52 protein-coding genes, 2 tRNA genes and 1 other RNA gene (1 of these 55 running past the window's edge) are annotated in these 57671 nt (G+C 71.0%); 24 read left to right on the plus strand and 31 right to left on the minus strand.

What is annotated here, in order from left to right:
- Positions 1-219 precede the first annotated feature (219 nt).
- The gene (locus KBX34_RS22220) at positions 220-1947 is read right to left on the minus strand and encodes a bifunctional UDP-sugar hydrolase/5'-nucleotidase (protein ID WP_210926718.1); all 1728 of its coding nucleotides are present in this window, start codon (positions 1945-1947) and stop codon (positions 220-222) included.
- Between the two features lie 278 nt (positions 1948-2225).
- Here KBX34_RS22220 and KBX34_RS22225 point away from each other — a divergent pair, with 278 nt between their 5' ends.
- The gene (locus KBX34_RS22225) at positions 2226-3023 is read left to right on the plus strand and encodes an alpha/beta fold hydrolase (protein ID WP_210926720.1); all 798 of its coding nucleotides are present in this window, start codon (positions 2226-2228) and stop codon (positions 3021-3023) included.
- Positions 3024-3224: 201 nt separating this feature from the next.
- On the opposite strand, the gene KBX34_RS22230 is transcribed toward KBX34_RS22225, so the two are convergent.
- Both KBX34_RS22230 and KBX34_RS22235 read right to left on the minus strand, forming a co-directional pair.
- Entirely contained in the window at positions 3225-3920 is a 696-nt protein-coding gene (locus KBX34_RS22230) for a histone deacetylase (RefSeq protein WP_210926721.1), read from the minus strand.
- Positions 3921-3931: 11 nt separating this feature from the next.
- Entirely contained in the window at positions 3932-4711 is a 780-nt protein-coding gene (locus KBX34_RS22235; protein WP_210926723.1) for a phosphodiesterase, read from the minus strand.
- 228 nt (positions 4712-4939) lie between these two features.
- Between KBX34_RS22235 and KBX34_RS22240 the strand changes: the two genes are divergently transcribed.
- Positions 4940-6349 (plus strand): diguanylate cyclase, encoded by a 1410-nt coding sequence (locus tag KBX34_RS22240; protein WP_210791384.1) that lies wholly within the window; start codon positions 4940-4942, stop codon positions 6347-6349.
- Positions 6350-6472: 123 nt separating this feature from the next.
- Here KBX34_RS22240 and KBX34_RS22245 read toward each other — a convergent pair whose 3' ends face one another.
- Positions 6473-7534 (minus strand): aspartate-semialdehyde dehydrogenase, encoded by a 1062-nt coding sequence (locus KBX34_RS22245; RefSeq protein WP_088950591.1) that lies wholly within the window; start codon positions 7532-7534, stop codon positions 6473-6475.
- Positions 7535-7539: 5 nt separating this feature from the next.
- A complete protein-coding gene (locus tag KBX34_RS22250; protein WP_088950592.1) occupies positions 7540-8805 on the minus strand; it encodes an aspartate kinase in 1266 nt (421 codons plus the stop codon).
- A gap of 259 nt (positions 8806-9064) precedes the next feature.
- On the opposite strand from KBX34_RS22250, the gene KBX34_RS22255 reads away from it, so the two are divergent.
- On the plus strand, positions 9065-9853 hold the full coding sequence (locus KBX34_RS22255; RefSeq protein WP_307871469.1) for a hypothetical protein: 789 nt from the start codon (positions 9065-9067) through the stop codon (positions 9851-9853).
- Between the two features lie 84 nt (positions 9854-9937).
- The gene (locus KBX34_RS22260; protein ID WP_088950593.1) at positions 9938-10468 is read left to right on the plus strand and encodes a nitroreductase family protein; all 531 of its coding nucleotides are present in this window, start codon (positions 9938-9940) and stop codon (positions 10466-10468) included.
- Positions 10469-10481: 13 nt separating this feature from the next.
- Here the strand turns inward: KBX34_RS22260 and KBX34_RS22265 are convergent, their stop codons facing one another.
- Complete coding sequence (locus KBX34_RS22265) at positions 10482-11468, minus strand: ArsR family transcriptional regulator (RefSeq protein WP_210926724.1); 987 nt, start codon at positions 11466-11468, stop codon at positions 10482-10484.
- A 75-nt stretch (positions 11469-11543) separates the two neighbouring features.
- Between KBX34_RS22265 and KBX34_RS22270 the strand changes: the two genes are divergently transcribed.
- Together KBX34_RS22270 and leuA are read left to right on the plus strand one after the other, a co-directional pair.
- A complete protein-coding gene (locus tag KBX34_RS22270; protein WP_210926726.1) occupies positions 11544-12815 on the plus strand; it encodes an MFS transporter in 1272 nt (423 codons plus the stop codon).
- Between the two features lie 237 nt (positions 12816-13052).
- Complete coding sequence (gene leuA / locus KBX34_RS22275; protein ID WP_088950596.1) at positions 13053-14804, plus strand: 2-isopropylmalate synthase; 1752 nt, start codon at positions 13053-13055, stop codon at positions 14802-14804.
- Positions 14805-14829: 25 nt separating this feature from the next.
- On the opposite strand, the gene KBX34_RS22280 is transcribed toward leuA, so the two are convergent.
- Entirely contained in the window at positions 14830-16323 is a 1494-nt protein-coding gene (locus tag KBX34_RS22280; RefSeq protein WP_141911680.1) for an MFS transporter, read from the minus strand.
- 107 nt (positions 16324-16430) lie between these two features.
- On the opposite strand from KBX34_RS22280, the gene KBX34_RS22285 reads away from it, so the two are divergent.
- Together KBX34_RS22285 and KBX34_RS22290 are read left to right on the plus strand one after the other, a co-directional pair.
- The gene (locus KBX34_RS22285; RefSeq protein WP_088950598.1) at positions 16431-17087 is read left to right on the plus strand and encodes an HNH endonuclease family protein; all 657 of its coding nucleotides are present in this window, start codon (positions 16431-16433) and stop codon (positions 17085-17087) included.
- On the plus strand, positions 17084-17461 hold the full coding sequence (locus KBX34_RS22290; protein ID WP_328369236.1) for a hypothetical protein: 378 nt from the start codon (positions 17084-17086) through the stop codon (positions 17459-17461). The genes KBX34_RS22285 and KBX34_RS22290 overlap by 4 nt, the downstream gene beginning before the upstream one ends.
- Positions 17462-17494: 33 nt before the next feature.
- Here KBX34_RS22290 and KBX34_RS22295 read toward each other — a convergent pair whose 3' ends face one another.
- The 7 genes from KBX34_RS22295 to KBX34_RS22325 form a co-directional block, all read right to left on the minus strand.
- Positions 17495-18598, minus strand: coding sequence for an ABC transporter ATP-binding protein (locus KBX34_RS22295; RefSeq protein ID WP_088950600.1), 1104 nt, complete (start codon positions 18596-18598; stop codon positions 17495-17497).
- Complete coding sequence (locus tag KBX34_RS22300; protein WP_210926728.1) at positions 18595-19608, minus strand: ABC transporter ATP-binding protein; 1014 nt, start codon at positions 19606-19608, stop codon at positions 18595-18597. The genes KBX34_RS22295 and KBX34_RS22300 overlap by 4 nt, the downstream gene beginning before the upstream one ends.
- A gap of 8 nt (positions 19609-19616) precedes the next feature.
- Entirely contained in the window at positions 19617-20579 is a 963-nt protein-coding gene (locus KBX34_RS22305; protein ID WP_088950602.1) for an ABC transporter permease, read from the minus strand.
- Positions 20576-21580, minus strand: a complete 1005-nt coding sequence (locus tag KBX34_RS22310; RefSeq protein ID WP_088950603.1) for an ABC transporter permease — start codon at positions 21578-21580, stop codon at positions 20576-20578. The genes KBX34_RS22305 and KBX34_RS22310 overlap by 4 nt, the downstream gene beginning before the upstream one ends.
- Before the next feature lie 82 nt (positions 21581-21662).
- Positions 21663-23327 (minus strand): ABC transporter substrate-binding protein, encoded by a 1665-nt coding sequence (locus KBX34_RS22315; protein ID WP_210791396.1) that lies wholly within the window; start codon positions 23325-23327, stop codon positions 21663-21665.
- Positions 23328-23649: 322 nt separating this feature from the next.
- Positions 23650-24243: a recombination mediator RecR gene (gene recR / locus KBX34_RS22320; RefSeq protein ID WP_088950605.1), complete on the minus strand. Its 594-nt coding sequence runs from the start codon at positions 24241-24243 to the stop codon at positions 23650-23652.
- 8 nt (positions 24244-24251) lie between these two features.
- Positions 24252-24560 carry a YbaB/EbfC family nucleoid-associated protein gene (locus tag KBX34_RS22325; RefSeq protein ID WP_007466279.1) on the minus strand — a complete coding sequence of 103 codons (309 nt, stop codon included), beginning with the start codon at positions 24558-24560 and terminating at the stop codon, positions 24252-24254.
- A 201-nt stretch (positions 24561-24761) separates the two neighbouring features.
- Here KBX34_RS22325 and KBX34_RS22330 point away from each other — a divergent pair, with 201 nt between their 5' ends.
- Entirely contained in the window at positions 24762-25436 is a 675-nt protein-coding gene (locus KBX34_RS22330) for a DUF998 domain-containing protein (RefSeq protein ID WP_210926729.1), read from the plus strand.
- Positions 25437-25519: 83 nt separating this feature from the next.
- Here the strand turns inward: KBX34_RS22330 and KBX34_RS22335 are convergent, their stop codons facing one another.
- A complete protein-coding gene (locus tag KBX34_RS22335; RefSeq protein ID WP_210926731.1) occupies positions 25520-28603 on the minus strand; it encodes a DNA polymerase III subunit gamma and tau in 3084 nt (1027 codons plus the stop codon).
- Positions 28604-28847: 244 nt separating this feature from the next.
- Positions 28848-28937, minus strand: an RNA gene (gene ffs, locus KBX34_RS22340) — signal recognition particle sRNA small type.
- An 82-nt stretch (positions 28938-29019) separates the two neighbouring features.
- Between ffs and KBX34_RS22345 the strand changes: the two genes are divergently transcribed.
- Positions 29020-29104: transfer RNA gene (locus KBX34_RS22345), tRNA-Ser, on the plus strand.
- A gap of 95 nt (positions 29105-29199) precedes the next feature.
- Here the strand turns inward: KBX34_RS22345 and KBX34_RS22350 are convergent.
- Complete coding sequence (locus KBX34_RS22350) at positions 29200-29442, minus strand: flavin reductase (protein WP_210926733.1); 243 nt, start codon at positions 29440-29442, stop codon at positions 29200-29202.
- 190 nt (positions 29443-29632) lie between these two features.
- Between KBX34_RS22350 and KBX34_RS22355 the strand changes: the two genes are divergently transcribed.
- Both KBX34_RS22355 and KBX34_RS22360 read left to right on the plus strand, forming a co-directional pair.
- Complete coding sequence (locus tag KBX34_RS22355; RefSeq protein ID WP_210926735.1) at positions 29633-30400, plus strand: helix-turn-helix transcriptional regulator; 768 nt, start codon at positions 29633-29635, stop codon at positions 30398-30400.
- Positions 30391-30582, plus strand: a complete 192-nt coding sequence (locus KBX34_RS22360) for a DUF397 domain-containing protein (protein ID WP_088950610.1) — start codon at positions 30391-30393, stop codon at positions 30580-30582. Before KBX34_RS22355 ends, KBX34_RS22360 begins: the two co-directional genes overlap by 10 nt.
- A gap of 58 nt (positions 30583-30640) precedes the next feature.
- On the opposite strand, the gene KBX34_RS22365 is transcribed toward KBX34_RS22360, so the two are convergent.
- Positions 30641-31291 carry a DUF1349 domain-containing protein gene (locus tag KBX34_RS22365; protein ID WP_210926737.1) on the minus strand — a complete coding sequence of 217 codons (651 nt, stop codon included), beginning with the start codon at positions 31289-31291 and terminating at the stop codon, positions 30641-30643.
- 134 nt (positions 31292-31425) lie between these two features.
- Between KBX34_RS22365 and KBX34_RS22370 the strand changes: the two genes are divergently transcribed.
- Both KBX34_RS22370 and KBX34_RS22375 read left to right on the plus strand, forming a co-directional pair.
- Positions 31426-31980, plus strand: a complete 555-nt coding sequence (locus KBX34_RS22370) for a hypothetical protein (protein WP_210926738.1) — start codon at positions 31426-31428, stop codon at positions 31978-31980.
- 92 nt (positions 31981-32072) lie between these two features.
- On the plus strand, positions 32073-32567 hold the full coding sequence (locus KBX34_RS22375; RefSeq protein ID WP_172862127.1) for a hypothetical protein: 495 nt from the start codon (positions 32073-32075) through the stop codon (positions 32565-32567).
- Positions 32568-32693: 126 nt separating this feature from the next.
- Here the strand turns inward: KBX34_RS22375 and KBX34_RS22380 are convergent, their stop codons facing one another.
- Positions 32694-33326, minus strand: a complete 633-nt coding sequence (locus KBX34_RS22380) for a TetR/AcrR family transcriptional regulator (protein WP_210791408.1) — start codon at positions 33324-33326, stop codon at positions 32694-32696.
- Positions 33327-33452: 126 nt separating this feature from the next.
- Here KBX34_RS22380 and KBX34_RS22385 point away from each other — a divergent pair, with 126 nt between their 5' ends.
- Entirely contained in the window at positions 33453-34370 is a 918-nt protein-coding gene (locus KBX34_RS22385) for a TIGR03620 family F420-dependent LLM class oxidoreductase (protein ID WP_307871470.1), read from the plus strand.
- Positions 34371-34426: 56 nt separating this feature from the next.
- Positions 34427-35176, plus strand: a complete 750-nt coding sequence (locus KBX34_RS22390) for an SDR family oxidoreductase (protein ID WP_210926740.1) — start codon at positions 34427-34429, stop codon at positions 35174-35176.
- A 62-nt stretch (positions 35177-35238) separates the two neighbouring features.
- Here KBX34_RS22390 and KBX34_RS22395 read toward each other — a convergent pair.
- A tRNA-Ser gene (locus KBX34_RS22395) sits at positions 35239-35325 on the minus strand.
- A gap of 75 nt (positions 35326-35400) precedes the next feature.
- On the opposite strand from KBX34_RS22395, the gene deoD reads away from it, so the two are divergent.
- Positions 35401-36108: a purine-nucleoside phosphorylase gene (gene deoD / locus KBX34_RS22400; RefSeq protein ID WP_074315244.1), complete on the plus strand. Its 708-nt coding sequence runs from the start codon at positions 35401-35403 to the stop codon at positions 36106-36108.
- 211 nt (positions 36109-36319) lie between these two features.
- Here the strand turns inward: deoD and KBX34_RS22405 are convergent, their stop codons facing one another.
- The 4 genes from KBX34_RS22405 to KBX34_RS22420 all read right to left on the minus strand — a co-directional run bounded on the left by KBX34_RS22405 (position 36320) and on the right by KBX34_RS22420 (position 38260).
- Complete coding sequence (locus tag KBX34_RS22405; protein WP_172862243.1) at positions 36320-36766, minus strand: nucleoside deaminase; 447 nt, start codon at positions 36764-36766, stop codon at positions 36320-36322.
- A 145-nt stretch (positions 36767-36911) separates the two neighbouring features.
- Entirely contained in the window at positions 36912-37439 is a 528-nt protein-coding gene (locus tag KBX34_RS22410) for a tRNA adenosine deaminase-associated protein (protein ID WP_088950620.1), read from the minus strand.
- A 118-nt stretch (positions 37440-37557) separates the two neighbouring features.
- Complete coding sequence (locus KBX34_RS22415) at positions 37558-37725, minus strand: hypothetical protein (RefSeq protein WP_172862128.1); 168 nt, start codon at positions 37723-37725, stop codon at positions 37558-37560.
- A gap of 142 nt (positions 37726-37867) precedes the next feature.
- On the minus strand, positions 37868-38260 hold the full coding sequence (locus KBX34_RS22420; RefSeq protein ID WP_370453060.1) for a hypothetical protein: 393 nt from the start codon (positions 38258-38260) through the stop codon (positions 37868-37870).
- A 64-nt stretch (positions 38261-38324) separates the two neighbouring features.
- Here KBX34_RS22420 and KBX34_RS22425 point away from each other — a divergent pair, with 64 nt between their 5' ends.
- Together KBX34_RS22425 and KBX34_RS22430 are read left to right on the plus strand one after the other, a co-directional pair.
- A complete protein-coding gene (locus tag KBX34_RS22425) occupies positions 38325-39086 on the plus strand; it encodes a M23 family metallopeptidase (RefSeq protein ID WP_210926742.1) in 762 nt (253 codons plus the stop codon).
- Between the two features lie 29 nt (positions 39087-39115).
- Entirely contained in the window at positions 39116-40186 is a 1071-nt protein-coding gene (locus KBX34_RS22430) for a PHP domain-containing protein (RefSeq protein ID WP_210791412.1), read from the plus strand.
- Positions 40187-40286: 100 nt separating this feature from the next.
- Here the strand turns inward: KBX34_RS22430 and KBX34_RS22435 are convergent, their stop codons facing one another.
- Positions 40287-41267 carry a DMT family transporter gene (locus KBX34_RS22435; RefSeq protein WP_210791414.1) on the minus strand — a complete coding sequence of 327 codons (981 nt, stop codon included), beginning with the start codon at positions 41265-41267 and terminating at the stop codon, positions 40287-40289.
- 130 nt (positions 41268-41397) lie between these two features.
- On the opposite strand from KBX34_RS22435, the gene KBX34_RS22440 reads away from it, so the two are divergent.
- On the plus strand, positions 41398-43068 hold the full coding sequence (locus KBX34_RS22440; protein ID WP_210791416.1) for a DUF885 domain-containing protein: 1671 nt from the start codon (positions 41398-41400) through the stop codon (positions 43066-43068).
- 74 nt (positions 43069-43142) lie between these two features.
- Here the strand turns inward: KBX34_RS22440 and KBX34_RS22445 are convergent, their stop codons facing one another.
- Together KBX34_RS22445 and KBX34_RS22450 are read right to left on the minus strand one after the other, a co-directional pair.
- On the minus strand, positions 43143-44714 hold the full coding sequence (locus tag KBX34_RS22445; RefSeq protein ID WP_210791419.1) for a DUF6114 domain-containing protein: 1572 nt from the start codon (positions 44712-44714) through the stop codon (positions 43143-43145).
- Positions 44715-44791: 77 nt separating this feature from the next.
- Positions 44792-45406, minus strand: coding sequence for a DUF6230 family protein (locus tag KBX34_RS22450; RefSeq protein ID WP_210791421.1), 615 nt, complete (start codon positions 45404-45406; stop codon positions 44792-44794).
- A gap of 398 nt (positions 45407-45804) precedes the next feature.
- On the opposite strand from KBX34_RS22450, the gene KBX34_RS22455 reads away from it, so the two are divergent.
- Positions 45805-46569 (plus strand): class I SAM-dependent methyltransferase, encoded by a 765-nt coding sequence (locus KBX34_RS22455; protein WP_099849252.1) that lies wholly within the window; start codon positions 45805-45807, stop codon positions 46567-46569.
- A gap of 52 nt (positions 46570-46621) precedes the next feature.
- Here KBX34_RS22455 and KBX34_RS22460 read toward each other — a convergent pair whose 3' ends face one another.
- Complete coding sequence (locus KBX34_RS22460) at positions 46622-47827, minus strand: DUF3068 domain-containing protein (RefSeq protein WP_210926744.1); 1206 nt, start codon at positions 47825-47827, stop codon at positions 46622-46624.
- A gap of 112 nt (positions 47828-47939) precedes the next feature.
- Here KBX34_RS22460 and KBX34_RS22465 point away from each other — a divergent pair, with 112 nt between their 5' ends.
- Positions 47940-49205, plus strand: coding sequence for an acyltransferase (locus KBX34_RS22465; protein WP_210926745.1), 1266 nt, complete (start codon positions 47940-47942; stop codon positions 49203-49205).
- A 116-nt stretch (positions 49206-49321) separates the two neighbouring features.
- Entirely contained in the window at positions 49322-50500 is a 1179-nt protein-coding gene (locus KBX34_RS22470) for a glycosyltransferase family 4 protein (protein WP_210926756.1), read from the plus strand.
- Here KBX34_RS22470 and KBX34_RS22475 read toward each other — a convergent pair.
- Genes KBX34_RS22475 through KBX34_RS22485 form a run of 3 tightly spaced genes read right to left on the minus strand, consistent with a single transcriptional unit; the run spans position 50485 to position 54302 of the window.
- Positions 50485-50679, minus strand: a complete 195-nt coding sequence (locus tag KBX34_RS22475) for a hypothetical protein (RefSeq protein WP_030328187.1) — start codon at positions 50677-50679, stop codon at positions 50485-50487. The genes KBX34_RS22470 and KBX34_RS22475 overlap by 16 nt on opposite strands.
- 35 nt (positions 50680-50714) lie before the next feature.
- A complete protein-coding gene (locus tag KBX34_RS22480; RefSeq protein ID WP_210926747.1) occupies positions 50715-52424 on the minus strand; it encodes a hypothetical protein in 1710 nt (569 codons plus the stop codon).
- The gene (locus KBX34_RS22485; RefSeq protein WP_374223714.1) at positions 52425-54302 is read right to left on the minus strand and encodes a hypothetical protein; all 1878 of its coding nucleotides are present in this window, start codon (positions 54300-54302) and stop codon (positions 52425-52427) included. It abuts the gene before it with no gap.
- A 167-nt stretch (positions 54303-54469) separates the two neighbouring features.
- On the opposite strand from KBX34_RS22485, the gene KBX34_RS22490 reads away from it, so the two are divergent.
- Positions 54470-57671: the 5' portion of an alpha-(1->3)-arabinofuranosyltransferase gene (locus KBX34_RS22490; RefSeq protein ID WP_210926748.1), read on the plus strand. The gene runs 1124 nt beyond the window's last position; the window shows 3202 of its 4326 coding nt (coding positions 1-3202); its start codon is at positions 54470-54472; its stop codon lies off the right edge, out of view.

Here is a 57671-nt window from a genome sequence, read left to right on the forward strand (position 1 = left end):
CGCGGGCAGGCGCGGGCAGGCGCGGGCAGGCGCGGGCAGGCGCGGGCAGGCGCGGGCAGGCGCGGGCAGGCGCGGGCAGGCGCGGGCAGGCGCGGGCAGGCGCGGGCAGGCGCGGGCAGGCGCGGGCAGGCGCGGGCGGGCGCGGCAGACGGGGGGGGACGGAACGGGCCGGGCCCCGGAGCGGATGCTCCGGGGCCCGACGTGGCGCGGGGTCGGCCGTCAGGCGGCGGGGACCCCGGCGGTGGTGCGGATCCGGTCCAGCGTCGGCGCGGAGACCGGCGACTGGGCGGTCAGGTACGCCACGAAGGCGTCCAGGTCGATCTGGCCGGTGACCAGGTTCGTCCCGCCGGTGAGGACGCTGAACCCGTCACCACCGCCGGCCAGGAAGTTGTTCACCGTCACCCGGTAGGTGGCGGCGGTGTCGACGGCGGTGCCGCCGATGGTCAGGCTGCCCCGGACCACGCGGGTGCCGGCGCACGGGTCGGCGGCGGTGGCGCTGGTTCCGTTCAGGTCGACCACGTAGCGCAGGGTGGAGGAGGGGTACAACGTCCGCCCGGTGACGAACTGCTGCTCCAGGACGCAGTAGAGCTGCGCTCCGGTCAGGTCCAGCGTCACCAGGTTGTTGGCGAACGGCTGCACCGTGAAGGCCTCCCCGTAGGTGACCGGTCCGGCGTCCAGGGGCGCCCGTACACCACCCGGGTTCATGAGTGCGGCAACCGCGCCCTGCTCGTCGTCGGTGGCGGCGAGTTGCGCGTCGGCGATCACGTTGCCGATCGGCGACTCCCCGCACGAGTTGGGCACCTGCGCTGAGCAGGTGCCCAGCAGGTTCTCCTGCGTCGTGGGGAGTGCGGTGGCGGTCACGCCAACCTGGCGGTCGGCGACCGGGCCGAGCACCGTCTTGTACCGGTCGATCAGCGCGGTCTGCTTCGGGTCCTTGGCGACGTCGCGGGTGACCACAACGTTGTTCGCGGCGGCGGAGATGACATCGCCCGACCGGCGGTCGATCTTGAGGTCGATGTCGGTGACCAGGCGGCCGAACGAGCTGGCGCTGGTCACCAGCTTGCCGTTGATGTCGCAGTTGTACGCCTGGTGGGTGTGCCCACTGACCACCACGTCGATGGACGGGTCCATCCGGTTGGTGATGTCCACGATGGGGCCGGTCATGCCGACGCAGTCGTTGATGCCACCGGTCGCCGCCTGGGCACCGCCCTCATGCAGCAGCACGACGATCGTCTCCACGCCCTTGCGGCGCAGCTCGCGGGCGTACCGGTTGGCGGTGTCCGCCTCGTCAGCGAAGCTGAGGCCGGCGACGCCCTGCTGGCTGACGATCTGCGGGGTGCCCTCCAGGGTCATCCCGATGAAGCCGACCTTGACGCCCTGCACCTTGTGAATGGCGTACGGCGCCATCAGCGGCTTGCCGGTCGCGGTCTTGAAGGCGTTCGCGGAGAGGTACTTGAAGCCGGCGCCCCGGTACGGGGTGCCGTCGGCGCAGCCGTCGACCGGGTGGCAGCCGCCGTTCTGGATCCGCAGCAGCTCGGCGGCACCCTCGTCGAACTCGTGGTTGCCGACGCTGGCGTAGTCCAGGCCTGCCATGCTCAGCGCTTCGATGGTCGGCTCGTCGTGGAACGCGGCGGAGAGCAGCGGGGACGCACCGATCAGGTCACCGGCGGCAACGGTGATGGTGTTCTTCTTCTTGGCGGCGGCGCGCAGCTCGGCCAGGTGCGTCGCCAGGTATTCGACACCACCCGCGGTCTGTCCGGCGATGGTGCCGCTGGACGAGGTCGGCGGTTCGAGGTTGCCGTGGAAGTCGTTGAGGGCCAGCAGGGTGACGTCGACCGGCTTCGGCCGTGCGTCGGCTTGCTCAGGGCTGGTGGCGACCGCGCCGAACGCGGCCACCGCAAGCACGGTCAGGCCGACAGCGGCCCGACGCATCCTGGTTATGGACATGGATCTCCTTGTGAGAATCGGCGCGTGCGGTGCCCGGCCTCTGGGTCGACCGGGCCGCCGGCCAGCGCCGTCGAAAGGGTCGCGATTGGCGGCGGTTGGGGTTGGCCGCCCGCCCCGACAGCCTCTCATCCGGACGCCGCCCGGTCGACCCAGGCAGCACATCAGAGCTGCGGGTACGCCCCGACCTCGGATCGACGGGCGTTTGGTGGGTCTGCCAGACAGTGTCGGACCCAGGGTCTAGAAAGGACGGGACGGTCAGCGCGGACGGAGGCGGCATCGTGAGCGGAACGACACCGGTGGTCGAGCAGGTGAGATCGGCGGATGGCACGCCCATCGCGTTCGAACGGGCAGGGACCGGGCCTGCGATGGTCCTGGTGGGCGGCGCGTTCAACGACCGCAACACGACCCGCGCACTAGGCGCGGCGTTGGCACCGGATTTCACCGTTTTCGGCTACGACCGCCGGGGTCGGGGCCAGAGCGGCGACACCCTGCCCTACGAGATCGGCCGCGAGATCGATGATCTGTCTGCCGTGATCGCGGCGGCAGGTGGTTCCGCCGCTGTCTACGGGGTCTCTTCGGGGGCGATCCTGGCCGCCCTGGCCGCCGCGCAGGGTCTGCCGGTGACCGGGTTGGTCCTGTTCGAGCCGCCGTTCCAGGTGGGCTCGCACGTGGGCGTCCGGAAGGACATCACCGCGCAGCTCATCGAGCTGATCGCCGCCGACGACCGGGATGGCGCGGTGGAGACCTTCCTCAGCGTCTCGATCGGGCTGCCCGCCGAGGCGATCACCGGGATGCGGGCGCAACCGGTGTGGGGCGCACTGACCGCCATCGCGCACACGTTGCCGTACGACGCCATCGTGAGCGCGGGAGGGCGACTGCCGGCTGACCGGCTGGCCGCGATCACCGCTCCGACCCTCGCGGTGGACAGCACCGGCAGTCCACAGTGGTTGCGGGATGGGAGTCGGGCCGCAGCCGAGGCAGTCCCTGGCGGTCGGTCCATCAGCCTCGACGGTGGTTACCACGAGGTGCCGCCTGCGACGCTCGCTCCCGCGCTGCGCCAGTTCCTGCTTGGCTGACGACCACACCGGCGCACGGCCCGCCAGCCGGGCGCCCGCGACGCAGGGCCAACGGCCGCGCCGGCACGAGACGCAGGCGTCAGCCGCCGGGCCGGCGCGCGACGCCGGGTCAGTCGGCCGGGCCGGTGGGCGAGGCAGGGCCAACCGCCGGACCGGCACGAGACGCAGGCGCCAACCGCCGGACCGGCGCGCGACCAGGCGTCAACCGCAGGGCCGGCCTGACGTCGACGGTGAGCCGCCGACCAGCGCCTCGTCGACCAGGGCTTCGTCGACCAGCGCCACGACGGCGTCCGGCGACCAGGCGTCCGCCACGCCGGGCCGGCCTGCCAGATAGCTCGCGATCCGCTCGGCTGGCCAGCCGTGCGACTCGCGCAGGCCTCGGGCGATCATGCCGAGGTAGGTCGGCGCGGGTGGCCGACACCGAACGCCGGACGCGCCCTCGGGCGCGGTGAAGGTGAGCATCGGGACGCCGCTGCGGCTGCCGGGGCAGACCAGCGTCTCGTACCGTCCGGGGCCGAGCGTCGCCCGCCCGTTGGCGACGGCGGCGTCGATGGCCGCGCCGGTCGCCGGGATGAGGTCGGTGGAGTCATCCACTGGGCGGTACATCTCCTGTGCCGCGATGTCGGTGAACTGCTCCAGGGTGACCAGGTAGGCCCGTGCGGCGGCCTCGCCCGGCAGGTGCGGGTCGTAGAAGGCCATCCCGCCGGTCCAGGCGCCGGACTCGCCGGCGAAGTAGATGCCGCCGGGCAGCGACACCGGCACCGACCGGCTCGGTGGGCGTCGGTCCCGGCAGCCCGGGTACGTCCGCTTTCCGCCGGGCGGGCAGCCTCCCCCGATGTACCACGCCAGCCGGGCGGCGTGCATGTTCGAGCCGTACGCGACGTACCAGACCTTCATGAGGGGTGCCGTCAGAAGCCGCCGGTCTGGCCGGCAGCGTGGCTCACCTGCACGGTGTGTGTCACGCAGCCGCCCGCCTCGACCAGGTGCAGCAGGAAGGCGGTCGGCTCGTCGACCCAACCGAACTGCTCGTCGGCGCTCATGGTGAGCGCGCTCTGCCTCCAGGTGCTGGGCGCCACGGTGAGCACCGTGCCCGCGTACGCCGTGGTGACCGCGCGGTGCAGGTGGCCGGCGGCCACCCGGACGACGTGCGGGTGCCGGCCGATCACCTCGGCGAGCGCGTCACCGTCGGCGAGCCGGATGGAGTCGGCCGCGGGGAAACCGACAGCGACCGGAGGATGGTGCAGGCAGACCACGGCGGGCACCTCGGGTCGCCCGGCCAGCACCCCGTCGAGCCAACCGAGCTGCTCTTCGCCGAGTTGGCCGCCGTCGCTGCCGGCGACGAGCGAGTCGAGCACCACGACCGTCGCCGCCTCGTGGTCGACGTGGTAGTAGGCGGAGAAGCCGCCGCCGAGCCACGGCGTACCCCCGAAGGTGTCGAGCAGCGACTCCCGGTCGTCATGGTTGCCGGGAACGAGGTGCACCGGCAGCGGGAACCGGCCGATCAGCTCGCGCAGTGCCGCGTACTCGTCGGGTCGTCCGTGGTCGACCAGGTCACCGGTGATCACCACGCAGTCCGGTCGGGGCCGCAACGCGAGCACCCGGCCGAGCGCACGGTGCAGCCCCGCGGCCGGTGCGGCGGCGAGCAGGCCGGTGGTCAGGTGCGGGTCACTAAGCTGGGCGATGATCATGGGTCGCTCCTCCGCGCCGGGATCTCCACGCTATCGCCGGTCACCGTTCCGCGTTGCCCGCGACCGGGACCCACAGCGCGAAGCCGCAAGCCCGAAGCCCACAGGCTGCGTCCACAGCCTGTGGATAGAACATGTGTACGACGTCAGTCGACTCTCAGCAGCCGGAAGTACGCTTGATCGCGCGGCTCGGCGACGCCGGGCTCCTCCCCTACCTGGAACGACGTGCGAGTGGATCATCAGCGAGTCATCCGTGACGTCACCGTCCGCCTGCCGATGGCGTCGAGCACGCCGGAGGCCTGTCGGTGGACGGTCAGCGCGCTGTCCCGCCACACCCCGGCGACCATCTCCGTACTGCTCGCGGTCCACGACCGCCTGCGCTGCGTCGCGGCGACCGGCGCCTGGCAGGTCTTCGCGACCGTGCCGGCGCGGACCGGCATCGTCGGCCGGGTGTACGACAGCGGCGCCCCGGCTGTCGTCCCGGACGTCACCGTCGACCCGGACTACCTACCGGTACGCCCGGACGTGACCGCCGAGCTGTGCGTACCGGTGCTGGATCCGACGGGCCGGGCGATCGGTGTCCTCGACCTGCAGTGGAGTGAGCCGATCGACCTGGAGCCGTGGCGGGAGACCACGCAACAGCTTGCCGACCAGCTCGGCGCGCGGATCGCCGCCCTCGGTGGCCCACCGGCGGAGAGCCGCAGCGAGAAGCTGCTCCGGCACGCTGCCGCCCTCTCCACCGCACCGACCGAGGCGGACGTACTGGGCGTGGCGGCCTGCGCCGCGCGCGAGGTCTCCGGCCTCTCCACAGCGGTGCTGCTGATCGCGGGGCAGCTCGGCGCACCTCCGGCGGCCCCGAGCGACCTGGAGACCCGGATCCGCGCCGAGCTGACCGAGTCGGGTCCGGCCGCACTGGTCCGGATGGTCGACCGGGCACACCGGTACGGCGCGGGGTACACGCTGGGCGAGGCCGGGCACCCTCCGACCGAGGACTATCGACCGCTGACCGGGGCGGGGGTGCGCACGCTGGTCGCCGTTCCGGTCGGGCCGCCGGACGCCGGCGGGGTGCTCCTGGTCGCCGACGAACGGGCCCTGCGCCCGGACCCGACCACGGTCAGCCTGATGGAACTGCTCGCCGGGCAGGCCTGGACGAGCCTGGACCGGCTGCGCACCCTGGCCCGGCTGCGCGAGCAGGCCAGCTCCGACCCGCTGACCGGGTTGCGGCACACCGGCCCGTTCGGGCAGCGGATCGCGGCGGCCACCCCGGGGCGTACGGCCCTGCTGGCGATCGACGTGGACGGCTTCAAGACCGTCAACGACACGTACGGCCACCAGGCCGGCGACCGGGTGCTGGTCGGGTTGGCCCGGGCGCTGGAGGGGGCGCTGCGCCACGGTGACGAGCTGTACCGGATCGGCGGCGACGAGTTCGTCGCGGTGATCGAGGTGAGCCGCCCCGAGGAGGCGGTCCGGATCGCCGAGCGGCTGACCGAGGCGGCCCGGCGAGTCGGCCGCACGATCAGCGTGGGCGTCGCGCTACCCCGCCCCGGCGAAACCCCCGACCGCACCCTGAGAAGAGCCGACCAGGCCCTGTACGCGGTGAAACGCCAAGGCCGAGACGGAGTCCACCTGTCCGCCGCGTAACCCCAACCCCCACCCCGTCGATCATGCAGTTGTGGTGGGGGATATTTGCCGCTGCCGGTGTTGAAGCGCCCACCACAACTCCATGATCGACCCCGCAGGGGGCGGGGCCGAGGGAGTCGCTGGCTAGGGGGTGCGGAGTTCCTTGGCTAGGAGCTCAGCGATCTGGGCCGTGTTGAGGGCAGCGCCCTTGCGGAGGTTGTCGCCGGTCACGAAGAAGTCGAGGGCGCGGGGGTCGTCCAGGGCACGGCGGATCCGGCCGACCCAGGACGGGTCGGTGCCGACGGCGTCGATCGGCATCGGGAACTCCCCGGCGGCGGGGTCGTCGACAAGGATCACCCCGGGTGCGTTGCGCAGTGCCTCGCGTGCGCCCTCGGCGTCCACCTCGGTGGCGAAGACCGCGTGCACGGCCACCGAGTGGGCGGTGACGACCGGCACCCGGACGCAGGTGGCGGACACCTTGAGGTCGGGCAGGCCGAGGATCTTCCGCGACTCGTTGCGGATCTTCATTTCCTCCGACGACCAGCCACCGTCTGCGGGCGAGCCGGCCCACGGCACCACGTTGAGCGCCATGGGGGCCGGGAACGGGCCCAGGTCGTCGCCGACCGCCTGCCGCACGTCGCCGGTGCGCGAGCCCAGCGCCCGATCGCCGGCGACCTTGGCGAGCTGGTCGTGCAGGATGTCGACGCCGGACTTGCCCGCGCCGGAAACCGCCTGGTACGAGGCGAGCACGAGCTCCCGTAGGCCGTACTCGCGGTGCAGCGGCGCGACCGCGACGATCATCGCGAGGGTGGTGCAGTTGGCGTTGGCGATGATGCCCCGGGGCCGGTTGCGGACCTGCTCGGGGTTGATCTCGGGCACGACCAGCGGGACGTCCCGGTCCATCCGGAACGCGCCGGAGTTGTCGACCGCGATCGCGCCTCGGGAGACGGCGATCGGTGCCCACTCGGCGGAGACCTCGTCGGGCACGTCGAACATCGCCACGTCGACCCCGTCGAACGCCTCGGGGGTCAGCGCCTGGACGACCATCTCCTCGCCCCGGCAGCGCACCCGGCGCCCGACCGAGCGTTCGGAGGCGAGCAGCCGGATCTCACCCCAGACGTTGCGACGCCCGGTGAGCAGCTCACACATCACGGTGCCGACGGCACCGGTCGCTCCGACCACTGCGAGGGTGGGCAGCGCCGTCATCGGCGCTACCTACCCGTCCCCGCGTAGACCACGGCTTCGGTGTCGCCGCCCAGCTCGAACGCGTCGTGGATGGCGCGGACGGCGGCGTCGAGGTCGGTGTCCCGGCAGACCACGGAGACCCGGATCTCGGACGTGGAGATCATCTCGATGTTGACCCCGGCCGCGCCGAGCGCGGCGAAGAACCCAGCGGCCACACCGGGGTGCGAGCGCATGCCGGCACCGATCAGCGAGACCTTGCCGACGTGGTCGTCGTAGAGCAGGCCCTTGAACTTGACCGGCTCCTGGATCTTGCTGAGCGCGGCCATCGCGGTCGGGCCGTCGGTCTTGGGCAGGGTGAACGAGATGTCCGTCCGGCCGGTGCCCTCGGTGGAGACGTTCTGCACGATCATGTCGATGTTGATCTCGGCGCCGGCGACCGTGTCGAAGATCCGCGCGGCGGCACCCGGCTCGTCGGGCACCCCGACGATCGTGATCTTGGCTTCGCTGCGGTCGTGCGCGACTCCGGTGATCAGTGCCTGCTCCACGGAAAGGTCCTCCATCGATCCGGTGACCATCGTGCCGGTGTTGGTCGAGTATGACGAACGGACGTGGATCGGCAACCCCGCCCGCCGGGCGTATTCCACGCTACGCAGGTGCAGAACCTTCGCGCCGCACGCGGCCAGCTCCAGCGTCTCCTCGTAGGTGATGTGCTTGATGTGCCGGGCGTTGGGCACGATCCGAGGGTCGGCGGTGAAGATGCCGTCGACGTCGGTGTAGATCTCGCAGACGTCGGCGTGCAGGGCTGCGGCGAGCGCCACTGCGGTGGTGTCCGAGCCGCCCCGGCCCAGGGTGGTGACGTCCTTGGTGTCCTGGGAGACGCCCTGGAAGCCGGCCACGATGACCACCGAGCCCTCGTCGAGCGCGCCCTTGAGGCGCCCGGGGGTGACGTCGATGATGCGCGCGCGGCCGTGCACCGAGGTGGTGATCACACCGGCCTGCGAGCCGGTGAACGAGCGGGCTTCGTACCCCAGGTTGTGGATGGCCATGGCGAGCAGCGCCATGGAGATCCGCTCCCCGGCGGTGAGCAGCATGTCCAGCTCGCGGCCCGGCGGCAGCGGGCTGACCTGGTTGGCCAGGTCGAGCAGCTCGTCGGTGGTGTCCCCCATCGCGGAGACCACCACCACCACGTCGTCGCCGGCCTTGCGGGCGGCGACGATGCGCTCGGCCACCCGCTTGATCCGCTCGGCGTTGGCGACGGAGGACCCGCCGTATTTCTGCACCACGAGTGCCACGACGGTGCACTCCCTCCCAGTAACCCTGAGCGTGCCGACGCCGCCGGAACCGGGGCCGGCGGCGCGTGTCAGACCCCTTGAGGGTATCCGGCGGGCAACGACGGCGGGTCAGGTGATCCCACCATCCGGCCCGCGCGGGCCAGCGAGGGTCGGTCCCACCAGGTCGGGCGGTACGCGGGGAAGACCCCGTCCGACACGCCGGAACAAGCCCGGTACGCGTCGGCACCCACCAACGGCCCGCACCCACCAGAATGGGCCGGTGCCCGCCCTCATCCGCCCGACCGGCCGTGTGCTCGGGCCGCTCGTGATCGCCCTGCCAGCACTCCTGACTGCCTGCACCAGTGCGCAGCCCCCGAGCCCGATGCCCACGGAAACCGGGGTGGTCGAGGTGGAGGCGGCCCGGGACGAGCTGGCCGCGCTGGCCGCGGCCGCCCAGGACCGCCACCTGGTGGCGCAGTACGTGTACAGCCGGGCGGGTCAACCGGACCGCACCATCGTCTTCACCAGCGCGAACGATGGCAGCTGGCGGGTCGACGTGCCGGGGGGTGCCCTGGGTGGCGCCGCCGACGTCTCGATGGCCGCCACGGCCGACGGGCTGTTCCAGTGCGCCCTGCCGTCGGTCGGCCGACCGGAGTCGGCGAGCTGCGTACGCCTCGGTGACCGCGACGACGCGATCCCGCGCCGGTCGGACCCCCGGATCCAGCATCCGCTCACCGACTGGCTGGACGTGCTCACCGACCGGCGCGCGCCGTTGGCGGTGGCCCCGGCCAGCGCGCCGGAGGGCGTCACCGGCACCTGTTACTCGGTGGAGTCCACCTCGGCGTCGCTCAACGCCCCGCTGGACGTGGGCATCTACTGCTACGACCGGGACGGCACGACGACCGGCGTGCGGACCGGAGCGGGGACGTTGCGGCTGGCCGCACCACCCGGCCCGGCACCGGCCACCGTGCAACTCGCCGGGCCGGTGGTGGTCGACCGGGACCCGCTCGACACCGCAGCGCCGCCGACGCCTGACCCGTCGGACAGCCCGAGCGCGGGAACGTCCTGATCTTCGTCCCGTTACGGGTGCGTTTGACCACATTTTGCAGGTCCGCCCTGAGCCGCGAATCACCCATACAGGACGATTCACGCCATGGCTGACCTGACCCCGCTGCTCGCCTACCGCTGGAGCCCCTGGGCCTTCGACCCCAGCGCCGAGCTGACCCCGGACGAGGCGGCCTCGCTGCTGGAGGCGGCGCGCTGGGCGCCCTCGGCGGAGAACCGGCAGCCCTGGCGGTTCGCCGTGGGCCACCGGGAAGACGAGACCTGGAAGCGCATCCTGATCAGCCTCCCGGGCAGCGACCAGGGATGGGCTCGACACGCGGCCACCCTGGTGGTCGGCGCACACACCGGCGGCGACGCCGAGCGGGCCGCGTACGACCTCGGTCAGGCGATCGCCCACCTGACGTTGCAGGCCACCGCGCTCGGCCTGCACGTGCGCCAGCTCACCCGCTTCGACCAGGCCGGCCTCGCGACCGAGCTCGACCTGCCCGGCGCCGTCCGTCCACTGGTGGTCGCCGCCGTGGGCCGGCTCGGGGACCCGTTCGCCCTCCCGCCCGACCTGCGCGCCCGGGAGATCGGCCTGCGCCGCCGTCGCCCGGTCGCCGATCTGCTGCTCGCCTGATCACCCCGGCGGGTCACCCTCCCCGGCTGGCCCGGAGCAGGACGCTCGCGGCGTCGCTGTTGCGGTAGAGGACGTGCCGACCCTGTCGAGACCGGTGGACCAGCCCGGCTGCGCGCAGCGCGGCCAGGTGCTGGGAGACGTTTCCGGCGGACATGCCGGTGAGTCGGGCCAGGTCGGTGGTGGTGGTCGCCGTGTCGAGCAGGTGCAGCAGTGCGGCGCGGCCGGGGCCGATCACCCGTGCCAGCGGGTCGCCGGGCGGTGAGGGCGTCGCCTCCCAGAGCGTCCCGACCGCCCGGACCGGGTACGCGCCGGCCGGCAGTGAATCCTCCAGCAGGTTCCACAGCACATTCCGCCCGCTGAACACCGTCGGGTTCAGCGCCAACCCGCGACCGCGCAGGTCGAAGTCCCGCTCGAACGTGTCGTCGCTGATCACCCGGTCGCCGTGCCAGCGCAGGCTCGGGTGGAGCTGCTCGAAGAATCGACCGGCGCCGCTCTCGGCGAGCTGCGCGGCGCGGTACGCCACGTCGGCGTCGAGCAGCGCCCGCATCCGCGGCCAGTCCGGGGCGATCGCCTCGTCGTGCCAGACACGCACCGCGTCGACGACCTGCGGCAGCAGCCCGCCGGGGTCGGCGAGCAGCGCCTGCCCGAACGGATTGAGCGGCCGGCGCGGGGTGGTCGCCAGCAGGTCCTGGACCACCACGGCCGGCGGGGTCGCCGCAATCTGGTCGAGCTGCTCGGCCATCTCCACGTTCGGCCGGGCCGCCGGGGTGAGGAAGTCGGGCAACCAGCGCCCCCGCCCGACCAGGTGCGTCAGCGGTCCGACCCGGTCGGCCACCTCGGGACGACGCAGAGTCACCCGGGCCCGGTCGATCCAGGGCAGGTGCACCGCGTAACGGACCGGGCTGGCCAGCGCCCACATGCTCATGACCGTCTCGTTGACCGGCGACACGGCGAGGCGCACTCCCGCCACGTCGGCCAGACTGAACCGCAATTCGGACATGCCACCCCCGGCGCAGGATTTGACTCAGCCTAAAAGGCTCGACCGAGGCCGTGGGGGCACGGTTCACTGCCGGCCATGGGGGCCAGAGAAACCATCCGTACCGCTGTCCGAAACGTCGTACCGCCGGCCGGGCTGACCCGCGCCCTGGCCGTGCAGGCGATGGTCTACGCCGTCGGCAGCGGCCTGTTCCACGCCGGCAGCGCCGTCTTCTTCACCCGGGCGCTGGGGCTCAGCGCCGCCCAGGTCGGGCTGGGGCTGTCCATCGCGGCGGGGGTGTCGCTGCTGGGCACGGTGCCGCTGGGCGGGCTCACCGACCGGTACGGGCCGCAGCGGATCTGGATCGTCGGGCTGGTGCTGGACGCGGCGCTCTTCGCGACCTACCCGTTCGTCGGCGGCTTCGCCGGGTTCCTCGCCGTGGTGGTGGCGCTGGCCGCCGTTGACGCCGCGACCGGCGTGGCTCGGCAGGTCTACTCCATCAACGCGCTGCCCCCGGCCGAACGGGTCACGGCGATGGCGTACCAGCGCTCGTCGCTGAACGTCGGCTTCGGGCTGGGAGCGGTGATCAGCGGCCTGGTGCTGGCGGTGGACACCATCGAGGCGTACCGGGGAATGGTGTGGTTCATCTCGATGGTCTTCCTGGTCACGGCTCTCTTCGTGCGGCGACTGCCCCGGCTGCCGCAGGTGGCCCGACCGACGGAGCCGATGAGTCGGCTCGCCGTGCTGCGGGACCGCCCGTTCATGGTGGTGTCCCTGCTCTCCGGGCTGCTCACCGCGCACCAGACGCTCTACCTGACGGTGATGCCGCTCTGGATCCTCACCCACACCGACGCCCCGAAGACGATCATCGCCGGGCTGGTGCTGCTCAACACGGTCCTGATCGTGCTGCTCCAGGTACGCGTCAGCCGGGGCGCCGACACCGCGTCGGGCGCGGCTCGGGCCTCTCGTCGGGGCGCCCTGCTGATCGCCCTGTTCTGTCTGGTCCTGCCGATCTCCGGGCTGACCCGGGGCGCGCTCACCGTGGTGGTGCTGGTGGCCGCCGCGACGGTGCTGATCCTGGCCGAGCTGATCGAGTCGGCGGGCGCCTGGGGCCTCACCGCCACCCTGCCGCCGGCCGACCAGCGCGGCGCGTACGTGGGGGCGTTCCGGCTCGGCTCCCAGGTGCAGTATCTGATCGCCCCGGTCGGTCTGACCGCGCTCGGGGTGACCACCGGCGGGTGGGGATGGATACCGGCCGCAGCGATCTTCGTGCTGGTCGGGCTGGCGATCGTACCCGTAGTGGGTTGGGCCGGGCGGACACCGCGGCTGGGTGCTGCGGCGCCGGAGCGGACCATGACGCCGGTCCCATAGTCCGGACCTACCTTCCCACCCCCCTTTTCATCACGTAGGGTGACCTGGTCATGTGGCAGGCGCTCGTTCTCCTTAGCCGCCGCGACGAGGCCTGACCGGCCGGCACCTCGTCGCGGAGTTGCATCGCGCCGTCCAGCACATCCGATTTTCTTCTCGGCACCGCCGCGCACCGTTGCCCGGCATCTCGCCGACACCTTCCGATCTGCTGACGCCACATGTTCCAGGGAGCACTCTGAGATGGCTCAACCTGTCACCGATGCCGAGACCGATCCGTTCGCTCGGCAACGCCCGAGCCGGATGCCGTACCACCGCTACCAGCCCTACCGGGAGCAGTTCCGGGTCGAGCTGCCGGACCGCAGCTGGCCCACCCGCACCGTCGAGGCGGCCCCACGGTGGTGCGCGGTGGATCTCCGCGACGGCAACCAGGCACTGATCGACCCGATGTCGCCCGAGCGCAAGCGGCGGATGTTCCAGCTGCTGGTCCAGATGGGCTACAAGGAGATCGAGGTCGGCTTCCCGTCGGCCAGCCAGACCGACTTCGACTTCGTCCGGCAGCTCATCGAACAGGACATGATCCCGGACGACGTGACCATCCAGGTGCTCACGCAGTGCCGGGAGCACCTCATCGAGCGGACCTTCGAGTCGCTGCGGGGCGCGAAGCGGGCCATCGTGCACTTCTACAACTCGACCTCCACCCTCCAGCGTCGAGTGGTCTTCGGCCTGGATCGGGACGGCATCTCCGACATCGCCACGACCGGCGCTCGGCTCTGCCAGAAGTACGCGGAGATCCACACTCCGGACACCGACATCTTCTACGAGTACTCGCCGGAGTCGTACACGGGCACCGAGCTGGAGTACGCGCTGGAGGTCTGCTCCCGGGTGATCGACGTGATCGACCCGACGCCGGACCGGCCGCTGATCATCAACCTGCCGGCCACCGTCGAGATGGCCACCCCCAACGTGTACGCCGACTCGATCGAGTGGATGCACCGGCACCTGCCGCGCCGCGACAGCGTGATCCTGAGCCTGCACCCGCACAACGACCGGGGCACCGGGGTGGCCGCCGCCGAGCTGGGCCTGCTGGCGGGCGCGGACCGGATCGAGGGCTGCCTGTTCGGCAACGGCGAGCGCACCGGCAACGTGGACCTGGTGACGCTGGGGCTCAACCTCTTCTCCCAGGGCATCGACCCGATGATCGACTTCTCGAACATCGACGAGATCCGGCGCGCCGTTGAATATTGCAACCAACTGCCGGTGCACGAGCGCCACCCGTACGCGGGCGACCTGGTCTACACCGCCTTCTCCGGCTCCCACCAGGACGCCATCAAGAAGGGCTTCGACGCCCTGGCGGCCGACGCGAAGGCTGCCGGCGTACCGGTGGACGAGCAGACCTGGGCAGTGCCGTACCTGCCGATCGACCCGAAGGACCTGGGCCGCACCTACGAGGCGGTCATCCGGGTCAACTCGCAGTCCGGCAAGGGCGGCGTCGCGTACATCATGAAGAGCGAGCACCAACTGGACCTGCCGCGGCGGCTCCAGATCGAGTTCTCCGGTGTGGTGCAGCAGGTCACCGACCACGATGGTGGCGAGGTCGACCCGGGCGCCATGTGGGAGATCTTCGCGACGCACTACCTGCTCGACCACCAGCCCGACCCGGCCGTCCGGTTGTCCAGCTACACGATCGGCACGATCGACGGCAAGGTCGAGATCGAGGCCCAGGTCGGCGTGGGCGACGAGCAACGCTCGCTCACCGCGGTCGGCAACGGCCCGATCGACGCGTACGTGAACGCGCTGCACTCGATCGGCGTGGGCGTGCGGGTGCTCGACTACCACGAGCACGCGCTCTCCTCCGGTGGGGACGCGCAGGCCGCCGCGTACGTGGAGTGCGAGGTGGACGGTCGCACGGTCTGGGGTGTCGGCACCGACGCCAACATCGTCACCGCCTCGATCAAGGCGGTCACCAGCGCCGTCAACCGCGCCCGCCGCTGACCTACGCGCGACACCCCCGGAGCAGCTACTTCGGGGGTGTCGCGGCGGGCATCGAGTGGCAGGGCTGCGACGGCGGGGCTGCCCGGGGCGGTCGGTGGACCAGCACGAGGGCCAGCACCGCCCCGGCCACGAGCAGGCCGGCGCACCACTCCATCGCGCCCCGGAACGCGTCGGTCAGCTCGGCCTTCTGCTCGTACCCGCCGCCGGACAGGCCGACCAGCAGCGGCAGCGCCGCCACCGCGAGCAGACCGCCGGCCCGGGACGCCGCGTTGTTGAAGCCGCTGGCGACCCCGGAGAACCGGTCCTGCACGGCGGCCAGCACCGACGCGGTCAGTGGTGCCACGACCAGGGTCAGCCCGATGCCGAAGAGCAGCACCCCGGGCAGCACGTCGGTCCAGTACGACGCGCCCGGTCCCACGCCGCGCAGCAGCAACAGACCGATCGCGGCCACCACCGGTCCGATGGCCAACGGCAGCCGGGGGCCGATCCGGGCCGACAACGCTCCGGCTCGGGCCGACCCGACCAACAGCAGCAGGGTCATCGGCAGCAGCGCGATGCCGGTGCGGAAGGCCGACCACTCGACCACGTTCTGCAGGTAGACGGCGAAGAAGAAGGTGAAGCCGCCGAGCGCCGCGTAGACGACCACAGTGAAGATGTTCAGCACCGAGAAGAGCCGACTGCTGAACAGCCCGGTGGGCAACATCGCAGCGTCGCCGCGCCGCCGTTCCAACAGGACGAAGGACACCGCCGACAGCACTCCGACCACTGCCGCGATCAGCACCGGCGCGGAGTCGAAGCCGCGCGCCGGCGCGTCGATCAGGGCGTACGTGACACCGGCGAGCGCGAGTGCTCCGAGCAGCGCTCCCGCGACGTCGAACCGCCGTCGGGTCCGCCCCGGGTCTTCGGTCCGGGAGGCGCTCTCGTCCCGGCTCTCCGGCACCCAGTGCATCGCGGCCAGCACCACCAGCACGGCGATCGGCAGGTTGAGGAAGAAGATCCAACGCCAGGAGAGCGCGTCGATCAGCCAGCCACCGATGAAAGGGCCGAGCGCTGTGGACACCCCGGACAGCCCGGCCCAGGCGCCGATCGCCCGGCCCCGGTCGTCCGGGTGGAAGCTGGCCTGGAGCACCGACAGCGACCCGGGTGTGAGCAACGCCCCGCCGGCTCCCTGGAGGAAACGGGCCGCGATCAGCCAACCGGTGCCCTGGGCCAGCCCGCACAGCACGGACGCGGCGGTGAACCAGACCACGCCGATGAGGAAGATGCGTCGCCGACCGAAGCGGTCCCCGAGTGCGCCGCCGAGCAGCACGAAAGCCGCCAGCATCAGCAGGTAGCCGTTGATGGTCCACTGGAGATCGGCCACGTTCGCGCCGAGATCCTGCCCGAGTTTCGGCAGCGCCACGTTGACGACAGTGCTGTCGAGGAAGACCATGCCTGAGGCGAGTACGGCGGCGAGCAGCGTCCCACGGCCGGCGGCGGTGCCCATTCGGAGGGCAGGCGCCGGTACGGGTGCGGTCATCCCACCAATCTGCCCTGCCTGATGTGGGAGACGCCACGAAATGCCAAAACCATCCCCGGGTACTGTGCGCAATCGCCGGGAGACCGCAAGCTGGAGAGGTGTCGTCTGTGCGTACCACATCAGGACCGCGAGCGGCGGTGATCGCGCTCGCCGCGACGCTGACGCTCGGCGTGGCCGGTTGCGTCCCGCAGGACGAGCCGGACACTCCGCCGTCGAGCGGCGGCGGCAATGCCGTGCAGCAGCTCGGCCAGCTCACCGTCGCCACCGCAGGCTCGATGAAGGGCTACAGCCGGGACCACTTCCCGCACTGGCGGGACACCGGCAAGAACTGCGACGTGCGGGACAGCATCCTCCAGCGCGACGGCAAGGACGTGAAACTCTCCGGCTGCAACGTGGTCGGTGGTCGCTGGGAGAGCGTGTACGACGGCCGCAGCGCCGCCGATCCCGCCGATGTGGACATCGACCACATGGTGCCGTTGGCCAACGCGTGGCGCTCGGGTGCCGACGAGTGGGACGACCGCAAGCGCGGCGACTTCGCCAACGACACGACACGTCCGCAGCTCATTGCGGTTTCGGCGTCCTCGAACCGGTCAAAGGGTGACCAGGACCCGTCGCAGTGGAAGCCGGCGAACCGTGAGTACTGGTGCAAGTACGCTGAGAGCTGGGTGACGGTCAAGCACTACTGGCGGCTGACGGTGACCACCGCCGAGAAGGCTGCCCTGACCGACATGTTGGAGGGCTGCACAGTGGGGAGTGAATCGTGACCGCCGCCGAGGAGAGCGCTGGCACCGGCCCGGCCGCCGCCGGCATGACCGCGGACGGCACCGCCGAGGCGCCCGCCGCCGTGCCGGGTGCCGGCATGGTCGCGGATGCGGGCGGGGCCGCTGGCCCGCAGAGCCGCACCACCGACATCGTGCCCGGCCCAGGCGGGGTGATGACCGACGAGGTCGGCGTCGTCACCGGCGACCTGACCCTGCGCACCGAGTACGCGGACGGCAAGGTCACCCTGCGGGTCCAGTACAAGGACGCCGACGAGTGGTATGTGGTCACCGGCGCGTCGGTGGCGTTGGCCGACCCGGCGGGTCTGGACGCGGTGCACGGCGTCGCGGTGGGCCTGCTCAACCGCCCGGAGGGCTGAGCAGCTCCGACGTCGCCGGCACCGCGTCCAGTCTCAGACGTACGAGCCGGGCTCGGTGGGCGCGGAGACCACGGCCGGCGCGTCCCCCTCGCCCTCGGGGCGGACGATCTGCGCGCTGACCCCGTGCGGGCGCAGCTCGCCGCTGGCGATCTGCTCGGCCCAGTGGCAGGCCACCCGGCTGACACCGATGTCCCGCAGCACGGGCCGCTCGTCCGCGCAGCGGGTGGGCTGCGCCCACGGGCAGCGCGTGTGGAAACGGCAGCCGGACGGCGGGTTGGCCGGCGACGGCAGGTCACCGGCAAGCAGGATCCGCTCCCGACGGTCCTCCACGTCCGGGTCCGGCACCGGCACCGCGGACATCAACGCCCGGGTGTACGGGTGCAGCGGCTCGTTGTAGAGACGGTCGCTCGGCGCCTCCTCGACCAGCGCGCCCAGGTACATGACGCCGACGGTGTCGGAGATGTGCCGGACCACCGCGAGGTCGTGCGCGATCACCAGGTAGGTCAGCCCCAGGCTGTCCTGAAGTTCGTCGAGCAGGTTGACGACCTGGGCCTGGATCGACACGTCGAGTGCCGAGACCGGCTCGTCGGCCACGATCAGCTCCGGCCCGAGCACCAGCGCCCGGGCGATGCCGATGCGCTGCCGCTGCCCGCCGGAGAACTCGTGCGGATAGCGGGACAACGCCCAGCGGGGCAGCCCCACCGCGTCCAGGGTCTCCCCGATGATCCGCCTGCGGTCGGTGCGGTCGGCGCCGATCCCGTGGGTCTGGAGGCCCTCGGTCAGGATCGACTCGACGTTCTGCCGCGGGTCGAGGCTGGACATCGGGTCCTGGAAGATCATCTGCATCCGGCGACGCATGCTGCGCAGCTTGCCGGGCGCCAGCGTGGTCAGCTCGACGCCGTCGAAGCTCACCTCGCCCGCGGTCGGCGGGGTCAGCTGGAGCAGCGCCCGACCGAGCGTGGACTTACCGCAGCCGGACTCGCCGACCAGGCCGTACGTCTTTCCACGCGCGATGCTCAGGTCGACCCCGTCGACGGCCTTCACGTGGCCGACCACCCGGTCGAAGAGCACACCCCGCTTGATCGGGAAGTGCACCTTCAGGTCACGTACCTCGACGAGGATGTCGTTCTCGCTCACGCTGATTCCTCCTCGCGCGGGGCGGGCACCGTGCCGGGCACCGGCTCCGGGTTCACGCACCGGTAGCTACGTCCGTCGTACGCCTGCACCAGCTCCGGCGGCTCGCCCACGCACTCGTCGATCCGTCGGGAGCAGCGCGGGGCGAAGGCACAGCCGTCCGGCCAGGGCAGCAGGTCGCGGACCGAACCGGGGATCGGGTTGAGCTTCTCGCCCCGCCCGGCGTCCAGGCGCGGCACCGAGCCGAGCAGACCCACTGTGTACGGGTGCCGCGGCTGGCGGAACAGTGGACGACGGCGGGCCGTCTCCACCACCCGACCGCCGTAGAGCACGTTGACGGTGTCGACCATGCCGGCCACCACACCGAGATCGTGCGTGATCATCAGCAGCGCGGTGCCGGAGTCCCGGACCAGATCCTTGAGCAGCTCCAGGATCTGGGCCTGGATGGTGACGTCCAGCGCGGTGGTCGGCTCGTCGGCGATGAGCAACCGAGGCTGGCAGGCCACCGCCATCGCGATGAGCGCACGCTGGCGCATGCCACCGGAGAGCTGGTGCGGGTATTCCTTCAGCCGCCGCTCCGGGTCCGGGATACCGACCCGGTCCAGCAGCTCCGCCGCCTCCTTGGCGGCGGCCGCACCCTTCATCCCCCGGTGCCGGGTCAGCACCTCGGTCACCTGCAACCCGATCGGGATCACCGGGTTCAGCGAGGAGAGCGGGTCCTGGAAGATCATCGCGATGTCCCGGCCACGGATGTCCCGCCGTGACCGGTCGTCGAGCTGGAGCAGGTCCGTGCCGTCGAAGACGGCCTTGCCGCCGACCCGGAGGCCGGGTTGCTTCGGCAGCAGACCCATGATCGCGAGCGAGGTGACGCTCTTGCCGCAGCCGGACTCGCCGACCAGGCCGACCACCTCACCGGCGTCGACCGAGAAGGACACCCCGTCGACCGCGTGCACGGCCCGCTGGCCGCGCCGGGCGAACGTGACGGACAGATCGTCAACTTCGAGCAGTGCCATTATCGGGCCTACTTCCGCAGCTTCGGGTCGAGGGCCTCACGCATCGCCTCACCGAGCAGGGTGAAGCCGAGCGCGGTGATGATGATCGCGACGGCCGGGTAGATCGCCAGCGACGGCCGGATACCGAGGTACTGCTGCGCGTCGGCGAGCATGACACCCCACTCCGGTACGGCCGTGTCCGGGTTGCCGAGGCCGAGGAACGAGAGCGCCGCAGCCTCGATGATCGCGGTGGCCAGGGTCAGCGTGGCCTGCACGATCACCGGGGCGAGCGAGTTCGGCACCACGTGGGTCAGCGCGATCTTCGACTTCTTGACACCGAGCGAGGTGGCCGCCAGCACGTAGTCGCTGTTGGCCTGGGAGATCATCGAGCCGCGCAGCAGCCGGGCGAACACCGGCACCGAGACCACGCCGACCGCGATCATCACAGTGGTCAGGCTGGCCCCGAGCAGGGCGGCGATGCTCACCGCGAGCAGCAGGCTCGGCATCGCCAGCAGCATGTCGATGAACCGCATCAGGGTCGTGTCGATCCAGCGCCCCCACCGGCCACCGAGACCGGCCGCAGCACCGGAGACGCCACCGATGACCGCGCCGATCGCCAGACCGATCAGGGTGGAGACCACACCGACGAGCAGGGTCTGGCGGGCACCCACGATCATCCGGCTGAACTCGTCACGGCCCTGGTGGTCGTAGCCGAACCAGTGGTCGCCGTTCGGGCCGGGAATGACACCGGGCTTGATCAGCCCTTCCCGGATGCCGATCGTGTCCGTCGCCGCGTACGGCACGAGGAACGGTCCGATGACCGCGACCAGCACGAACAGCGCCAGGATGACGGCGCCGACGATCGCGGCCGGGTTGCCGCGCAGCCGGCGGAACGCCTCCTGCCAGAGGCTGACGCCACGCTCGTCGTCACGGGCGGCCAGTTCGGAGAGCCGGTCGATCTTCTCGCGCTTCTTGCCCGGGCTGAGTGTCATCGCACCCTCACCCTCGGGTCGATGAAGCTGTAGGAGAGGTCCACCAGGAGGTTCACCAGCACGTACACCACCGCGATGATCAGAATGAAGCCCATCAGCACCGGATAGTCGCGCTGGCCGATGGCCTCGGCGACGAATGCTCCGATGCCACTGAAGGCGAAGACGGTCTCGGTCAGCACGGCGCCGGAGAGCAGGCCGCCCGCGAGCAGACCGATCGAGGTGGCCACCGGCAGCATCGCGTTGCGCAGCACGTGCCGGCGACGGACCGTCTGCTCGGTCAGGCCCTTCGCCTCGGCGGTGCGCACGAAGTCCTCGTTGAGCACCTCCAGCACGCTCGCCCGGGTGATCCGGACGATGATCGCCAGCGGGATGCTGGCCAGCGCGATGGCGGGCAGCACCAGGTGCCAGAGCGCGTCGGCGGCGGCGTCCCACTCGCGGGTCATCAGGCCATCGAGGACGAAGAAGTTGGTGACCCGGGTCGCCTCCAGCGTCGGGTCCTGCCGGCCACTGGACGGGAACCAGTGCAGGTTCTCCGAGAAGATCGCCTTGAGCACGTAGCCCAGGAAGAACACCGGGATGCAGATGCCGATCAGCGAACCGCCCACGGACGCGTGGTCCAGGAAACGGCCGCGACGGCGGGCGGCCAGGTAGCCCAGCGGGATGCCGATGCCGATCGCGATGATCATCGCGGTGATGGTCAGCTCGACGGTGCCGGGGAAGCGCTCGATGAACTCCGTGGTGACCGCCCGCTTGGTGGAGGTCGAGGTGCCCAGGTCGAGCTTGATCATCCGCCGGACGAACCGGCCGTACTGCACCAGGATGGGCTCGTCGAGCCCCATGTTGCGGCGGATGGCGGCACGCATCTCGGGCGTGCCGCGCTCGCCGAGGATGGCGGTCTCGGGGCCGCCGGGGAGCCGGCGGAGCCAGATGAAGAGCAGAAGGGAGAGCCCGAACAGCGTGGGTATCAGCTGAAGCAGGCGCCTGACGATGAACCGGAACACGGCGGCCTCGAAGGGGTGCGGAGGGTTGCGGGCGGGCGCTGTGCGACAGCGCCCGCCCGCGTTCCTTGCGTCAGATCAGGACTTACTTGAACTCGGCGGTTGCGAAGCGCTCGTCGGTGAGCGGGCTCGCCTTGACGCCGGTCACGTCCTTGCCGAACACGATCGCCGGCGGCGAGTGCGAGATCGGCACACCGGGCAGGAACTCCATCACGGACTTGTTCAGGGCCTTGTACTTCTCGGTCCGGGCCGCGATGTCCGCGGTGGTGTCCGCGTCCTTGAACTGGTCGAACAGGGCCTTGTTGTTGAAGCCCCACTCGTCCTTCGGCCGGTCGAAGAAGGTGCCGATGAAGTTGTAGGCGTCGCCGTAGTCACCGGTCCAGCCCAGGAAGTGGATGTCGTGCTTGCTGCCCGAGGTGGTGGCGTTGAGGTAGTCCGGGCTCCACTTGAGCGGGATCGCCTCGACGGTGATGCCAACCGCCTTCAGGTCCGCCGACAGCAACTCGAAGATGTCCTTCGGGTTCGGCATGTACGGCCGGGTGACCTCGGTCGGGTAGTGGAACTTCAGCGTCAGGTTCGACGCGCCCGCCTCGGCCAGCAGCGCCTTCGCCTTGGCCGGGTCGTAGTTGTACTTCGGAACGTCGCCGCTCCAGCCCTCGACGGTGTCGGGCATGAAGTTCTCGGCGACCTTGGCGCCCGGGGGCAGCTTCGAGTCGACCAGCTGCTGACGGTTCAGCGCGTACGCGATGGCCTGCCGGACCTTCGGGTCGGCGAGCTTCGGGTTGCCCTTCTGGTTGATCGCCAGGTAGAGCACGTTGAACGCCGGGCGGGTGAGCATGTTGAAGCCCTCGCCCTTCAGCGGCTCGACGTCGGCCGGGCCAACCAGGTCGTAGCCCTGGATGTCGCCGGAGCGCAGCGCCTGCTTGCGGGCGTTCTCGTCCGAGATCGTCTTGAAGATCAGGGTCTTCAGCTTGGCCTTGGCGCCCGAGTAGTCGTCGTTGCGCTCCAGGGTCAGCGTCTTGTTGGCGACGTCCCAGGCCTTGAACTTGAACGGGCCGGTGCCGGTCGGGTGCGCCGTCGCGTACGCCGGGTACTTGATGTCCTCGGCGGTGCCCGCGACGTTGCTCGCGTCGAACTCCTGCAGCGCCTTCGGGCTGTGGATGGAGAACGAGGGGAGCATCAGCGCGGCCGGGATCTTGCTGGAGACCCGGGTGAACGCGAGGTCCACAGTGGTCGCGTCCTTGGCGGCGCACGACTTGAAGAGGCTCGCCGGCAGGTCTTCGCTCTCGTTCTTCGCGAAGCCACCCATGACGTCCTGCCAGTACGCGGTCACGTCCGGGCTCTGCATGAGGCCCTTGGCGTTGTACCAGCGGTTGAAGTTGACGCAGACGGCCTCGGCGTTGAAGTCGGTGCCGTCGTGGAACTTCACGCCCGAACGGAGCTTGAAGGTCCAGGTGGTGCCCGCGGCGTCCGGGGTCCAGGACTCGGCCAGGCCGGGGGTGACCTTCGTGCCACCCTCCTCCGGTCGGACCAGGGTCTCGAAGACCTGACGCGCCACACGCAGCGACTCACCGTCGCTGGCGAAGCTCGGGTCGAGCACCTTCGGGTCTCCGGCGACGCCGAAGACGAGGGTGTCCTTCTTGCTACCACCGGATTTGTCGTCGTCGCGGTTGCTCTCGGCGCAGCCTGCTACCGCGAGGGCCGCGACCGCGATGGCCGCGATCGCGACCTTCGGCCTGGGTGCACGCATGTGTGCTTCACCTCGTCCTTGGGGGTACGGACAACGTGGTGACAGGGGTCACCGATGGCGGTGACCATAGCTCCCGTTGCGTCCACCCGGAAACCGCCAGGTGGACGGTTGGTATCGGATCGTGCCTCAACCGCCGCTTGACATTCGATTCGAAGGTAAACGGCCCCAAAAACCGATCAATCTGCATCCGCGATGCCAAACTGTTACGTCGAACAGCCCCGATGAGGGATCAAGTGTCAGATCAATTCCGGGCAGTGACGCCCACCGACACGACGATGGCCGGCACCCGATTCGGGCGCCGGCCATCGGCCGTGGATAGATGTCAGACCGCCCGGCGACCCTCGAAGGCCCGACCCAGGGTGATCTCGTCGGCGTACTCCAGGTCGCCGCCGACCGGCAGCCCACTGGCCAGTCGGCTCACCGCGATGCCCATCGGCTTCACCATCAGCGCCAGGTAGGTGGCGGTCGCCTCGCCCTCGGTGTTCGGGTCCGTGGCCAGGATCAACTCCCGCACCCCGCCACCACCGAGCCGAATCAGCAGCTCCCGGATGCGCAGATTGTCCGGGCCGATCCCCTCCAGCGGATTGATCGCGCCGCCCAGCACGTGATAGCGACCGCGGAACTCACCCGTCCGCTCGACGGCCACCACGTCCTTGGGCTCCTCCACCACACACAGCACCTCGTCGGTGCGGCGCGGGTCGCGGCAGATCCGGCACTGTTCGGACTCGGCCACGTTGTAGCAGGTCGTGCAGAACCGCACCAGCTCCTTGACCTTGCGCAGCGCGCCGGCCAGCCGGTTGACGTCGGCAGGGTCCGCCGACAGGACGTGGAACGCGATCCGCTGAGCGCTCTTCGGGCCCACGCCCGGCAGCCGACCCAGCTCGTCGATCAGGTCCTGGATGGCACCTTCGTACATCTGCCGCCTCAGAAACCGGGCAGGCCGAGGCCGCCCATGCCACCGGCGACCGGGCCCATCTTGCGCTCGGTCAGCTCCCGGGCCGCCTCGGCGGCGTTGTGCACGGCCGCGACGACCAGGTCCTCCAGCGTCTCCACGTCATCCGGGTCGACGGCCTTCGGGTCGATCTTGATGGCCTTGAGCTCACCGGAGCCGGAGACGGTCGCGGTGACCAGCCCACCGCCGGCGGTGCCGGTCAGCTCGGCCTCGGCCAGCTCAGCCTGGGCGGCGGCGATCTGCTGCTGCATCTTCTGCGCCTGCTTCAGCATCTGCTGCATGTTCGGCTGTCCACCTGGGCGCACGGATGGCTCCTTCTCGCACTCGTCTGCTCGGCCGCCGCCCAGCCTATCCGCTGGGACCGACCCCGCCCCGCCCGGAGGCGTCCGCCCACGCCGAGCCTTCGGGTACGGCTACCACTACCCCGAACCGGGCATCTGCCGGTAGTGCGCCCAGAGCCGTCGCACTGGTGTGCTCGTGGCATGAATCTCAACCCCACCGGCCGGGTCGGCGCGCTGTGCTGGGCTGCGGCAGCACCGATCTTCCTCGTCGCCAGCCTGGTCACCGGCCTGCGGTGGCGCGAACCGACCTACAGCTGGGCCCTGCACAACATCAGCGACCTCGGCAACGCCCACTGCGGCGTCTGGGACACCACCAGGCCCCGCTACGTCTGCTCGCCCTGGCACCCGCTGATGAACGCCGCGATGCTGACCACCGGAGTGCTGCTCGCCGCCGGGATCCTGCTGACCTGGCGACTGCTCGGTCGCGGCGGCGTGGTGCGCTCGGCCCAGATGCTCCTGCTGGTGGCCACCGGCGGGTACGCCCTGGCGGCCCTCTACCCGGCCGACGTCGACGAGAACCTGCACGTCCTCGGAGCATTCCTGATCATGGGCCTGGGCAACGTCGGCCTGCTCCTCGCCGGCTTCGCGCCGGGCACCACGACGCTCGGCCGGTGGCGACCGCTCACCCTCACCGCAGGGCTCATCGCCCTGGTAGGAACCGTGTTGTTCTTCGCCCAACAGGGCGTCGGGATCGGGGTGGGCGGCATGGAACGAGTCGCCGTACTGCCCTTCCCCCTCTGGGCCTGCTGCCTCGGCGTCCTGCTAGCCGAAAGACCTGCCAGCCTGCCTCGCTCAAACCCAAGCAAGGTCCACTAGTTCCTTGATCGTTGGCAGCTGAGCAACTCGACACGCCGCACACGGCACTGCTGAGCTGCCACCGATCGCCGCGACGCAGTCCCCTACCGGGCGTCGACCTCGTCGATCTTTTCCGCTCCGAAGGTCTCCCGGAGCAGCCGTACCGCCTGCTCCTCACTGGACTCCCGGGCGGTCTTCTCGTCGATGACCTCGTCCAACGGCTCGTCGCCCGGGTCGAACCCCTCGTAGACCGGGGTCGCCGGCGCCGCGCCGCCCGGCCGACCACCGCGCGTCGGGCCGTCGAAGTCCGGGTCGTAGGGAGGCTCGCCCGCCCATTCGGCGTCCGCGACGGGCCGGGCTGCCGCTGGGGTACGCGCACCGCGCCCCGCCGCCGCAGCGCGAGCCGCGGCGATGGCGCTGCTCACCGGTGCGTTACCGGCTGTCGCCGGCTGCCGGGCCGCCGGCGTCGGGTTGTCCCGTCCGCCCGGCTTACCGCCACCGGCCGATGCGCCGGTGGCACCCGCAACACCTGGTCCACCGCCGTTCGCGGTGCGGCCGTTGGCGGTACCGCCGTTCGCGCTGCCCCCGGTCGTGCTGGCCGATGCGGGGGCCGAGCCAGAGCCGCCCGACGCGGCGTCGGCACCTGATCCGTCGCCCGACGCGCCGCCGGGGCGGGCGGCCTCCGGCCAGTCCTCGTCATCGGTCGCCGCTGCCGCGGAGGCACCGCCGCCTGGGCGCGCCGCCTCCGGCCAGTCGTCCTCGTCATCGGCCGCGCCGGCCTGTGCTGCGCCCGGCCCACCCGCACCGTCTGCGGCAGCGGGTTGGGCTCCGCCCTGCCGACGTGCACCGTGATCATCCGCAGCGGTGCGCGGTGCTGCGCCCTGGTGACCCGCACCGGAGCCGCTTCCGTTCACGCCGACAGCGCCGCGCGCACCCGGACCGGTGGTGCCGGTCGCATTCGCTGCGCTGGACGGCGCATGAGTCGGCCCAGCGGCACCGGTCGAGGTCGGTGCGACGGGCGGCGCGCTCGTCGGGCTGGTAGCAATCGGTGCGGCGGGCGGCGCGCTCGTCGGGCTGGCAGCAGTCGGTGCGGCCGGCGGCGCACTCGTCGGGCTGGTAGCAGTCGGTGCGACGGGTGGTGCACTCGTCGGGCTGGTAGCGATCGGTGCGGCCGTCGGGCTGGCAGCAGTCGGCGCGGCCGGCGGCGCGCTCGTCGGGCTGGCGGCGGGTCGGGCCGGAGCGGCCTGTTGTGAGCGCTGCGAGCCGGACAGCGACACGCCACCGCGCTCACCGGCCACCTCGCAGCGGATCTGCCAGCGCCCGCCCAACTCCTCGTAGAGCGCGTCGGTCAGTACAGCCGCGTGGTCGGCCATCATCTTGGCCAGCACTGTCGACTTCACCGTCAGCACCAGCATGTCGCCGTCGAGTTCGCGTACGACCGCGTCGCGCATCAGGGCCGCGATCCGCTTGTTGGTCCGGTTGACCTTGCCGACCACGTCGGGCCAGACGCGGCGGACCGCGACCGCGTCCAACGCGGCAGCCGGCGCACCCGGTCGCGGTGGCACGGGCGTGGCCGGGTCGGGGAGCACCGCCGACGGCGGCACCACGCGACGCTGGGAGGGTGAGCCGGCGCCCGGCCCGGCGGGCGAGACAGGTGCGCCCTGATCAGCGGGTGACGACCCGACGGTGGCACCGGGTGATGCCGGGATGGGCGAGTCGGCGGGCGAGGCCGGCACGCCCGACACTGGCGCGCCCGAGGTCGGGACGCCCGAAGCCGGTGCGTTCGACGCCGGAGCGGTCGGGACCCGGCCGGCCGAGGCCGGAGCGCTCGACACCGCGGCGCTCAGGTCGACGGCGTTCCGGGTCGGGGACGCCGCCGGGTCGACCTCCCACGGCGGTGCGGAGGTCGGGGCGTTGGTGGGTGCGGGGCCTGCGGCAGCCGGGACCGGTGGGGCCTGCTGTGGGCGTACCCCTGGGTGGGCTGCTGGCGCGAAGCCGGCGGCGGCCGGCGGCGCGTCGGTGCCGCTCAGGGTGAGCCGACGTTCCATCCGCTCAAGCCGCTGGAGGAGGCCACCGGCGGAGTCGTCCACGCCGGGCAGCAGCATCCGGGCGCAGATCAGCTCCAGCAGCAGGCGGGGCGCGGTGGTGCCGCGCATCTCCACCAGGCCGTCGTGCACGATGTCGGCGCAGCGGGAGAGCGTGGCCGGGCCAAGCTGGGAAGCCTGGGCGGCCATCCGCTCGATCTGGTCGGCCGGGCCGTCGATCAGGCCCTTCGCGGCGGCGTCCGGCACCTGCTGGATCACGATGAGGTCGCGTAGCCGTTCCAGCAGGTCGGCGGCGAACCGGCGCGGGTCGTGTCCGGCCTCGGCGACCCGGTCGACGGTGGTGTACGCGGCGGCGCCGTCCCCGGCGGCCAGCGCGTCGCACATCTCGTCGATCAACGCGGCATCGGTGACCCCGAGCAGCGCGGCGGCCCGCGCGTAGGTGACACCCTCCGGGCCGGCCCCGGCCATGAGCTGGTCGAGCACCGAGAGGCTGTCCCGGGCGCTGCCTCCACCGGCGCGGACCACCAGCGGGAAGACCGCCGGCTCGACGGCGACGCCCTCCGCCTGGGTGAGCTGCTCCAGGTACGGGCGGAGCACCTTCGGCGGGATCAGCCGGAACGGGTAGTGGTGGGTCCGCGACCGGATCGTGCCGAGGACCTTCTCCGGTTCGGTGGTGGCGAAGATGAACTTGACGTACTCCGGGGGCTCCTCGACCAGCTTGAGCAGGGCGTTGAAGCCCTGGGTCGAGACCATGTGCGCCTCGTCGATGACGTAGATCTTGAAGCGGCTGCTGGCCGGCGCGAAGAAGGCGCGCTCACGCAGCTCGCGGGCGTCGTCGACACCACCGTGGCTGGCCGCGTCGATCTCGATCACGTCGATCGAACCGGCACCGTCGGTGGCCAGCGAGCGGCAGGACTCACACTTGCCGCACGGCTCCGGGGTGGGGCCCTGCTCACAGTTGAGCGAGCGGGCCAGAATCCGGGCGCTGGAGGTCTTGCCGCAGCCGCGCGGCCCGGAGAAGAGGTAGGCGTGGTTGAGCCGTCCGCTGCGCAGCGCCTGCGACAGCGGCTCGGTCACGTGCTCCTGACCGATGACCTCAGCGAAGGTACGCGGCCGGTACTTGCGGTAGAGCGCCAGCGTCACTCGTCCCGCCTCCTCTCGACCGAGCCATTCTGCGCCGGTCGGGCGCGGGTGACCACCCACCACCCCGGCACCCCGGCTGCCGTGCTTGATCGACCGGGCCGCCAGGGCTTGATCGACCCCGCGCCGCGCCTGACCGACGCCGCGCCGCGCTTGATCGACTCGGCTTCCTGGAAGCCGCGGTATCCGCGTGGCCGGGACACCCCGACATCACGGAAGTCGAGTGGATCAACCGGCCCACAGACAAAAAGGCCTCCCGTGCACCCGGCAGAGCTCGCTTATCCTTGCTGCCTTCCGGCCCTGGGGAGGTTCACGAGATACCGCCGCACGGGAGGTGCCGCCCAGCCTACCCGACCGCCCGTCGATCTTCAGGGGGTGGTGGGGTGGCCCGGCCGACGGAGGCCTGTATCCTGGCTCGCGGAGGATTCGCCTAGAGGCCTAGGGCGCACGCTTGGAAAGCGTGTTGGGTTTACACCCTCACGAGTTCGAATCTCGTATCCTCCGCTCTCTCGAGCAGCACCAACGACAGGGCCGGCCCCACGGGGACCGGCCCTGACTCGTCTCCGCGCCCCGCATCCAACCCGCGCGCCTTCCCCCCTTCAGGCGCGAGCGCGGGCCCAGGACAGGAAGCGTTCGGTCAGCCGACCTGGGTCAACCTCGCTGAGCTGATCACTGGCCTCGGCGTGGAGCGTCGCCAGGTAGACGGTCAAAGCCAGCCGGTCGTGCCGGTATTCGCCGAGCAGCCGCAGCTTCGCCGCCGAGCAGGGCCAGGCGATGCCGCACGCCGCGCAGCGCCAGGTGGGTCGGGTCGGCAGATGGTTCCGGTAGCGGCGGCGGGGCACAGGCGAACCTCCTTCGCGGTGGACGGGGGTCGCCCCGTCGGGGCGACCCCCGGACTGACGCCGACCGCCGGGCTCCTGCGCCTCCACCGGTCACGCCGTCTTCTGCGGACCACCCTCTGGCGCGTCACCGGACAGGTACACCGCGTAGCGATATGGTCCTCAGATATTCGAGACATCCGATGGAGGGGCCGTGAACGATGCGCTTCGGGTGGCGCTCAGCGACACCGGGCACACCACCGAATCCCTCGCCGAGACGGTCGGCGTCGACCCGAAGACCGTGGGGCGTTGGCTGACCGAGGGGCGCATCCCGCACCCCCGGCACCGCTTGGCGGCAGCGGAGGCCCTCCACAAGGACGTGTCGGACATCTGGCCGGACACTTCAAGACGTCGTGACCCCATCTGGTTTCGTCCGTGGCAGGAGATCGAGCGCGAGGCGGTGTCACTGCGCTGGTACGAGTCGACCGTGCTGCCGGGGTTGTTGCAGACCGAGGCGTACGCCAGGGCGGTGCTGAGCGGCGCGGGCCTGATCCCCCGGGGTGACATCGAGCGGCATCTCACGGTCCGGCTCGGCCGGCAGGGCGTGCTCAAGCGAGATGACCCGCCGCAGTTCACGGCGGTCGTCGACGAGGCGGTCATCCGTCGCCCGGTGGGCGGCGGATCGACAATGCGCGAGCAACTGCTGGCCGTCGTCGCGGCGTGCGCCGAACCGCACATCCGGGTGCACGTCGTGCCCAGCGCGGTCGGCGCCTACGCCGGGTTGAACGGCCCGTTCGTGATCGCGCACAGCCACGACCACCGGGTCGCCGGCTATCTGGACAACCAACTCCAGGGACAAGTCGCTAGCGACCCCGAGGACATCGCGGCCATGATGGCGGCATGGGAGAACGTGCGCGGGGAGGCGTTGTCCCACTGGCAGTCGGTCGACCTGATGAGGGAAGTGGCGCAGACATGGAGCTGAACGGCGCACGGTGGCGCAAGAGCAGCCGCAGCAGCGGCAACGGTGGCGCATGTGTCGAGGTCGCCGACAACCTGCCCGGCGTCGTCGGCGTACGGGATTCCAAGGACCCGACCGGCCCGGCGCTCACCTTCGCGCCGGCGACCTGGCGTGCGTTCGTCAGCCGGCTCGCCATGCGGCTCTGACCAGGGCCTCAATCCGTCGTACACATGTTCTATCCACAGGCTGTGGACAGGGCCTGTGTCAGGAGCCGTCGCGGAGATCGGCGAGGCGTTCCGGCCGGAAGCTGATCTCGTCGAAGGTCATGCTGCACCCGTCGCCGGTCGGTGACTGGCCGGCAAAGCCGATCCGGTCGCGGGTCGTCTCGCCGTCGAAGCTGAACACACGGATCAACTGCCAGGCCGTGCCGTCGACCGAGGCGTGGTACGCGTAGACCCGGCCGATTCGCGAGACGCGCAGCCACACCGACCGGTCCGCCACGACGAAGGCGTTCGCGTCGTCGGCGACACCACGACAGATGACGGAAACGATCATGGGCTCACCCTCGGGTGAGAACTCGAAGCACAACTTGCCCCAGCACCGCTCGTCACGCCAGATCAGCAGCACCCCGGCGTCGAAGGTGGCAGCGAAGGCGACGCTGACCCGGGCGCTGAACTGGAAGTCGCCCTCCGGCGGCAGGTCACCGAGCAGCGTCGCCGCGTTGAGGACGGGCGCCGGACTCGGCGCGGCGTTCTCGTCCCCGTCGACGCCGACTCCGCTCGGGTCGATGAAGATGTCCGTGCGCGGCTGCGCCGACACCGTCACGGCGCCGGTCGTCTCGTCCACCCGCCAGAGCCCCTCGGGTGAGGGCACGAGCGGAGACGGCATACCGGGGACGGTCAGTTGGTCAGCCATGACGAGGACCGTACAACGGGTCCCGGCAGGGAGTCTGTCGCCGCTGGGCGGGTACGGTCCGGGAATCGACGCCGGCTCGCCGGAAACCGTCGTACACATGTTCTATCCACAGGCTGTGGACGGCGGAGGGTTCGATGGCTTACCAGCTCAGCGCGGTGGTCGCGGACGCCGAGCTGCTCCGCGAGCAGACCGCCGAGCTGGATCACGCGGTCCTCGGCGAGCTGCGCCAGGATTTCGGGTTGTTGCCGGTCACGCCGCAGTTGGTGGTGGAGCTGACCGGGTCGCTGCCGGATTTCGCGACCGACGACCGGAGCACCGAGCACCCGTTCGGCCTGGTGCTGTCGCCGACGCTGACCGAGTCGCTGACCCGCTGGTCAGAGGCGGGGCCGGTGGCATACCTGGAGGCGGAGTTCGGCGGTGGCACCGGCTACCAGTCGGCGGCGGTGTGGCTGGGCGGGAGGCTGTCGTGGGGTCCAGGCTTCGACGACGTGTTGGACGCGCCGCGCGAGCAGTGGCCGATCAACGCGGCCCTGACCCGGCTCGGTGTCGAGCCCGGCGAGTGGATCGACCCGTTCGCCGAACTGGGGTTGCACCTGGAGCGCAACACCGAGGGTTGGCTGGCGCACGGACGGCGTCGACTCAGCGCCGACTACTGGGATGAGCTGGTCGAACAGTGGGAAAATCAGTAATCCGGCGATCGCCAGCAACCTGAGCGCCCTCGTTCCGTTGGGGACTGGGGGATTCCATGAAATTGCGACAATTTGCTTTTATAGCCATGCTGATGACGGCTGCCTCGATCGCTGGCAGCGGCGTACCGCCAACCGGGTCGATCCCGCACGGCCGGCCCGCCGGCAGCGTGGAGATCATCGACCTGAACGGCCTGCGCAACATCGAGTTCGGTGACACCGAGGATGAGCTGACCCAGCGCGGCATCCTGCGTACCAGCCTGGACGCCTGCGGGCCGATGCTCGTCGGCCACGACACGGTCAGCCCGGTCTTCATGGACGACAGACTGGTGCTGCTCTGGGTCGGCGACCCGATGCGGACACCTGAGGGCATAACGGTGGGCTCGCCCGTCGACCAGGTCTGGGCCCGCTACCAGCTGGTGACCAGACTCGATGCTCCACAGGGGACGCACCGCCTCGACGGGTTGCTCGCCCGCAGCGGCGACCGCGCGTACCTGTTCCTGCACGACGGGCGCACGGTCCGAAAAACCATCGCGGGGTACGCCGACTGGGCCCGCCGCCTCTTCGACGAGGGCGTCGGCCCCTGCTGAGGCGAACCGCACCGACGTGGCGCTGACGGGCGGGCTGATCCGATGTGGATCGACCCGCCCGGCACGTCGGGTCGATGCTTCAGTGTCGGGAACACCCCGGCGGGCTGTTCGCGGCTCGCTGAGCGCTCAGACCGTCCCGGTGGCCTGTTCGGGCAGCCGCGCCCCGGACGCCGCGGCGAAACCGGCGAGCGCGATCTCCGCGGCCTGTCGCAGGTCCTCCCGGCTGACACCGGCGGCGGCATGCACCGCCTGCCCCTCGCTGACGATCATGACGAAGCGGGCGAGCGCGACCGGGTCGGCGTGAGCGGGTAGGTCGCCTTCGGCGACAGCGCGGGCGAACCGGTCGGCGAGAGCCCCTTCGCCTGCCAGGCGGCTGGCGGCGAGGAACCCGGCGACGGGTGCGTTCTCGCTGGAGCAGGCGGTGCCGCCCTGGATCGAGAGGCACCCGGCCGGACGGTCGGGCCGGGTCACGGCGAGCACGTTCTCCCGCAGCAGGGTGCCGACCACCTCGTACGCGGTGGGTTGGGCGAACGCGCTCCGGGCGTACGCCATGTCCTTTTCGGCGTAGCGGGCCACGGCCTTGCGGAACAACTCCTCCTTGCCCCCGTAGGCGGCGTAGAGGCTGGGTTTGTTGATGCCCATCGCGGCGGTGAGGTCGCTCACCGACGCGCCCTCGTACCCCTGACGCCAGAACACCTCCACTGCGCGCTCCAGCGCCTCGTCGGCGTCGAACCCTCGTGGTCGCCCTCGCTGTGGCACGGCCACCACCTCCCTCGGCCCATCCTACCCGCAGCCCAACCGATCGGTACAGAAATTTGCGGACGCCGCCGCCGGTTGCTACGGTCGGATCCGTACCGCTCGGTACAGAATAGGTGGGAGGACGGCGTGGCGAATCACTTGAACACCCCGCTACCTGCGGTCGGGCTCTGGAGCATGGAGCTGCGCGGTGCCGCCGACCCGGCCATTCGGGACGCGGCGACCGAACTCGACGAACAGGGCTTCCGGGCACTGTGGGTGCCCGGCCTGGACGGTGGCGGGGCCGTGGACGACGTCGGGCACCTGCTCGGAGCCGCGCCGCACGCCACGATCGCACTGGGAGTGCTGGCGATCTGGGGCCAGGACCCGACGGCTCTGGGCGACCGGCTGGCCGCGCTGGACGCCGCGCACGGACCCCGGACGGTCTTCGGCTTCGGGGTCAGCAACGCCCACTCCGCCGCCCAAGCCGGCCAGGACTACGGCCGACCGGTGGAGTCGATGAGCCGCTGGCTGGATTCCCTGGACGCCGCGCCCCGGCCGGTTCCCGTCGAGCGCCGCATCCTCGGTGCGCTCGGGCCGAGGATGGCGGACCTGGCTGCCGACCGGACGGCCGGCTGGCACCCGTTCATGGTGACCCCGGACTACAGCGCCGTGCAGCGCGAACGCGTGGGGGCGCAGCCGCTGATCGCACCGCACCTGGCCGTCGTCCTCGACAAGAACCCGGAGCGGGCCCGCGCAGCCGCCCGGGCGGGGATCGGCATGTTCATCGGCTTTCCGACCTACCGGGCCAACCTGGCCCGCCTCGGGTTCACCGACGACGACCTGGTCCCCGGCGGGAGCGACCGCCTGATCGACGCCCTCGTCGCGTGGGGCGACCTGGACGCGGTGGCCACGCGCATCCGGGAGCACCTGGACGCGGGCGCGAACCACGTCGCCCTCCACGTGCTGCGACCCGACGACCCGGGCCGGCCGGCGCTGCCCCTGCCGCAGTGGCGCGACCTGGCCGCCCTCCTGCCGACCTTCACCCCGGCCCCCGCAACCCATTGACCACCGGCCGCAACGGCCGGCCGGACCACCCGCACCGCAACAAGAGGAGATCCATCGTGGGACAGCTCGACGGCAAGACCGCCCTCGTCACCGGGGGCACCACGGGCATCGGCCTGGCCGCCGCCCGCCGATTCGCCGCCGAAGGCGCGTACGTCTTCGTCACCGGCCGGCGCAAGGGCCCGCTGGACGAGGCCGTGGCCAGCATCGGCACCAACGCCACCAGTATCGCCAGTGACGTCGGCAACCTCGACGACCTGGACCGGGTGATGCGGGCGATCGAGGCCCGGGGCGCCGGGCTGGACGTGGTGTTCGCCAACGCCGGCGGCGGCGAGTTCCTCCCGCTCGACTCGATCACGGTCGAACACATCGCCAGCACCTTCGACACCAACATCTACGGCACCGTCTTCACCGTGCAGAAGGCCCTGCCTCTGCTCAATGAGGGTGCCTCGATCGTGCTGACCGGCTCGACGGCCGCCAGCAACGGCACCCCGGCGTTCAGCGTCTACGCCGCGTCCAAGGCCGCCATCCGCTCGTTCGGCCGCACCTGGGCCGCCGAGTTGGTCGGCCGGAACATCCGGGTCAACACCCTGGTCCCCGGCTCGACCGAGACCCCCGGGCTCGCGGGTCTGGCGCCCAGCCCCGAGGAGGCCCCCGGCCTGCTCCAGTCCATCGCCTCAGGCGTGCCCATGCGCCGGATGGCCCACCCGGACGAGATCGCCAACGCGGCGCTCTTCCTCGCCTCCGACCAGAGCAGCTTCATGACCGGCGGCGAGCTGTTCGTCGACGGCGGCGAGCAGCAGCTCTGAGACCGAACGCGGAACGCCCGGCCGATCCTTGCGGATCTGCCGGGCGTTCTCGCACTTCAGAGCGGTGGCGGAGGGATTTGAACCCTCGGAGGGCGTTAACCCTCACACGCTTTCGAGGCGTGCTCCTTAGGCCGCTCGGACACGCCACCGCCGACGAGGGTACAGGACCGCTGGTTCCGACGCCGAACCGGTATCGCCCCTGCCGGCCTGGCAGGATCTTTGCCATGAGTACGCACATCGGCGCGAAGCCGGGCGAGATCGCCGAGCGGGTCCTGATGCCGGGCGACCCCCTGCGGGCCAAGTGGATCGCAGAGACCTACCTCGAGGGCGCCACCTGCTACTCGACGGTCCGGGGCATGCTGGGTTTCACCGGCCGCTGGAACGGCGTCGAGGTTTCCGTCCAGGGCTCCGGCATGGGCATGCCGTCGGCCTCCATCTACGCACACGAGCTGATCAACGAGTACGGCGTGAAGACGCTGATCCGCGTCGGCTCCTGTGGTGCCCTCAGCACCGACCTGCAACTGCGGGACGTGGTGGCGGCCATCGGGTCCTCCACCGACTCCAACATGAACCGGATGCGCTTCGACGGGCTGATCGACTACGCCCCGGTGGCCGACTTCGGGCTGCTGCGTACGTCGGTCGAGGTGGCTGAGCGGCGCGGCATCACGATGCACGTCGGGCCGATCCTGGCGGCGGACGCCTTCTACACCGACCGGCCGGACCTCTACGACACGCTCGCCGACTACGGCGTGCTGGCGGTGGAGATGGAGTCGGCGGCGCTCTACACGATCGCCGCCCGCTTCAAGGCCCGCGCGCTGACCGTGCTGACCGTCAGCGACCACATCAAGACCGGCGAGAAGACCACCTCCGAGGAGCGGGAGCAGACCTTCAGCCAGATGGTCGAGATCGCCCTCGACACGATCATCGCCTGACCCGTCCGGGCGGCGTCACCGCGGAGAGCGTGATGACTGTGTGGCATAAATATGCCTCACAGTCATCACGCTCTCCAGCATCAGGCCGGCCCGATCCGCGCCACGCCAACCCACGCCACGCCAACCCGCGCCACGCCACGCGAGCCCGATCCATACACCCAGGTCACACGGCGGCCAGCGCCCACGTCGGCGAGAGGCGAGCGGCCCGGCCTCAGCGGAAGAACGCTCGCAGCACGGCGGCGGTCTCGGCCTCCAGCACCCCGCCGTAGACCTCGGGGCGGTGGTTGAGCCGGCGGTCACGCAACACGTCCCAGAGCGATCCAGCTGCGCCGGTCTTGGGCTCCCACGCGCCGAAGACGACGGTGGAGACCCGGGCCAGCACCAACGCACCCGCGCACATGGTGCACGGTTCGAGGGTGACCACCAGGGTGCAGCCGTCCAGCCGCCACCGGCCGACCTGCTCGGCACCTCGGCGCAGGGCCAGCACCTCGGCGTGGGCGGTGGGGTCGCCGGTCAGCTCCCGCTCGTTGCGCCCGATGGCCAACTCGGTCCCGTCCGGCCCGTAGAGCACCGCGCCCACCGGCACGTCGTCCACATCCGTGGCACCGGTGGCAGCGTCGGCAACGCCCGTAACGGCGACCTCCAGGGCACGGCGCATCCACAGCTCGTGCCGCTGCCGCCGGCCGACTTCGCCCAGGTCGGCCAGGCCCTCGTGGGCGCCCGGGCCGGCGCGGCCCACCGCGCCGGGGGTCGGCTGCCCGGGCCGGATCGACTCCAGCGACGGATCGGTGGCGTCGGCCGGCTCAGACCTCACGCAGCTCCTCGACCTCGTCGACGCAGCCGAGCACCTGGCAGATCTCGGCGGTGACGTCCGCCGGCATCATGCCCTCGTGCGTACACAGGGTCAGCAGCTTCTGCGCGGAGATGCCCAGGTTGGCCAGCAGGTCGGCATCGCCCACCGGGTCGGCCTCCGGGTCGACGACGGGCTGCTCGCTCTCCTCGTCACCGCTCGTCACCGGGCGCGGCTCCTCGTCGCCGTCGAGCCCGGTGACCGAGGTCTTCAGGTCACCGACCAGCAGCGAACCAAGAGGGGACTCCTCGGCGAACGCGGAGTCCGAACCGAACACCCGCAGGTCGTCGCCCTCGTCGAGACGAAGGACCACCAGATAGGCGTCATCGGCCTCGACGAACAGCAGCGACACGTCGGCCTCCAGGTCGACGTCACGCAGTCGGTCAGCGACCTCGTCGATGTCGGTGGCGCCGCGCAGGCTGACCTCGGCGGCGGTCCAGCCACTGTCGTCGCGCACCACGGCCGCAGCGAAGTACGACACGGTCCCCCCAATAGCCCCTCGGCACAACGCCGACCCGTTACGCGTGCACGTTAGCCGGTCGGGTCGGCAGGCGACCGGTCAACGCCCCGAAGCGCCGGTCATTCCTGACAAAGTCGGATCAGCCGACGACCCGACGGCGGGTGGCGATGAGCTGGCGCAGACGCTCGGTGCGCTGCCGCTGCGGTCGGCTGCGCTGACGGACCGCGCGGGCGCCCGCCAACTCGGCCAACAACTGAAGGCGGCGCCGGGTGCGATCCGGGTCCTGTCGCGGGGTGGTCCAGGCCATAGTGCCGAGCGTGCCGAGTCTCGGCGGCCACGTCAAGACGGCGTTCGCTACGCAGCCAACCGGGCACACGGCGCAGTCATGGACACTCGTTTCGGAGCCGTTTCGGCACTGTCACGGGAGTAGTCGGTGACGCAGTCGGCGGTCACCACAACGGCCAGTCACCGCTGGTTCCCCAGCGGACCGCCAGCACGGCGGCGGCGATGCTCCAGCCTCCCGCCGTGACGATGGCGACCCCGGTGGCGACCCCTCGATCGCCATAGCGGACCAGCACCAGGGCGGTCAGCCACGCCAGCAGACCGGCCACCACCGTCCACCACGCGTAACTGGCCACATCGGTGCCGAGCAGCCCGAACAACAGGAACCAACCGGCCGCCGCGCCGCCGCCAGCGGCGACACCACCGCCGGTGACCGGGTGCGGCTCGCGGTAGGTGGGCCGGGCCGGCGGGCCGGCGGGGAAAAGACCCGAGGGGGTACGCGCCACCGGGCGGACGAAGGCACCGGGATCCGAGCCAGGTTCTGGTCGGGCGATGGTCACCGTCGCTGCCCTCCCTCACGCGCGTCGCTCGTGCCCACGGTACCGGCTCTGCCAGGATGACCGGATGCCGTCGCCGACGATCGGCCGCCGCGCGCGTCCGGCGTACCCGATCCTGCTGCTGCTCGTCCCGGTGCTGGCCGCCGGCTGCGCGACGACCCGGCCGGGGGTGCCGGCCGACGGCGCCGCGCCCACGCCGCCGGCGGTCTGGGCGACCGCCGAGCAGCCGGCGGCACCGTCGCCGTCGGCTGCCACCCCGACCCCGGCCTCGACACCGTCGTCCGCCGGGCCGTCGGCGACGGCACCGCGCGCCGGGCTGCGGCATGTCTTCCCGGTACGCGCCGACAACGTCGACTACCACCCGACGCACGGGGCATATCCGGCCACGGATCTCTTCGCCGACTGTGGTGAACCGTTCGTCGCGGTGACCGACGGGACGGTGCTGGAGGTGAGTCGGGTCGACCGGTACTCGAAGCGGGGGCCGCAGGGCCCGGAGAACGGTGGCCTGTCGGTCTCCCTGCTCGGCGACGACGGGGTGCGCTACTACGGCTCGCACCTGAGTGCCGTGTCCGGCGGGGTCGACGCCGGGGTGCGGGTCCGCGCCGGGCAGCAGCTCGGCAAGGTGGGGCGCACCGGCAACGCCAACAACGTGTGCCACGTGCACTTCGGCATCTCGCCGCCGTGTGCGGGCAAGGACGGTTGGTGGATTCGGCGCGGGGTGCTCTGGCCGGCCCGCTACCTGGATTCCTGGCGACGCGGCGGCAATCGGGAACCGGCCACCGAGGTCACCGCGTGGCAGCGCAAACACGGCTGTCCGAAGGCTCCCTGACCGGCGCGGCACCGACTAGGTTCGGTGGGATGAAGGCCCGGGACCCCATCGCCGACCTGCGCCGGATCGCGTTCCTGTTGGAGCGTGCGAACGAGGCCACCTATCGGGTCCGGGCGTTCCGGTCGGCGGCGAAGGCGCTGGCCGGCCTGCCTGCCACCGAGGTGGCCGACCGGGCCGGCAACGGCACGCTCACCGAGCTGGCCGGGGTTGGTGACGTCACCGCCCGCTGTGTGGCGGAGTCGCTGGCCGGTGAGGAGCCGGTCTACCTGCGGCGGTTGGTGGCGACCGAGGGCAGCGACCTGGATGCCGAGGCGACGGCGCTACGCGCCGCTTTGCGGGGCGACTGCCACACCCATTCGGACTGGTCCGACGGCGGCTCGCCGATCGAGGAGATGGCGCTGGCCGCTGTGGAGCTGGGCCACGAGTACCTGGTGCTGACCGACCACTCGCCACGACTGACGGTGGCCCGTGGCCTGACCGCGGCCCGGCTGCGCCGGCAACTCGACCACGTCGCGCAGGTCAACGCGGCGCTGCCCGAGGGTTTCCGGATCCTCACCGGGATCGAGGTGGACATCCTCGCGGACGGCTCACTCGACCAGGACGACGAGTTGCTGGCCCGGCTGGACGTGGTGGTCGGGTCGGTGCACAGCAACCTCAAGGACGAGCGGTCGAAGATGACCCGCCGCATGCTGACCGCGATCGCCAACCCGCACCTGGACATCATCGGCCATGTCACCGGCCGGATGGTGTCGTCCCGCCCGGCAGGAGTGACCGGCCCTGGCGACCGGGGTCACCGGGCCCGGACCCGGGCGGAGAGCGATTTCGACGCGGACGCGGTCTTCGCCGCCTGCGCCGAGCACGACACCGCCGTCGAGATCAACTCTCGGCCGGAGCGCCAGGATCCACCGAAGCGGCTGATCCGCCGCGCGCTGGAGGCGGGCTGCCGGTTCGCCATCAACACCGACGCCCACGCGCCCGGCCAGCTCGACTGGCAACGGTTCGGCTGCGAACGGGCCGCCCTCTGCGGCGTCCCCGCCGACCGGGTGGTCAACACCTGGTCCGCCGAGCAACTCGTGGACTGGACCCACAACCACGCCTGACCTGGACGCCCCGCCCGACCCCTTCCGCGGACCGGCCGGCGGTGGCCGGCCCTCCAGGGACCAACCCCTTCCAGCCGCCGCCCCGGCGGCACGGCGGGCCTCAGTGGCGGACCGGCTCGGCGGCGGGCGCTGCGGGCGCACCGACCCCGACCACCGGCCGGGGCTGTCGGCGACCGAACACGCCCTGCGAGACCGCGACCCCGAGCAGTACGATCAACGCGCCGACCGGTTGGTGCCAGTTGAGGCGTTCGTCGAGCGCCACGGCGCCGATCAGCACCGCGAAGATCGGGATCAGGTACGTGACGGTGGAGGCGGTGCTCGCGCCAGCCACCCGGATGTTGCGCATGTTGATCACGAAAGCGAGCCCGGTGCCGAGCGCGCCGAGGGTCAACACGCTGGCCACCACTCCCGCCGACAGCTCGGTGGGCAGCGGCGGCATGCCGGCGACGAACGGGGTGACGATGGCCAGTTGCCCGGCGGCGAGCAGCAGCTGCGCGGCGGACAGCGACAGGCCGGAGTGCGCGCTGCCGGCGACGAACCGCTTCTGGTACGGGATGGCGACGCCATAGCAGGCGGCCGCGCCGAAGCACATCAGCTGGCCGGTGAAGTGGGCCCCGCCGATGCCCTCCCAGACCCCGAGCACCACCAGCACACCGAGGAAGCCCAGCCCGAGCCCGACCGCACGGCGCACGGTCAGCCGCTCGGTGCGGAAGACCAGGACCGCCAACGGCAGCACGATCAGTGGCGTGGTGGCGTTCCAGATGCCGGCCAGCATCGACTCGACCCGCTGCTCGCCGTAGCCGAAAAGGGTGAACGGCACTGCCACACCGAACGCGGCGACGACGCTCAGGTGTGCCCAGACGCGAGGCTCTCGGGGCAGCCGGTCGCGCAGCATGGCGAGGACGACGAGCAGGGTCAACGCGCCGGCGACGACCCGGTAGAGAGTGAGCTGGACCGGGTGCAGCTCGCCCACCCCGACCTTGATGAAGAGAAAGCTGGAGCCCCAGATCGCGGCGAGGGCGACGAAGCCTGGCAACCAGGAACGGATTGGCGCTTTGTCAGGAGTGGTATCGGCGTTCACCCCTGACACTCTGCCGTAGCGCTCCGACAAAGTCGCACGCCTTTTCGGACGTCACACGCTGCCGGAACCTGTTGCTGAACACGACAAACGTCATCGACACGGGGGCGGGGTGGTCACGTAGTGTCGCAGCGTGGGACGAATCGATGAACTAGCCAACCGATACGTGGCCGAGTGGGCGCCCTTGAGCCCCACCGGCGCGACCTTCGTCGGCATCGCCGGCCATGACGACCAACTCGACGACCTCTCGCCCGAGGGTTACCGGGCGCGTGCGGACCTCACCCGCCGGACTCTCGCCGACCTGGAGGTGACCGAGCCGGCAACCGAGTTGGAGCGGACCGCCAAGGAGGCCATGCAGGAGAGGCTCGGTCTGGACCTGGCCCGGTACGACGCCGGCGAGGTGACCAGCGAGGTCAGCGTCATCGCCAGCGGGCTGCACGAGATTCGCATGGTCTTCGACCTGATGCCGACCGCGACGGCCGACGAGCAGGCCAACGTCGCGGCCCGGCTCAACGGCTTCGCCGGCGCGCTGGAGGGCTACAAGACCACGCTGCGCGAGGCACTCGCCGCCGGTCAGGTCAGCTCGAAGGTGCAGCTGGTCGAGGTGGCCAAGCAGTGCGACATCTGGGTCGACCCGACCGGGGACAACTTCTTCCACGGGCTGGTCGAGCGGCTGGACGCGGAGGGCTCGCTCGGCGCGGAGCTGCGTAGGGGTGCGGCGGCGGCGACCGCGGCGACCGCCGAGTTCGGCCAGTTCCTGCGTACCGAGATGGCCCCGCACGGGCGGGACAAGCAGGCCGCTGGCCGGGAACGCTACGAGTTGGCCTCGCAGTACTTCCTCGGCGCCAAGGTCGACCTGGACGAGACGTACGCCTGGGGTTTCGCGGAGCTGGCCCGCCTGGAGGCGGAGATGCGGGTCGTCGCCGGGCGCATCGCCGGGTCCGGCGCCACCGTCGACGAGGCCGTGGCCCGGTTGGACGCCGACCCGGCCCGGACCATCCAGGGCAAGGAGGCGTTCCGGGACTGGATGCAGGAGCTCGCCGACAAGGCGATCACCGAGCTGAACGGCACCCACTTCGACATCCCGGAGCAGGTCCGCCGCATCGAGTGCTGCCTCGCCCCGACCAGCGACGGCGCCATCTACTACACCGGCCCGAGTGAGGACTTCTCCCGCCCGGGCCGGATGTGGTGGGCGGTGCCGCAGGGCATCAGCGACTTCTCCACCTGGCGGGAGGTGACCACCGTCTTCCACGAGGGCGTGCCGGGTCACCACCTCCAGGTGGCACAGACCGCCGTCCGGGCCGACCTGCTCAACCGCTGGCAGCGGCTGCTCTGCTGGGTCTCCGGGCACGGCGAGGGCTGGGCGCTCTATTCCGAGCGGCTGATGGACGAGCTGGGCTACCTGGAGGATCCGGGCGACAAGCTGGGCATGCTCGACGGTCAGGCGATGCGCGCGGCGCGGGTGATCGTGGACATCGGCATGCACCTGGAGCTGGAGATCCCGAAGGACAACCCGTTCGGCTTCCACCCGGGTGAGCGGTGGACGCCCGAGTTGGGCTGGGAGTTCATGCGGGCGCACTGCCGGGTGCCGGACGAGAACCTGCGCTTCGAGCTGAACCGCTACCTGGGTTGGCCGGGGCAGGCCCCGTCGTACAAGGTCGGTGAGCGGATCTGGCTCCAGGCCCGCGAGGACGCCAAGGCCCGCAAGGGCGCGGATTTCGACCTTCGCGAGTTCCACCGGCAGGCGTTGGACCTGGGCGCGCTGGGCCTCGACCCGCTGCGCCGGGCGCTGGCCCGGCTCTGAGCCGCTGACGGTTCCGGGTGCTGGCGGTGCGAACGAGCCGCCAGCACCCGGAGCCATCGGGGCGGATGTGTCGTTCAGCCGAGGGCGAGCGCCAACGACGGCCGGGCGGTCAGCGTGTCACTGGTGACGTACGCCAGGTCCATGACCGGGTCGGTGAACGTGATCGAGATCGGCAGGGTGACCGGGATCCCGTCCGGCAACGGCAGGTCCGGCGTCAGGGTGAGCTTGATGCCGAGCAGCTTGCCGACGAACCGGGTGGAGTAGAAGGCCACGTTACCGCGGACGGTCAGCCGGTCGGTCTTGTACCGCTGGGTGCGCCCGTCGGGGCCGTCGGCGACCAGCAGGAAGTCGTCGGTCACCGCCTCCCGCATGCTGAACTTCAGCACCTTGAGGCTGCCCTTCTCGGTCTGCAGCTCGGTGGTCCCGTCGAACCGCAGCCCGGTCATGGTGACCTTGGAGCCGGTGAGCTTGGACGGCGTCTGGCCCACCATTGGCAGATTGGGGTCGGCGGCGATGCGGGGCAGCGGTTTACCCGGCTCCGCTTTCTCTGGCTTGTCTGGTGTCGTGGCCCCGGGCTTGCCCGACCCGCCCGGTTTCGGTGACGGGCAGGCCGTGGAGCCGGGACGGGCCGTCGGCGTGGCTGTCGGCTTCGCCGACGCGCTGGCGGTCGGGGTAGCCGACGGCGTCGCGGCCTTCTCGCCGCGGCCACCGGTGAACAGGTCCCCGATGCCGTCCAGGATGTCGGTGATGATGTTGCCGTCCCGCTCCGGGCTGGCGCTCGGTGTCGGGGTCGGCGTCCCGGTGGGAGTGGTGGGGCTGGGCGACGGCGTGACGGAGCGGGACGGGCTCGGGCAGGCGGTCGCGGCGGGTCGGGTCGGTGCGGCCTGCACCGCTCTGGGCTGGGTGGCCAGGCCGGCCGCAGCGAGGCCCAGCACCAGCAGCGCAACTCCGAACACCCGCGGATCAGCGGAACGTCCCGGCCACTCGGGGGGTGCGCCCACGTCGGTCGCGCCGCCCGCCGGGCGATCCACCGGCTCGTCGGCCGCGTCGACCTGCTCGACTCCGATCCGCTCCGTGTCGAGCCGCTCGACTCCGCTCTGCTCGGCGTGGCCCTGACGCGCGTCCGCCTGACCCGCGTCCGCCTGATCCGCGCCAGGCTGATCCGCCACCGCCTGGCCCGCATCGACCTGGTCGGCGAGGGGCAGGTCCGTGTCGGACAGGTCGGTGTCGGACAGTTCGGCGGCGGCTGGCGCGGGTCGGATCGGGGTCCAGGCGAACGCGAGCGCGCTGCCGACGATGCCGAGCAGCAGACCGACGAAGAAGCCGCCGAGGTTGAGCCCGATCAGCGAGTAGACCGTTGTGACCGCCGCGACGACCGAGTAGAACAGCCGCTGCGCCGGGCTCAACCAGAGCAGCAGGGCGCAGGTCACCAGGATGACCGGGATCAGGAGCGAGAGCAGACCGGTGGCTCCGCTGTGGAAGCTCAGGCCGTTGATCGTCATCCGGGTGGAGGCGAACATCGCCACCCCGGCCAGGGCGATGAAGAGGCCACCCCAGAACGGTCGGCTCCGCTGCCAGCGGCGGAAGGTCTGCCACGCCTGGGCCGTGCCGCCGGGCCGGGTGTGGGACGCGTTGGCGGTTGTCACGTACTCCTCCTGGCGGAGCGGGGACGGGGACGTGGACGTGGCCTGCGGTGGTCGGCCACCGCGGGCCCCGGCTCACCTCAGAAGCACTCCTTGCCCTTGGCCTTGTCGCCCACGTTGACCTTCAACCGGAGTCCGACCAGGTTGAAGGTGGCCGCCGTGGTGTACCGGGACACCTGCTGCAGGTTCGTGATGGTGACGTGGTCGGAGTTCTGGCCGAACGAACCCTTCTGCGCCGTCGCGTTCAGGTCGGTCGCGTCCCGGCCAATCTTGATGTTGGTGAACGTCGCGTTGCCGTCGAGCGAGTCCATGGCGATCAGCAGGTCCTTGGCCCGGGCAGGCTCCTTGCCCTCACCGGCGTTGATGGTGAGAACCACCGGCAGGCCAGGCAGGTCAGAGCGGATGGACTGGCAGAGGTTGTAGAGCTCTGCGCTGCTGATCTCGGCGACGGCGATCGGGTGGGTCCTGCCGTCCTCACCCTTCTCGCGCACGACGCCGCCGTACTGCTTGAAGCCGTCGCCCTCAAGGCGGGCCGCGCCGATCTTGAACGTCTGCCCGGACACGGTGACGTCGGACGCGATGGCGCCGGTCGACATGCCGAACAGGATGGCGCCGACGGCGGCGGTGGCGGGGACCGCCATGGCGACGAACCGCCGCCACCGGGTACGACCCTGATCCTCAAACCGAGCCTGCACGGGTTCCTCCTCAGGTGGCCGGTCCCGCACTGGCGGCCCGCACCGGGCCCGTCATGTGTTACCGGCGGGTAACGATCGAGCCTGATCGTGCACCCGTTGCGGCGCGGCTCACAACCCCCTGGCCATCCGGCGGCAACACGAGGGCGACTCAACAGCAGGCCGCCGTCACGAATCGTGAGTTTTCGGTGTGGACAGAAACCTCGACAGGCGACAAAGACGGCATAGCCATGCCCTCCAACAACAGAGAGTGGCAGAGCATTGATGGATTACAATTAGGTAACGGATGTAAAGCACGCAATCGCGGAGAGCCGTTCGGCTCATCCCTCTCGTCCGAACATCCAGGCGATCCCGGAAACAGCGGGACCCCACCGGATGGCCGGAGGTCCTAGGGTTTCGACGTGCAACTGAACGACGTGCGACGCGACTGGACCAAGCTCGGAGCTGAAGATCCGCTCTGGGCCGTACTCGTTGAGCCCGGCAAACGCGGCGGACGGTGGGACGTGGAGGAGTTTCTGGCCACGGGCCGCACCGACGTCGAGGGGACGTCCGGCCAACTTCGCCAACTCGGCCTGCCCACCCGCTGGGAGCGGGTGCTCGACTTCGGCTGCGGCGTCGGGCGACTGTCTCAGGCACTCGCCCCACACGCGGACGAGGTCGTCGGTGTGGACATAGCTCCGACCATGCTGGAGGCCGCCCGGCGACTCAACCGGAGCGCCGAGAACATCCGGTTCGTCCTCAACGACGCACCGGACCTGAGCCAGTTTCCCGACGGCCACTTCGACCTGGTCTACAGCGCCCTGGTGTTGCAACACCTGCCGCGCCCCGCCATCGATCACTATCTGGCCGAGTTCCTGCGCGTGTTGCGGCCAGGCGGCATCGCTGTCCTGGGGCTGCCAACCGAGCCGGGGCGTACGGCCAGGGGCATCGTCTGGCATCTGGCGCCGTCCCGCCTGATCAGCTGGGCACAGTGCCACCTGCTCAATTATCCGGCGCCTATGAAAATGACTGTCGTACCACACGCCGACATGGTGCGGCTCATGGCCGCACATGGCGGGGACATCGTCGGGCAGTGGCGCGATCTGCTGTACAGCGAAGACTGGGTCTGCATGCGGTACGCGGTACGCCGCGCAGGGCATCCGAGGCAGGAGCCGCTCCACGACTGAGGGGTGGTCCGCATCGCGGCCCACCCCTCGGTCGTGCTTCCTGTCGTACCCGTTAGCGCTGCTCCACCTCGCCGTGCGCCGGGCGCTGGGCCGGCACCGTCGGGTCCTCGGACTTCCAGTTCGTCGACGCCGGCGGGATCTCGTCGGTCAGTGGACCGCCTGCGGGCTCGGTCCTGGGCTGCTCGGCGGTCTCCTCGTCGCGCACCGGTTCCTGGTCCACCCGGGTCTGAGTCGGGTCGGCACCGGGTGCCACAGCCGGGTCGGCGCGGTGCCGGGCGGCACCGTCGTTGGTCCGCGTCACCAGCCATACGCCGACGACCAGGGCGATCAGACCAAGGACACCGGCGGCGATCGGGCCCCAGAAACTGATCAGGCCGATCTTGAAGCGGTTGTCCTTGACCGTCTCGACACTGCGGCTGACCGTGTCGTCGTTGTAGTTGAAGTCCGCGTCGAGCAGCACCGTGGCGGTGCCGGTGTCTGGGCGCAGCTCCTTGTTCTGCTGTTCCCGGACGTTCACGTAGGAACCCGTCACCGGGTCGATCCAGAGCGTACGGGTGTTGCTGTAGACGATCTGGCCGCTGGTGGCGCCGGGGGCAAACCGGCCCAGAAGCGGCTTGAGGCTCGCCTCCGGGGTGTTCAGCACCTCGTTCTCGATCCGCTGCTCGAAGCGGTATGCCTCGATGCCCTTGATCTTTTCCGTGCCGATGAACTTCGCCGGGACGGCCCGCTTCAGGTCACGGTCGAAAACCTGGTAGTCCCGCTTGCCGGCGCCGAACGGGAACTTGTAGATCTGGCCGGAGTAATTCACGTTACCGACCGGAGTCTGCTCCGCGCCGCTCTCGTTGAGCCACTGCTCCTTCCACGGGGCGGCCGCACCGGAGATCCGGTAGAGGGCCAACTCGGTGCTGTACTGGCTGACCACGTCCGGGGTGTCGGCACGCCTGACCGTCTGGTAGACGTCCCAGATCACCGCGTCGCCCTTGAGTTCCTTGGGTAGCCGGTCCCTCGTGTCGTCCGGCTGAGGGATGACCTCGACGCTGGAGACGAGGTCACCTTGCAGGACCTCGATGCTCACCGACTCGCCGACGCGAGTGAGCTTCAGGAACTTGGCGTTCTTTGCCTCCGCGACGGACGTCGTTGGTTCAAGATCATAAGGGAGCTTGGTCACGGAGGGGGCCACATAGAACGGCAGCCCAGCCGCGAAGACCAGCAACAAAACACCGAGCCCGAATAGCGCGGCGCCCACGCGAAGCTTCACTCATCCTCCTGTAACCTGCCGCCCTACGACCTGTTGTCCGGGGCACCCGATCCTTAACATGGCGGGAGGTTACTCCCCGGTCACCTTCGAAAGCGACCCCCTGGATGTCCAGATGTCCACAGCCGCCGCGCCAATAGTTCCGCAGACTTCGGCAACCGATCGACTCCCCGCCCTCGATGCGCTGCGAGCAATTGGCGCCGTGGCGGTCGTCGGTCACCACGTCGGGTTCCAGACCGCCGCCACCATGAACACCACGTGGGGCGGCTGGCTGGCCCGGCTCGACGTCGGCGTTGCCATCTTCTTCGTGCTCTCCGGATTCCTGCTGTTCCGACCGTGGGCCCTGAACGCCGCGACGGGACAGGCCCGACCGCGCGCCGGGCGGTACCTCTGGCGACGGGCCCTACGAATCCTGCCGGCCTACTGGCTGGCCGTGCTGGTCTGCCTGTTCGTCCTGCCGCAGAATCGGCCGGCGTCCGCCGGCGACTGGATTCGCCACCTCACCTTCACCCAGATCTACGGGCCTGGCCAGTTGCGCTCCGGGCTCACCCAGACCTGGAGTCTCGCCACCGAAGTCGCGTTTTACCTGATCCTGCCGCTGGTCGCCGTGCTCGCTGTTGGTCGGTCATGGCGTCCCGTCCGAACCGTCGTGATCGTCTGCGGGGGTTTGTTGGTGACCGCGGGATGGCTCGCCCTGATGGGGATCGGCTGGCTCGACAACGGCCTGCACACCACGTGGCTCCCCTCGTACGCGGCCTGGTTCGGCGCAGGGATGGCCATGGCCGCGGCGCACGTCGCCCTGCGCACCGGGACCGCGCCCGCCGTATTCCGCGTACTGGACGACCTCGCCTCCGCACCGATTGCCTGCTGGGCAGCGGCGGTCGGGCTGATGGCGATCGCGACGACGCCCATCGCCGGACCCCGCGACCTCGCCGGTCCGACAGCCGCCGAGTTCGCGGTCAAGCTGGCCCTGTACCTCGCGATCGCGTCGCTGATCCTGATCCCGGTGGCCTTCGGCGGGCCAACGCGGGTGAAGGAGGCCTTCGGTGCCCAGTCCGCCCGATGGCTCGGCACCGTCTCGTACGGACTGTTCCTGTGGCACCCGCTGGTCATCGAACTCATCTACCTGATCGACGACCGACCGCTCTTCACCGGCGGGCTGTTCAACATCTTCGTACTCACCATGGTCTTCGGCCTGGTGTACGCCGCCGTCAGCTACTACGGCGTCGAGCGGCCCCTGCAGGTCCTCGGATCGCAGCGTCGGAACCGACTGGCCGGGCGCGGGCAGGCATCCGATAAGCCCGCCGTCGATGTGGCCGCACCGGCCCGCACGGCGCCGACAGTCCCGGCGGGTACGCCGACGCCCACGGTCGGCGCGTAGCGCAGCCGATCAGCGCTGCCCCACCTGGGCATTGCCGGGCCGGCACCCCAGCCCCTAGTGTGACGCGCGTCCCTAAATTACTTGAGAGTAGGGTTCGCGTGGAGCGTCGCTTCGGCATGCCCGGACACGTGCTGTTCCTCAACTGGCGAGACACCCGTAACCCCGAGGGCGGCGGTTCCGAGGTGTACGTGGAACGGATCGCCGCCGAGTTGGTGGCGCGCGGTTTCCGCGCCACCCTCTTCTGCGCCGCCCACAGCGAGGCACCCGGCGACGAGATCAACGAGGCGGGCGTCCGGCTGGTGCGGCGCGGCGGCAGACACACCGTCTACCTCTGGGCGGCGCTCAGCTACCTGGTCGGCGCGCTGGGCGTGGGCCCGCTGTCAAGCCGTCGGGGCGGCCGGCCCGACATCCTGGTCGACGTCTGCAACGGATTGCCGTTCCTCTCCCCGCTGTGGGCACGGCGACCGGTGGTCAAGCTGATCCACCACGTGCATCGCGAGCAGTGGCCGGTGGTCCTTCCGCAGTGGGCCGCCCGGTTCGGCTGGTGGGTCGAGTCGTCGCTCGCCGTACGCGTCTACCGGCGGTGCCGGTACGTCACCGTCTCCGAGGCCACCCGCCGAGAGTTGGCCGTGCTGGGCGTACCGCCGGAGCAGGTCGCCGTGGTGCACAACGGCACGCCGGCGCTGCCCCGCACCGACGCTGAGCGGGCGCCGTTCCCGCTTCTGGTGACGCTGAATCGGCTGGTGCCACACAAGCGGGTCGAGGTGGCGTTGCGGGCGGTCGCGGCCCTCGCCGACGAGCTGCCCCAGCTGCGGCTGGTCGTCGCCGGCCAGGGCTGGTGGGAGTCGCACCTGCGCGAGCTTGCCGCGGAGCTGGACATCACCGAGCGGGTGGATTTCCAGGGCTTCGTGACGGAGGAGGAGAAAGCGGCTCTGCTCGCCTCCGCCTGGGTTGCCCTGACCCCGTCACTGAAGGAGGGCTGGGGTCTGACGATTGTCGAGGCGGGTTCCGCGGGCACGCCAACGGTCGCGTTCCGGGAAGCGGGTGGAGTCGCCGAAGCTGTCGTCGACGGGCGCACCGGCCTGCTGGCCGACGACATCGACGATTACCTGGCAAAGGTACGCACGCTTCTGCACGAGGACGAAATGCGGCGTGAGATGGGGGCGCAGGCCCGGAAGCACGCGGCGAGCTTCACCTGGCAGGCCGCGGGTGGGCACTTCGCGGACCTGCTCAACGGTGTGGAGTCGCCCCGCCCAGTGCAGCAGCGGGGCGAGCCGTCCTACCTGTCGCCGTAGACCTCGGGGGCGTACGGGTCCTTCTTTCCGGCACGCTTGGCCGCTTCCGAAACACTCTTGGCCTCGTTGGCCGCCTCTTTGTCGGTGGCGGTCGCGGCGGCCGAGAGCCCGCCGAGGGCCAGGATCCCCAGCAACGCCGCCACCATGCCGGAGACGACCAGGGTCAGAGCTCTACGCATGCCAATCCTCCAATGGCGAGACGTGCGAGCGGACGTTACCACGCGGTAGGGCGCCGGTGTAGTGCCGAAATGGCAGCAGCCATAACCACCAGAAGGGCAGCGACGAGCGCCATCACGACTGCCCACGCGCCATGTCCAGGGGGGTCCGATTCGGGATGAACAGCGGGATTTCGGTAGAGAGTGAGAAACGGTCCCTCGTGGACGGTTTCGAGATCACGAAGGGTCGCCGGGTCGACCTCGCTGGGCCCTTGGTGGTGCACCACCACCCAGCGCACGCCGGTGGCCGAGACGGGCCGCCCCTCGGCCAACACCCGGCGCACCTCGCGGATCCGTGGATTCTCCCCGGCCACCGCGACATCGCCGACCCGGAGCGTGTCGTCGGTCAGCACCGTCCCCGGCAGATAGCGCGGCAACGGATCCAGGACGACACGTCCCGGGTTCCACGGGAAGGCCCGGTAGGCGGACAGCGGCAGCGCGAGGATCTCCCCCGGCTCGCCGGCCACCCGCTCGGCGACCGCCTGCCAGTCCGCCGGATAGCTCACTGGACGAAGCCGGCCGGCACCGCCGTAGGCGAGGTCCGGCATGACGGCCACCGGCAGGAGCAGCAGGCCGACCAGAACCACCCCCGCCACCTCCCGGTCGATCCTGGCCACCAGCCGCTCGGCGCCCAACGCGGCACACACCACCAGCAGCAGGGCGTACGGGGCCAGGAACTTCTGGCCGTCTCGAAGCAGCCCCGCGCCCGGCAGGTGCACCACCGCCCAACGCAGCGCGGCGGCTCCGCCGGGGAGCACCCCGAGGGCAGCGAGGAGGAAGGCGATCCCGGCGAGCACCGCCAGCCGCACCGCCGTACCCGGGGACAGCCGGCGCCGCAGCAGGCCGGCACCGACACCGGCCAGGATCAGCAGGATCAGCGTCGCCAGCGGCACCAGCGGTGCCGCGCGACTGGAGGGAGTCGCCTGTGCGCTCCAGACGCCACCCGTACCCGCGAGCGCCACCAGCGGACCGGCCCAGTTCTCCGAACGGGCCGCGAACGCCGCCACCCCCGCCGGATCGGATGACCCGCCAGCGCCGGTGACCAGGGCCGCGGTCACCCAGGGGGCGTTGAGTAACGCGACGCCGCCCACCACGAACGCCGACCGGCGAAGGCGCGTCCGGTCCGACACCAGCAGGATCACCGTGCCCAACGCGATCAACCCGCCGGTCGGGGTGATCGCGGCGGGAGCGGCGGCGAGAACCACCCGAGCGAGCGCGCCATCACGACCCGCCCGCAGGTCCAGCGCCGCCCGGACCAACCAGGGCAGCGCGGCGTACGCGAGCAGCAGCCCCCACTGTCCGACCAGCAGCCGCTCGGCAAGGTAGGGCGTCCACGCGTACGCCACCGCGGCGAGCAACCGGACCGCGAGCCGTTCGGTCGGCACCAGACGGCCGGCGCCGACCGCGGCCAGGAGAACCGCCCCACCGAGCGCCACCCGCTGCACCGCCCAGCCCGGCACGAGCTGGGTCACCAGGGACATCACTGCGTCCATCGGCACCGCCCGGGGCAGAGTCTGCGCCGGGGCGACGAGATCCCAACTCAGCGGCTGCCGGGGTACGAACACCATGTCGTACAGCAGCGCGTAGCCGGGTGCCGCAAGCGGGGCCAGCACCAGCACCGTGATGGCCGCCGCAACGGCGTACAGCGGCAGCGTGTCGCGCACCCACCGCACCGGCGGGGCGCCGACGCCGGTGGTCTGCTCAACCATTCACGGTGCCGGCACCGCGCGGCCGACGGTGATCAGTTGGGTGCACACCCTGACCTCCGAGGTGCTCACGGTGACCTCGACGGCGTCCCCAGCCCCCTCCAGCAGGAAGAACACGTCGTTCAGCCCGCGCTTCAGGGTGATTACCCGGACGGCGTCCCCGAGACGGAAGATTGCCGTCGAGTCGCCCGAACTGACGTAGCCGAAATGGACCGCGTACGGCCACTCCTCCAGGTACCCGTCCAACGGGATTCGGGCGGGCCGACCACCCTCCGCCAGGTGCCCGCAGCCGGGCACCGTCCCCGGCACGATCTTCCGCCCCTGCACCACGACCGGACGGATCCGGCCGAAGTCGTCGAACATGAACGGTTTCTCGGCCTCCGCCACGAAGGTGGGCCGACGCTCGGCCGGGCGGAAGAAGTGCGACTGGAGATTGTCCGGCCAGAAGTAGCCGGCGATGACGCGGTCCGGGACGGTGGTTTCCAGGAAGACGGTGCCCGGCGCAGCGGCGGCAAGCTCGATCTGCGTCGTCGCGAGGTAGTCCCGTCCGTACTTGGTGCTCCAGTTGTCCCCGAAACGGGCCGTGCTCCACAGAGTGCCCACCCCGATGGTGGCCAGGACGACAATTATCGAGACCAGGCCGACCGCGAAGGCACCCGGCTCCCGCAGAACGGTCGGCACCGGCCACGCGGACACGTCGTCCTCATCGGCGTCCTTCGTCCCCAACAGGGCCGCGCCGACACAGATCGCGGCGACCAGCACCACGTCGGCGACGTACCGGGGGATGATTCCCACCAACGTGCCGAGCGGCCCACCGAGGCGGGTCACGGCGAAGAGCGCGGCGACCAGCCCGAGGTAGCACGCGAGCAGCAGCCAGGCCCGCCGGGCCGACGGGCGCCGCCGCGCGGTGACCACGATGAGAGCCCCCAGCACCGCCCAGGACAGCCACTTGGCGATGTCGTACGGGTTCACGGCCGGAGGACCGTCACCGGCGTACGCCCAACGCCAGGGGCCTCCGAGCAGACCCGGAACGACGGTTTCGCCGACCAGGTCACCGAGGAATTTGAGGACCTGACCGACGGATGTGGGTTCGTCCAGCTCGCGGGCGGGACGGGTCAGATAGAACGCCAGGTACGCCCCCGACAGCGCACCGAGCGCCAGCCACGCCGGCCAGTGTCGGCGGACCGTCGTCACCAGGCTGCGCCAGGCGCCACCCGACGTGAAGAGAAAGACGGTCAGCAGGAACAGCAGCGGCACGATCAGCAGGGACTTGGTGTCGAAGAGCAGGCCGAACACCACCCACAGGACGACCGCCACGAGGTGCCGCAGCCGACCGGTCCGCACATACCAGACCTGGGCCGTCGCCGCCATGACCAGGGCCAACTGCATCGGCAGCACGAGCAGCCCGACCAGCCACAGCGAGGAGACCTCAAGCGTCAGCGGGCTGAACACGAACAGGCACAGCGGGATGAGCAGCCCCCAGCCTGGCCGGAGCAGATGGCGCAGCAACCGGTAGACGGCGAACCCGGTCGCCGCCTGGCCGACCGCCAGCAGAAGCACCCAGGGCCAGGTGACAAAGCCCGCCACCCGCACCATCGCCCACGCCACGAGCAGGCCGCCGGGCATGAGGTGGTTGTTGAAGGTACGCAGGAGGTAGTCCGCGTCCAGCCGGGTGTCGAGAACCTGGGCAGCGATGACGAACTCGTCCTGCGAGAACCAGCCACGGGTGGCGAGGCCGGCGCGCCAGGCGACGGACACGACGATGAGGGCGAACGCTACCGCGCGGACACGGTCGGCACGGAACCATCGCCCGATCGGCCCCGGCCGGTCCCCCTCGGACGCGACGCCTTCCGGATGCGTCTCGACCTCAGCTTCTGGCATTGACATGGTCGGCAGCCTGCCACACGCTTACACGCCGTGGGGGTGGCCGTTCTCCCGATAACGCCACCGCAGCACCCCTGGTGGCCCGTCCGTGCCCGGTCCGGATAACGTCGCGCGACGGTCGTCGGTTGCAGGTGCGCGTCCGGCTGGCGAAGACAGGAGCCGAAATGCGTGCAGAGGTGACCAATGATGCCGCTCCGGGGTCCAGCCGTGCCCGGCACACGGCCCGACGGTTTCGGCACCTGACCATTTGCATCGCTCTCACCGCCCTCGCCTTTCAGCAGGCCCCTGGTCAGGTCGTCCCCGACACCAAGATTGACCTGAGCGTCAACGCGGCCGGGTGGCTGCTCCGCTCGCTGCACCTCTGGGACCCCACCGGCACGTTCGGTCAGCTGCAGAACCAGGCGTACGGATATCTCTGGCCGATGGGCCCGTTCTTCCTGCTCGGATCGGAACTCGGCCTCGCGCCGTGGGTGGTCCAGCGGCTGTGGTGGGCGCTGATCTTCTGTGTCGCCTACCTGGGAGTGGTAAGGCTGTCGGGCAGGCTGGGCATCGGCACGCCCGCCGGACGCATGATCGCCGGTGTCGCCTTCGCGCTGTCACCCCGCATCCTCACCCAGCTCGGCTGGGCCTCGGTGGAGTCCTGGCCCAGCGCCATCGCCCCCTGGGTGCTGATCCCGCTGGTGGGCCTCGCCCGCGGCACCCCCCTGCGGCGGGCCGTCGCGGGATCGGCCGTCGCCGTCGCATGCGCCGGTGGAGTCAACGCCACAGCCGTGGCCGCGGTGGTGCCACTCGCCCTGCTCTGGCTCGCCACCCTCCAGCCCTTACGCCGCCGCGTCACCGCCATCGCCGCCTGGTGTGGCGCGGTGGCGCTGGCCACGGCGTGGTGGTTGGTTCCGCTGCTGGTTCTGGGGCGGTACAGCCCGCCCTTCCTGGACTACATCGAGACCGCCCGGAACACGACCAGCGTCACCGACGCGGTGACGACGCTCCGCGGCGCCTCCTACTGGCTCGCCTACGTGGCCTCCCCGTTCGGGCCGAACCTTCCGGCCGGCGCACGACTCGCCAACGAGGCGCTACTGGTCGCCGCGACCCTGGTGGTCGCCGCCCTCGGTGTCCTCGGGCTGTCCCGACGCGGAATGCCGCACCGCCGGTTCCTCATCACCGGTCTGGTGCTGGGCGCCGCGCTCGTCGGTCTGGGGCACGTCGGTGACCTGCCGAACCTCCTCGCCGGCCCTCAGCGGGAGTTCCTCGACGGCGTCGGTGCCCCCCTGCGCAACGTGCACAAGTTCGACGTCCTGCTCCGCCTGCCCCTGGCCCTGGGCATGGCGCACCTGATCGGCCTGGCCGTCCGCGCGGCACGCACCGCGCCCGAGCAGCACCGCCCACGAACGGTCGCACGGGCCTGGCTCACGGCCGGCGTGGCCATGGTCGCCGTGACGGCTGTTGCCACACCCGCGCTCGCCGGCGGTCTCGCCACGCCAGGCGGCGTCAAGGCGGTGCCCGGCTACTGGCATGAGGCCACCGACTGGCTCGACGCGAACACCGGGCGCGGGCGGGTACTCGTCGTACCCGGGGCGCGCTTCCCCTCGTACGACTGGGGCAACACCACCGATGAGATGACCCAGCCGCTGCTGAACAGCCGGTGGGCGGTACGCAACGCCATCCCCTTCACCCCACCGACCACGATCCGGCTGCTGGACGCGATCGAGTCGACACTCGCCACCGGCGCCGGCTCGACCGGGCTGGCCGACCTGCTCGCCCGGTCCGGGATCAGCCACGTCCTGTTCCGCGCCGACCTTGACCACGGCCGCTCCGACACGGCCCGCCCGGCAGTGGTCCGCCAGGCACTGGATCGCTCACCCGGGTTGACCCGCGTCACCTCCTTCGGCCCCCTGCGCGGCGGGCCGTCGTCCCAGGACGAGTTCCGCGACCAAGGGCTCGACGTGCCCGTCCGGGCATTGGAGGTCTACCGGGTCGACCGGCCAGTCGAGCCGGTGGTCGCATACGACCGTGACGACGTGAGCACCGTGGTGGGAGGCCCCGAATCGCTCCTCGACCTCGCCGCGGCAGGGCAGCTCGGCGCGGCGCCAACGGTCCTGGCGGGCGACGCGGCGGCTGCCGGCGTTGCCGGCCCGGTCGCGATGACCGACGGGCTGCGCAGGCGGGACGTGTCGTTCGGCCGATCGCGCGACAACGCCTCCCAGACTCTCACCGCCGATGACACCTTCGAGGTGACGGCACCCGCTCACGACTACCTGCCCGAGTGGGGGGCGCAGCAGTTGACCGTCGCCCGTTTCGAGGGCATCAGCGCGATTCGCGCGTCGACCGCCCGTTCGCAGGTGGACTCCCCCGGCGGCGCCCGCCCTGAGCACCAGCCTTACGCGGCGATGGACGGCAAACCCGAAACCTCCTGGCAGTCCGCGCCGTACTCGCCCAGCGACCGCCAGTGGGTCGAGGTGGGCCTCGCCAACCCGACACGGGTCACCCGGGTCGAGGTTTGGTTCGACCTGAAGGCCGACACCCTGCCCACGACGGTGACCGTCACCGCCGGGTACGAGAGCCGCACCGTCGAACAGTTCAGCGATCACATGGTCTTCGAACTGCCCGGCGTCCATGTCACCCGCGCGGTTCAGATCTCGATCGACGACACTTACGACCTCCGCCCGCTCGGTAACGGGTCGGTGGGCATCGCCGAGATCAAGATTCCCGGCGTCCAGACGAGCCGGACCCTTGTCCTTCCCGCCGCACCGGCCACCGATCGGCCGGCGACCGTCGTCGTGTCGGCGGCGCCCACCACGCCGGCCTGCTTCTCCGTCGACGGCCACCCTCGCTGCTCCACCGACGCCGTACGCGGTTCTGAGGACGCCTCCACCATCGACCGGACCCTCACCCTGCCCGCCGCCGGCACGTACGACGCCAAGCTGTGGGCGCGGCCGACGGCCGGCCCGGATCTGGACAACGTCCTCGACAAGCTGGTGGCCGACGCACAGCCGCTGCGCCTCACCGCGCAGGTCACCGCCTCCTCAACGGCCGTTGCCGACCCGACCGGTCGGGCCGGCGCGGCGTTCGACGGGGACCCGACCACCAGTTGGTCACCGGCGGTCAGCGACGAGGCACCGATCCTTCGCCTCAAGTGGCTCAAGCCGCAGACCATCACCGGGCTCCGGTTCTCCGTAGACGACGAAACAGCCGCCACCCGCCTCGGAAGTGTGCGGGTGGTCGGCGACGGCGGTTTCCGGAGCAGCCTGCTCGGCGACGACGGGCTCCTTCGCCTGGACCCGCCGATGCGGACCGACGAAATCACCATTCAGTTCCTCGACAAGCCGTCCGCCACCAGCACGGACCCGTACAAGCTGCGGTTGCCGG

The sequence above is a fragment of the Micromonospora sp. M61 genome, assembly GCF_018070245.1.
GTDB classification, from domain to species: Bacteria; Actinomycetota; Actinomycetes; order Mycobacteriales; family Micromonosporaceae; genus Micromonospora; species Micromonospora zamorensis.

Coding starts and splice junctions, on each gene's coding strand:
- KBX34_RS22245 (WP_088950591.1), bottom strand. CDS start 7,534: ATGACGGCGCTGCCCACCCTCGCAGTGGTCGGAGCGACCGGTGCCGTC.
- KBX34_RS22230 (WP_210926721.1), bottom strand. CDS start 3,920: ATGAAGGTCTGGTACGTCGCGTACGGCTCGAACATGCACGCCGCCCGG.
- leuA (WP_088950596.1), top strand. CDS start 13,053: ATGGCTCAACCTGTCACCGATGCCGAGACCGATCCGTTCGCTCGGCAA.
- KBX34_RS22470 (WP_210926756.1), top strand. CDS start 49,322: ATGCCCGGACACGTGCTGTTCCTCAACTGGCGAGACACCCGTAACCCC.
- KBX34_RS22325 (WP_007466279.1), bottom strand. CDS start 24,560: ATGCAGCAGATGCTGAAGCAGGCGCAGAAGATGCAGCAGCAGATCGCC.
- KBX34_RS22475 (WP_030328187.1), bottom strand. CDS start 50,679: ATGCGTAGAGCTCTGACCCTGGTCGTCTCCGGCATGGTGGCGGCGTTG.
- KBX34_RS22365 (WP_210926737.1), bottom strand. CDS start 31,291: ATGGCTGACCAACTGACCGTCCCCGGTATGCCGTCTCCGCTCGTGCCC.
- recR (WP_088950605.1), bottom strand. CDS start 24,243: ATGTACGAAGGTGCCATCCAGGACCTGATCGACGAGCTGGGTCGGCTG.
- KBX34_RS22330 (WP_210926729.1), top strand. CDS start 24,762: ATGAATCTCAACCCCACCGGCCGGGTCGGCGCGCTGTGCTGGGCTGCG.
- KBX34_RS22265 (WP_210926724.1), bottom strand. CDS start 11,468: ATGTCCGAATTGCGGTTCAGTCTGGCCGACGTGGCGGGAGTGCGCCTC.
- KBX34_RS22220 (WP_210926718.1), bottom strand. CDS start 1,947: ATGTCCATAACCAGGATGCGTCGGGCCGCTGTCGGCCTGACCGTGCTT.
- KBX34_RS22375 (WP_172862127.1), top strand. CDS start 32,073: ATGACGGCTGCCTCGATCGCTGGCAGCGGCGTACCGCCAACCGGGTCG.
- KBX34_RS22425 (WP_210926742.1), top strand. CDS start 38,325: ATGCCGTCGCCGACGATCGGCCGCCGCGCGCGTCCGGCGTACCCGATC.
- KBX34_RS22480 (WP_210926747.1), bottom strand. CDS start 52,424: ATGGTTGAGCAGACCACCGGCGTCGGCGCCCCGCCGGTGCGGTGGGTG.
- KBX34_RS22370 (WP_210926738.1), top strand. CDS start 31,426: ATGGCTTACCAGCTCAGCGCGGTGGTCGCGGACGCCGAGCTGCTCCGC.
- KBX34_RS22315 (WP_210791396.1), bottom strand. CDS start 23,327: ATGCGTGCACCCAGGCCGAAGGTCGCGATCGCGGCCATCGCGGTCGCG.
- KBX34_RS22360 (WP_088950610.1), top strand. CDS start 30,391: ATGGAGCTGAACGGCGCACGGTGGCGCAAGAGCAGCCGCAGCAGCGGC.
- KBX34_RS22280 (WP_141911680.1), bottom strand. CDS start 16,323: ATGACCGCACCCGTACCGGCGCCTGCCCTCCGAATGGGCACCGCCGCC.
- KBX34_RS22235 (WP_210926723.1), bottom strand. CDS start 4,711: ATGATCATCGCCCAGCTTAGTGACCCGCACCTGACCACCGGCCTGCTC.
- KBX34_RS22300 (WP_210926728.1), bottom strand. CDS start 19,608: ATGGCACTGCTCGAAGTTGACGATCTGTCCGTCACGTTCGCCCGGCGC.
- KBX34_RS22430 (WP_210791412.1), top strand. CDS start 39,116: ATGAAGGCCCGGGACCCCATCGCCGACCTGCGCCGGATCGCGTTCCTG.
- KBX34_RS22465 (WP_210926745.1), top strand. CDS start 47,940: ATGTCCACAGCCGCCGCGCCAATAGTTCCGCAGACTTCGGCAACCGAT.
- KBX34_RS22485 (WP_374223714.1), bottom strand. CDS start 54,302: ATGCCAGAAGCTGAGGTCGAGACGCATCCGGAAGGCGTCGCGTCCGAG.
- KBX34_RS22260 (WP_088950593.1), top strand. CDS start 9,938: ATGGCTGACCTGACCCCGCTGCTCGCCTACCGCTGGAGCCCCTGGGCC.
- KBX34_RS22405 (WP_172862243.1), bottom strand. CDS start 36,766: ATGCGCCGTGCCCTGGAGGTCGCCGTTACGGGCGTTGCCGACGCTGCC.
- deoD (WP_074315244.1), top strand. CDS start 35,401: ATGAGTACGCACATCGGCGCGAAGCCGGGCGAGATCGCCGAGCGGGTC.
- KBX34_RS22270 (WP_210926726.1), top strand. CDS start 11,544: ATGGGGGCCAGAGAAACCATCCGTACCGCTGTCCGAAACGTCGTACCG.
- KBX34_RS22415 (WP_172862128.1), bottom strand. CDS start 37,725: ATGGCCTGGACCACCCCGCGACAGGACCCGGATCGCACCCGGCGCCGC.
- KBX34_RS22305 (WP_088950602.1), bottom strand. CDS start 20,579: ATGACACTCAGCCCGGGCAAGAAGCGCGAGAAGATCGACCGGCTCTCC.